Origin of the sequence: Streptomyces humi, from assembly GCF_001005085.2 — a bacterium.
In the GTDB taxonomy this organism is placed as follows: domain Bacteria; phylum Actinomycetota; class Actinomycetes; order Streptomycetales; family Streptomycetaceae; genus Streptomyces; species Streptomyces humi.
Genome location: NZ_LBMU02000106.1, coordinates 1 through 56,551, shown reverse-complemented (window position 1 = coordinate 56,551; position 56,551 = coordinate 1). Strand labels below are relative to the sequence as shown.

At 70.6% G+C, this 56,551-nt stretch carries 49 protein-coding genes and 3 pseudogenes (1 of these 52 cut by a window edge); 29 read left to right on the top strand and 23 right to left on the bottom strand.

Going from position 1 to position 56,551, the window contains the following annotated elements; all coding sequences use genetic code 11:
* Both AAW13_RS39290 and AAW13_RS39280 read left to right on the top strand, forming a co-directional pair.
* Positions 1-525: the end of a COG1361 family protein gene (locus tag AAW13_RS39290; protein ID WP_046732456.1), read on the top strand. 1,050 nt of this gene lie to the left of the window's left edge; 525 of the gene's 1,575 nt are visible here — the last part of the coding sequence; its start codon lies beyond the left edge, outside the window; its stop codon occupies positions 523-525.
* A gap of 788 nt (positions 526-1,313) precedes the next feature.
* Positions 1,314-4,121 (top strand): FG-GAP repeat domain-containing protein, encoded by a 2,808-nt coding sequence (locus AAW13_RS39280; protein WP_046732457.1) that lies wholly within the window; start codon positions 1,314-1,316, stop codon positions 4,119-4,121.
* 195 nt (positions 4,122-4,316) lie between these two features.
* On the opposite strand, the gene AAW13_RS39275 is transcribed toward AAW13_RS39280, so the two are convergent.
* The 6 genes from AAW13_RS39275 to AAW13_RS39250 form a co-directional block, all read right to left on the bottom strand.
* Positions 4,317-5,747: an MFS transporter gene (locus AAW13_RS39275; protein WP_046732458.1), complete on the bottom strand. Its 1,431-nt coding sequence runs from the start codon at positions 5,745-5,747 to the stop codon at positions 4,317-4,319.
* Positions 5,748-5,972: 225 nt separating this feature from the next.
* Positions 5,973-6,848, bottom strand: a complete 876-nt coding sequence (locus AAW13_RS39270; RefSeq protein ID WP_046732459.1) for a helix-turn-helix transcriptional regulator — start codon at positions 6,846-6,848, stop codon at positions 5,973-5,975.
* Positions 6,849-6,947: 99 nt separating this feature from the next.
* Positions 6,948-7,286: a MoaF-related domain-containing protein gene (locus tag AAW13_RS39265; RefSeq protein WP_052768692.1), complete on the bottom strand. Its 339-nt coding sequence runs from the start codon at positions 7,284-7,286 to the stop codon at positions 6,948-6,950.
* 39 nt (positions 7,287-7,325) lie between these two features.
* Positions 7,326-8,027, bottom strand: a complete 702-nt coding sequence (locus AAW13_RS39260) for a type 1 glutamine amidotransferase domain-containing protein (RefSeq protein ID WP_046732460.1) — start codon at positions 8,025-8,027, stop codon at positions 7,326-7,328.
* 27 nt (positions 8,028-8,054) lie between these two features.
* Positions 8,055-8,444 carry a nuclear transport factor 2 family protein gene (locus AAW13_RS39255; protein WP_052768693.1) on the bottom strand — a complete coding sequence of 130 codons (390 nt, stop codon included), beginning with the start codon at positions 8,442-8,444 and terminating at the stop codon, positions 8,055-8,057.
* A gap of 194 nt (positions 8,445-8,638) precedes the next feature.
* On the bottom strand, positions 8,639-9,496 hold the full coding sequence (locus tag AAW13_RS39250) for a helix-turn-helix transcriptional regulator (RefSeq protein WP_046732461.1): 858 nt from the start codon (positions 9,494-9,496) through the stop codon (positions 8,639-8,641).
* A 160-nt stretch (positions 9,497-9,656) separates the two neighbouring features.
* On the opposite strand from AAW13_RS39250, the gene AAW13_RS39245 reads away from it, so the two are divergent.
* From AAW13_RS39245 to AAW13_RS39230, 4 genes are read left to right on the top strand one after another with little or no spacing between them, the layout of a single operon-like run.
* Positions 9,657-10,673 (top strand): zinc-dependent alcohol dehydrogenase family protein, encoded by a 1,017-nt coding sequence (locus AAW13_RS39245; protein WP_046732477.1) that lies wholly within the window; start codon positions 9,657-9,659, stop codon positions 10,671-10,673.
* Positions 10,674-10,704: 31 nt separating this feature from the next.
* The gene (locus AAW13_RS39240; protein WP_046732462.1) at positions 10,705-11,079 is read left to right on the top strand and encodes a DUF2255 family protein; all 375 of its coding nucleotides are present in this window, start codon (positions 10,705-10,707) and stop codon (positions 11,077-11,079) included.
* 43 nt (positions 11,080-11,122) lie between these two features.
* Positions 11,123-11,434, top strand: a complete 312-nt coding sequence (locus AAW13_RS46495; protein ID WP_046732463.1) for a cation:proton antiporter domain-containing protein — start codon at positions 11,123-11,125, stop codon at positions 11,432-11,434.
* Positions 11,431-12,366: an NADP-dependent oxidoreductase gene (locus AAW13_RS39230; RefSeq protein WP_046732464.1), complete on the top strand. Its 936-nt coding sequence runs from the start codon at positions 11,431-11,433 to the stop codon at positions 12,364-12,366. The genes AAW13_RS46495 and AAW13_RS39230 overlap by 4 nt, the downstream gene beginning before the upstream one ends.
* A 537-nt stretch (positions 12,367-12,903) precedes the next feature.
* Here the strand turns inward: AAW13_RS39230 and AAW13_RS39225 are convergent.
* Complete coding sequence (locus AAW13_RS39225; RefSeq protein ID WP_046732465.1) at positions 12,904-13,509, bottom strand: TetR/AcrR family transcriptional regulator; 606 nt, start codon at positions 13,507-13,509, stop codon at positions 12,904-12,906.
* A gap of 161 nt (positions 13,510-13,670) precedes the next feature.
* On the opposite strand from AAW13_RS39225, the gene AAW13_RS39220 reads away from it, so the two are divergent.
* The 3 genes from AAW13_RS39220 to AAW13_RS39210 all read left to right on the top strand — a co-directional run bounded on the left by AAW13_RS39220 (position 13,671) and on the right by AAW13_RS39210 (position 16,605).
* Positions 13,671-14,852 carry an ABC transporter permease gene (locus tag AAW13_RS39220; protein ID WP_143145075.1) on the top strand — a complete coding sequence of 394 codons (1,182 nt, stop codon included), beginning with the start codon at positions 13,671-13,673 and terminating at the stop codon, positions 14,850-14,852.
* A gap of 316 nt (positions 14,853-15,168) precedes the next feature.
* On the top strand, positions 15,169-15,570 hold the full coding sequence (locus AAW13_RS39215; RefSeq protein WP_052768695.1) for a winged helix-turn-helix transcriptional regulator: 402 nt from the start codon (positions 15,169-15,171) through the stop codon (positions 15,568-15,570).
* 369 nt (positions 15,571-15,939) lie between these two features.
* Positions 15,940-16,605 carry a nitroreductase gene (locus AAW13_RS39210; RefSeq protein ID WP_046732466.1) on the top strand — a complete coding sequence of 222 codons (666 nt, stop codon included), beginning with the start codon at positions 15,940-15,942 and terminating at the stop codon, positions 16,603-16,605.
* A 99-nt stretch (positions 16,606-16,704) separates the two neighbouring features.
* Here AAW13_RS39210 and AAW13_RS39205 read toward each other — a convergent pair.
* Positions 16,705-17,035 (bottom strand): annotated as a pseudogene (locus AAW13_RS39205) (pyruvate dehydrogenase (acetyl-transferring), homodimeric type); the annotation flags it as partial.
* A 47-nt stretch (positions 17,036-17,082) separates the two neighbouring features.
* Here AAW13_RS39205 and AAW13_RS39200 point away from each other — a divergent pair.
* A complete protein-coding gene (locus tag AAW13_RS39200; protein ID WP_046732480.1) occupies positions 17,083-17,493 on the top strand; it encodes a cupin domain-containing protein in 411 nt (136 codons plus the stop codon).
* 282 nt (positions 17,494-17,775) lie between these two features.
* Here AAW13_RS39200 and AAW13_RS39195 read toward each other — a convergent pair whose 3' ends face one another.
* Positions 17,776-18,504 carry an SDR family oxidoreductase gene (locus AAW13_RS39195; protein ID WP_046732467.1) on the bottom strand — a complete coding sequence of 243 codons (729 nt, stop codon included), beginning with the start codon at positions 18,502-18,504 and terminating at the stop codon, positions 17,776-17,778.
* Between the two features lie 361 nt (positions 18,505-18,865).
* Here AAW13_RS39195 and AAW13_RS39190 point away from each other — a divergent pair, with 361 nt between their 5' ends.
* The 3 genes from AAW13_RS39190 (at position 18,866) to AAW13_RS39175 (ending at position 20,971) form a co-directional block, all read left to right on the top strand.
* On the top strand, positions 18,866-19,687 hold the full coding sequence (locus AAW13_RS39190) for a class I SAM-dependent methyltransferase (RefSeq protein ID WP_046732481.1): 822 nt from the start codon (positions 18,866-18,868) through the stop codon (positions 19,685-19,687).
* Between the two features lie 333 nt (positions 19,688-20,020).
* Positions 20,021-20,263, top strand: a complete 243-nt coding sequence (locus AAW13_RS39180; RefSeq protein ID WP_046732468.1) for a hypothetical protein — start codon at positions 20,021-20,023, stop codon at positions 20,261-20,263.
* Between the two features lie 165 nt (positions 20,264-20,428).
* The gene (locus AAW13_RS39175) at positions 20,429-20,971 is read left to right on the top strand and encodes a hypothetical protein (protein ID WP_046732469.1); all 543 of its coding nucleotides are present in this window, start codon (positions 20,429-20,431) and stop codon (positions 20,969-20,971) included.
* Here AAW13_RS39175 and AAW13_RS39170 read toward each other — a convergent pair.
* Together AAW13_RS39170 and AAW13_RS39160 are read right to left on the bottom strand one after the other, a co-directional pair.
* Entirely contained in the window at positions 20,961-22,319 is a 1,359-nt protein-coding gene (locus AAW13_RS39170; RefSeq protein ID WP_046732470.1) for an NAD(P)/FAD-dependent oxidoreductase, read from the bottom strand. The genes AAW13_RS39175 and AAW13_RS39170 overlap by 11 nt on opposite strands.
* A 362-nt stretch (positions 22,320-22,681) precedes the next feature.
* Complete coding sequence (locus AAW13_RS39160) at positions 22,682-25,462, bottom strand: helix-turn-helix transcriptional regulator (protein WP_046732472.1); 2,781 nt, start codon at positions 25,460-25,462, stop codon at positions 22,682-22,684.
* Positions 25,463-26,065: 603 nt separating this feature from the next.
* Here AAW13_RS39160 and AAW13_RS39155 point away from each other — a divergent pair.
* The 3 genes from AAW13_RS39155 to AAW13_RS39145 all read left to right on the top strand — a co-directional run bounded on the left by AAW13_RS39155 (position 26,066) and on the right by AAW13_RS39145 (position 29,202).
* A complete protein-coding gene (locus AAW13_RS39155; RefSeq protein WP_046732473.1) occupies positions 26,066-26,809 on the top strand; it encodes an SDR family oxidoreductase in 744 nt (247 codons plus the stop codon).
* 84 nt (positions 26,810-26,893) lie between these two features.
* Positions 26,894-27,364, top strand: coding sequence for a carboxymuconolactone decarboxylase family protein (locus tag AAW13_RS39150; protein WP_046732474.1), 471 nt, complete (start codon positions 26,894-26,896; stop codon positions 27,362-27,364).
* 305 nt (positions 27,365-27,669) lie between these two features.
* On the top strand, positions 27,670-29,202 hold the full coding sequence (locus AAW13_RS39145; RefSeq protein WP_046733177.1) for an MFS transporter: 1,533 nt from the start codon (positions 27,670-27,672) through the stop codon (positions 29,200-29,202).
* 198 nt (positions 29,203-29,400) lie between these two features.
* On the opposite strand, the pseudogene AAW13_RS39140 reads toward AAW13_RS39145, so the two are convergent.
* Positions 29,401-29,730: pseudogene (locus AAW13_RS39140) on the bottom strand (PP2C family protein-serine/threonine phosphatase); the annotation flags it as partial.
* Between the two features lie 208 nt (positions 29,731-29,938).
* On the opposite strand from AAW13_RS39140, the gene AAW13_RS39135 reads away from it, so the two are divergent.
* A complete protein-coding gene (locus AAW13_RS39135) occupies positions 29,939-30,196 on the top strand; it encodes a hypothetical protein (protein ID WP_046733175.1) in 258 nt (85 codons plus the stop codon).
* An 83-nt stretch (positions 30,197-30,279) separates the two neighbouring features.
* Here AAW13_RS39135 and AAW13_RS39130 read toward each other — a convergent pair whose 3' ends face one another.
* From AAW13_RS39130 to AAW13_RS39120, 3 genes are all read right to left on the bottom strand, one after another.
* Positions 30,280-30,714, bottom strand: a complete 435-nt coding sequence (locus tag AAW13_RS39130; RefSeq protein ID WP_046733182.1) for a VOC family protein — start codon at positions 30,712-30,714, stop codon at positions 30,280-30,282.
* 421 nt (positions 30,715-31,135) lie between these two features.
* On the bottom strand, positions 31,136-32,140 hold the full coding sequence (gene ilvC, locus AAW13_RS39125) for a ketol-acid reductoisomerase (RefSeq protein ID WP_046733174.1): 1,005 nt from the start codon (positions 32,138-32,140) through the stop codon (positions 31,136-31,138).
* Between the two features lie 115 nt (positions 32,141-32,255).
* Positions 32,256-32,879: a GNAT family N-acetyltransferase gene (locus AAW13_RS39120; RefSeq protein ID WP_063777102.1), complete on the bottom strand. Its 624-nt coding sequence runs from the start codon at positions 32,877-32,879 to the stop codon at positions 32,256-32,258.
* A 266-nt stretch (positions 32,880-33,145) separates the two neighbouring features.
* Here AAW13_RS39120 and AAW13_RS39115 point away from each other — a divergent pair, with 266 nt between their 5' ends.
* Both AAW13_RS39115 and AAW13_RS39110 read left to right on the top strand, forming a co-directional pair.
* A complete protein-coding gene (locus AAW13_RS39115; protein WP_046733173.1) occupies positions 33,146-34,246 on the top strand; it encodes a phenylacetate--CoA ligase family protein in 1,101 nt (366 codons plus the stop codon).
* Positions 34,246-35,640: an aldehyde dehydrogenase family protein gene (locus AAW13_RS39110; protein WP_046733172.1), complete on the top strand. Its 1,395-nt coding sequence runs from the start codon at positions 34,246-34,248 to the stop codon at positions 35,638-35,640. Before AAW13_RS39115 ends, AAW13_RS39110 begins: the two co-directional genes overlap by 1 nt.
* Before the next feature lie 169 nt (positions 35,641-35,809).
* Here the strand turns inward: AAW13_RS39110 and AAW13_RS39105 are convergent, their stop codons facing one another.
* Positions 35,810-36,430: a DUF5134 domain-containing protein gene (locus AAW13_RS39105; protein ID WP_046733171.1), complete on the bottom strand. Its 621-nt coding sequence runs from the start codon at positions 36,428-36,430 to the stop codon at positions 35,810-35,812.
* 17 nt (positions 36,431-36,447) lie between these two features.
* Positions 36,448-36,834 carry a cupin domain-containing protein gene (locus AAW13_RS39100; protein WP_229878697.1) on the bottom strand — a complete coding sequence of 129 codons (387 nt, stop codon included), beginning with the start codon at positions 36,832-36,834 and terminating at the stop codon, positions 36,448-36,450.
* A gap of 379 nt (positions 36,835-37,213) precedes the next feature.
* Here AAW13_RS39100 and AAW13_RS39095 point away from each other — a divergent pair, with 379 nt between their 5' ends.
* Complete coding sequence (locus AAW13_RS39095; RefSeq protein WP_046733170.1) at positions 37,214-38,110, top strand: RNA polymerase sigma-70 factor; 897 nt, start codon at positions 37,214-37,216, stop codon at positions 38,108-38,110.
* Between the two features lie 206 nt (positions 38,111-38,316).
* On the opposite strand, the pseudogene fdxA reads toward AAW13_RS39095, so the two are convergent.
* Positions 38,317-38,619 (bottom strand): annotated as a pseudogene (gene fdxA, locus AAW13_RS39090) (ferredoxin); the annotation flags it as partial.
* Between the two features lie 186 nt (positions 38,620-38,805).
* Here fdxA and AAW13_RS39085 point away from each other — a divergent pair.
* From AAW13_RS39085 to AAW13_RS39075, 3 genes are all read left to right on the top strand, one after another.
* Positions 38,806-40,536, top strand: a complete 1,731-nt coding sequence (locus tag AAW13_RS39085; RefSeq protein WP_107483512.1) for an L-aspartate oxidase — start codon at positions 38,806-38,808, stop codon at positions 40,534-40,536.
* A gap of 117 nt (positions 40,537-40,653) precedes the next feature.
* Positions 40,654-41,400 carry an SDR family oxidoreductase gene (locus tag AAW13_RS39080; protein WP_046733168.1) on the top strand — a complete coding sequence of 249 codons (747 nt, stop codon included), beginning with the start codon at positions 40,654-40,656 and terminating at the stop codon, positions 41,398-41,400.
* Between the two features lie 245 nt (positions 41,401-41,645).
* Positions 41,646-42,650, top strand: a complete 1,005-nt coding sequence (locus AAW13_RS39075) for a sigma-70 family RNA polymerase sigma factor (RefSeq protein ID WP_079179143.1) — start codon at positions 41,646-41,648, stop codon at positions 42,648-42,650.
* Here AAW13_RS39075 and AAW13_RS39070 read toward each other — a convergent pair.
* Together AAW13_RS39070 and AAW13_RS39065 are read right to left on the bottom strand one after the other, a co-directional pair.
* Positions 42,604-43,326: a sigma-70 family RNA polymerase sigma factor family protein gene (locus AAW13_RS39070; RefSeq protein ID WP_046733167.1), complete on the bottom strand. Its 723-nt coding sequence runs from the start codon at positions 43,324-43,326 to the stop codon at positions 42,604-42,606. The genes AAW13_RS39075 and AAW13_RS39070 overlap by 47 nt on opposite strands.
* Before the next feature lie 160 nt (positions 43,327-43,486).
* Positions 43,487-44,143, bottom strand: a complete 657-nt coding sequence (locus AAW13_RS39065; protein ID WP_046733166.1) for a TetR/AcrR family transcriptional regulator — start codon at positions 44,141-44,143, stop codon at positions 43,487-43,489.
* A gap of 171 nt (positions 44,144-44,314) precedes the next feature.
* Between AAW13_RS39065 and AAW13_RS39060 the strand changes: the two genes are divergently transcribed.
* Both AAW13_RS39060 and AAW13_RS39055 read left to right on the top strand, forming a co-directional pair.
* On the top strand, positions 44,315-45,052 hold the full coding sequence (locus tag AAW13_RS39060) for an SDR family NAD(P)-dependent oxidoreductase (protein ID WP_046733165.1): 738 nt from the start codon (positions 44,315-44,317) through the stop codon (positions 45,050-45,052).
* 178 nt (positions 45,053-45,230) lie between these two features.
* Positions 45,231-45,635 (top strand): OsmC family protein, encoded by a 405-nt coding sequence (locus AAW13_RS39055; protein WP_046733164.1) that lies wholly within the window; start codon positions 45,231-45,233, stop codon positions 45,633-45,635.
* A gap of 92 nt (positions 45,636-45,727) precedes the next feature.
* Here AAW13_RS39055 and AAW13_RS39050 read toward each other — a convergent pair whose 3' ends face one another.
* The 3 genes from AAW13_RS39050 to AAW13_RS39040 form a co-directional block, all read right to left on the bottom strand.
* A complete protein-coding gene (locus tag AAW13_RS39050) occupies positions 45,728-46,447 on the bottom strand; it encodes an alpha/beta fold hydrolase (RefSeq protein WP_046733163.1) in 720 nt (239 codons plus the stop codon).
* A gap of 47 nt (positions 46,448-46,494) precedes the next feature.
* Positions 46,495-47,445, bottom strand: a complete 951-nt coding sequence (locus AAW13_RS39045; RefSeq protein WP_046733162.1) for an alpha/beta hydrolase — start codon at positions 47,443-47,445, stop codon at positions 46,495-46,497.
* A gap of 127 nt (positions 47,446-47,572) precedes the next feature.
* Positions 47,573-48,349 (bottom strand): DUF427 domain-containing protein, encoded by a 777-nt coding sequence (locus tag AAW13_RS39040; RefSeq protein WP_046733161.1) that lies wholly within the window; start codon positions 48,347-48,349, stop codon positions 47,573-47,575.
* Between the two features lie 435 nt (positions 48,350-48,784).
* On the opposite strand from AAW13_RS39040, the gene AAW13_RS39035 reads away from it, so the two are divergent.
* The 4 genes from AAW13_RS39035 (at position 48,785) to AAW13_RS39020 (ending at position 56,224) form a co-directional block, all read left to right on the top strand.
* Entirely contained in the window at positions 48,785-49,732 is a 948-nt protein-coding gene (locus AAW13_RS39035) for an alpha/beta fold hydrolase (protein WP_046733160.1), read from the top strand.
* A gap of 122 nt (positions 49,733-49,854) precedes the next feature.
* Complete coding sequence (locus tag AAW13_RS39030; protein WP_046733159.1) at positions 49,855-50,349, top strand: cupin domain-containing protein; 495 nt, start codon at positions 49,855-49,857, stop codon at positions 50,347-50,349.
* 155 nt (positions 50,350-50,504) lie between these two features.
* A complete protein-coding gene (gene aceE / locus AAW13_RS39025) occupies positions 50,505-53,192 on the top strand; it encodes a pyruvate dehydrogenase (acetyl-transferring), homodimeric type (protein ID WP_046733158.1) in 2,688 nt (895 codons plus the stop codon).
* A 266-nt stretch (positions 53,193-53,458) separates the two neighbouring features.
* On the top strand, positions 53,459-56,224 hold the full coding sequence (locus tag AAW13_RS39020) for an ATP-binding protein (protein WP_046733157.1): 2,766 nt from the start codon (positions 53,459-53,461) through the stop codon (positions 56,222-56,224).
* Positions 56,225-56,551: the final 327 nt, after the last annotated feature.

Below are 56,551 nucleotides of genomic sequence, written 5' to 3'. Positions count from 1 at the left end.
GGGCCCGTCGGCAGTCGGGCGGACGTGCGGGTCGGCGTACGCAACGACGGCCCAGGCGCGCTTCCGGCCAAGGTCAAGGTCGAGTTCGCCGTTCCGGCGGGCACCACCGTCGTATCGTCGCCGTACGACCCCGAGCGGGACGAGGAGGTGATCGACCAGGTCTGCCGGGCCCTCGCCACCGACGGCTCGCCCCTTGCCGAAGCGTCCGTGAGGCAGCCCAGCGCCCGCCGATACGTGTGTACAGCACAGGCGGGGAAGGCGGGAGCCACCACGACCTTCCCCTTCACCCTCCGTATCGACAAGGAGATGGCGCATCGTGGCGGACGGGTCACCGTCGCCGACGGCGACAGCCACCATCCGAGCAACGACCCGAAGACCGCCAACGACAGCGCCGACGTCGCGGTGTCCGTGTGGCCGGGCCCGGCTTGGGCCACTCCAGGCCTCTGGGCGACTGCCGGGATCGCCCTCGGGGTGTTCGTGCTCGTCGCGGCTCTGGCGACCCGGAGGCGCCGACGCTCACGCTGAGCACGACGGCTTCCCCGTCGCCCCCTGCACCCTGCACCCTGCCCAGCGAGGCCTATCACGCCGTGCCGAGCATGACCGCATCGCCTTGCCCGACGACCCGTTCTTGAGCGCGGAGCAGGTCGTCGGCGACCCGTTCGGCCGGTACGACAGCGCGCTCGCCCAGTGCTGTGACCGCATCGGTTCGCAGGTTGAGACCGGGGCCTCGCCTTCACCTCGCAGGCTGGAGGGCTGGAGCTTTCGCGCAGGGGAAACGGCGCGACAACCAGGTGCCACCGGGGGTCGGACGAGCCCTGACGTCGGGAGAGAACCAGCCTGCGCCGTGGACGGTCGATGCCGGTGACGACGACCGTGGTCTCGTCACCGGCATGAAGGACGTCTTCTGGGGTCTCCACGGGTGTCCAGGTGAGTTCTCGAAGATGCACCAGTCCCGTGATGTCAGGAACGCCCGGAGTTCCGGGTTCTCGGTGGCGGTCATCGCGAGCCGCACCCGGCCCTCGTCCAGATCAACGGCCGTCACTTCAGCGGTGATCCGCTGTCCGGCCTCCACGGCCGCCGCTAGCGCATGAGGCGGGTGTGCACCAGCGGCTTCGGCCTCCACGCCCGCGACGGAACCACCCTCGGTACGACGTGCGTGCTTCACCTCCGATTTCCGCTGTCCCCGTAAGCGCGGCGACCCCATTGGCGTGCACTGATAAGCTCCCGTCGCCCGCTCAGGGCATGCACATTTCATTCACAGCAGTCGGTGCTGTCGGGGGCACAGCTGTCAGGGTGAGGGGACCGGGGGTTCCGTGGGGGTCAGCAAGATCGTGCGACGCTGTCTGTTCGGCAGAGGGGGTGCGGCCCTGGCCGTGACCATCGCCCTCGCCGCGGGTGCTCCGGGCGCGGTACCGATGGGGATGGCGGCGGCCATCGGGGCTGACCAGGTCGTCGGGGCGGGCGAAGTCGTGCTTCCCGCCGCGGACCGGAGCGCCACGCGCAACCCGGTGTTCATGGGTTTCGGAGACACGGGTGTGCTGTCGAATCCCGAGGGATCCAGTGGCTTGCTCTGGACCGACTACGCGAGGCACCGGACCCGGGAGGTGACCGAGTTCGCCGACGCTCAGCAGCCCAGTGGGCTCGCCCAGTCGGACTCCGCCTACACCCTGACGACCGACGCCGAGGGCCGACGCGTCGTGCGATTTCGCGCGATGGGCTCCGGCGAGGACAGAGGCTCGGTGACCGTCCCGACGGGTCTGACCTATGCCGGGACGGCCGGCGAGGGTGTGGTGGTCGCATACCTGGGCAGCTCGGCCAACGTACGCGAACTGCACCTGCTGAAGCGGACCGCCGGGGGCAGCACCGAGGACACGAAGGTGACCGGCTGGCCCGCCGACGCCAAGCTCCTCGCGTCGGGCGGGCGGGATGACCGCTCGCTGCTGCTGCGCTACCGCGTGCCGACCGAGGACCCCCAGGTCTTCCTCGACCAGCTCGTGCTCGTCGACGTCCGAGACGGGACCTGGACGAAGGTGTTCGCTCCCTACAACGCGAACTCGGCCCGGTTGCCCGTCCTGAGTGAGGACTACGTCGGCTGGTGGTACCCGGGCGCCGGTGCACGGCTGCTGCGCCGCGACGCGCTGGACGGACCGGTGATCACTGTTCCGGCCCAGGGCACCGCGGGGAAGACCGACTTCACGGTCGTCGGTGACGACGTCGTGGTGGCCACCTACGGAGACGAGACTCGTGCTGTGCTCACCCGCCCCCTGACCGACGCCGGGGAATGGCGCACGCTGCTTCCGCAGATGGACGGCTGGATCCACGCGTCGGCGGACGGATCAGCTGTCGTGGTGGGCGGTCCCGACAGGGCGCACTGGGGCATGTTCCGGCTGTCCGAGGCGCCTGACGGGCAGATCGTCGCCGATGAGCTGATGGACCTGCCACCGGTGCCCGCGCCTGTCGACGGGCTGTCGCTGGTGGGCGGCACGCTTGCCTGGACCGACCAGACCTCGTCCCCGTCCTACGACGTCATGTTCAACACGCGCACCGTGTCGGCTGACGCGGTCCCCCAGGTGGGGCCGGTCCGTCAGGCCGGCGGATGGGTCAAGCCGTGCACTGTCACGTACAGCTGTGTGCGGCTGTTCGGCGCGGGCGACGGATCCGTCGTCTACAACGACTTGGACAACTCCGGGCTGGTACACCGCCGTACACCCACCGGTGAGGTCCAGACGGTGACGGTTGACGGCTTCTACGGAGACGTGAGCGCCGCGGAAGGACGGTACGCGCTGCTCTCGGGCGGCCCGAACCGCAAGCAGTTCCTCGTCGACTGGACGCAGTCCGAGGTCGTGTCGACACGCACGGCCGTGGCCGCCACCCTGTGGGACGGACAGCTGTGGACCACGACGTCCACCGCCGGGCACCTGTCGATGAGTCGCCTCGGCTCGACGGCCGCGGCGGTCGACGTCAACGTCGGCTCGGCGTGCGTGCCCAGCGAGCTACAGGTCAGCGGCCGTTTCGTCTACTGGGCGTGTGCCGCGCAGAGAAAGGCCGGCGTTTTCGACCGCTCCCGCGGACGGTCGGTGGACGTGCCCGTGGGGGACGTGCTGCTGGCCGACGGGTTCCTGGTGCGCCATGACAACGAGCGCGGCAAGCTGGTGCGCACCGACGTCCGCTCCGGGCAGGCGGTCACCTCCGATCTGGCGGATCTTCCCATGACCCAGAACCTCATGCCCGAAGGCAGCGCCTCGGACCGACGGATCCGTTGGACCCTGGACGCTGAGAGCGGCCGCGTGGCCTTCGTGGACGCCGGCGAACGCGTCCATCTGCTGCCGGCCGGGACTCTCGCCGCACCTGTGCGGCGCGATCACGCGGGGCGGGACGGCATCGGCGACCTGCTCACCCTCGATACCTCGGGCACGTTGACTTTCCAGCAGGGCACTGGCACGGGCACGTTCTCGGGGAAGGTGAGCGGCAGCGGGTGGCCGACGAGCGCCAGGTTCGTCTCGTTCGGCGATCTGAGCGGGGACCGGTGCAACGACGTACTGGTCAAGCTGAGCACCGGCGCTCTGCGCCTGTACAAGCCGGGCTGCGGGGCGGCGGTCAAGCCGTCGACGCCGTACACCTCGCTGGGCACGTCCGGTTGGAACCAGTACGACGTGCTGACCGCGCCCGGTGACGTGAACAAGGACGGTCGCCCGGACCTGATCGCGCGCAACTCCTCGACCGGGGCCGTGTACCTCTACAAGGGCACCAGCACGGGTACGTTGTCGGCCCGGGCGCAGCTCTACGCCAACTGGAAGACGTACAAGAAGGTCGTGGGAGCCGGAGACCTGAACGGCGACGGTATCGGCGACCTGCTCGCCCAGGACACGTCGAACAACGTGTACCGGTACTACGGCAAGGGCAACGGCACATTCACGGCGCGGGTGAAGCTGTTCACCAACTGGGGTGGCTCGTACAACGCGGTGGTCGGCGTCGGGGACATGACCGGAGACGGCAGAGCCGACCTGGTCTCCCGGGACAGCGCGGGCAACGTCTGGCGCAACAGCGGTGACGGCAAGGGGTCGTTCGGACCTCGCACAAAGATCGCGGGCGGCTGGCAGGGCTACAAGAGCCTCTTCTAGGAGGGAATTTCCCGGCCGAGTCGTGACAGGCTTCGTGCCCAGGCGTGGGGAGGATCATCGACATCCCGCTGCCGGCAGGGGCCCGCATCGCGGGCCGCCCGGCGCCGGTCGACAAACCCGGGCTGGGAAGCCGCAGCCGTCCGCAACAGAACAGCCACCTTCACGCGGCCTCGAACCCGGCTTTCCCCAGAACACCTAGAACCTGGCAGCGGGTCGAGGGCGCAGCAAGGGGACCAGATTCAGGAGGAGTCCGATCGTCGCAACGCCGGTGACCAGGTTCAGTCCGGGACTGTAGGCGGTGAAGTCGGCACCGCTGTCGCCCGTTCCGGTGAGTACGGCGGTGAGTACGGCGAGGACGAGGGCGCCGCCGACCTGGCCGGAGGTCTGTACCAGGCCGGAGGCGAGGCCCTGCTCGGAGTCGTCGATGCCTTCGGTGGCCTGGGCCATGATCGCGCCGTAGCCGAAGGCGAAGCCGCCGCCGAGGAGTACCAGGGACGGGAACATGCTCAGCAGGTAGTCGGGTGAGGAGCCGGCCGAGACCAGGAACCAGACATAGCCGAGCGTCATCGAGATCATCGCGGTGACGATCAGGGGTGCGGTGCCGAAGCGGTTGACGAGCCGTCCGGCGAGCGGTGAGCCGATGGCGACGATCAGTCCGACGGGCAGCAGCGCGAGGGCCATCCGCAGCGGCGACCAGCCGCGCCCGTCCTGGAGGAACAGCGTCATCATGAACTGGAAGCTGAGGTAGGAGCCCATCAGCGCGACCATGCTGAGGTTGGCCCGCACCGTGGTCGCTTGACGCAGGATGCCGAAGCGGACGAGGGGGTGGCGGACCCGCCGCTCGATCAGGACGAAGGCGAGCAGCAGGACGACGGCCGCACCGAAGGTGGCGAGCGTCGGCAGGGAGGTCCATCCCTTATCGGGGGCGGTGACCACGGCGTACACGGCGAGCAGCATGCCGACGGTGAGGGTGACCGCGCCGGCCGGGTCCTGACCACCGGACTCGGTCCGTCGGTCGCGCGGGATCAGGATCAGGCCGGCGACCAGAGCGAGCAGCGCTAGGGGCACGGGCATGAAGAACGTCCAGCGCCAGCCGATCCCGGTGAGCAGGCCGCCCAGGATCAGGCCCGAGGAGTAGCCCAGGGCGCCGAAGAGGCTGAAGACGGACAGCGCCCGGTTGCGCTGCGGGCCCTCTCGGAAGGTCGTGGTGAGGATGGACAACCCTGCGGGCGCGGTGAACGCCGCGGCCACACCCTTGACGAAGCGCGTGGCGATCAGCAGCGTGCCGTCGTCGACGAGCCCGCCCAGCAGCGAGGCCGCGGCGAAGACGCCCAGAGCCGCGAGGAAGACCCGGCGGCGGCCCAGGAGGTCCGCGGTGCGGCCGCCGAGCAGCATCAGGCCGCCGTAACCGAGGACATAGCCGTTGACGATCCACTGAAGCGAGCCGGTGGCCAGGCCGAGGTCGTGGCCGATGGAGGGCAGTGCGATGCCGACCATGGAGACGTCGAGGCCGTCAAGGAAGAGCACCAGGCACAGCACGGCGAGGACGGCCCACAGGCGGGCGGTCCAGCGCGGCTCGGCGGCAGGCGGAAGCGGCGTCCCGGGTCGGGACTCGGTGAGGGACATGCGGATGGATCTCTTTCCTGGCGACTGAGCGGGCCGGTGGACGCCTCGGCGCTGAGGAACCGGTCGCAGGTCGGCCCGACCGGGGAGCGGGAGCTCACGTCGCGGTCGGCCTCGTGATGAGCGTGCCAGGAGTGCCGTACATGAAGAAGGGAGAGCCTCTTCCTACGCGTGCGCTGCGTAGGACAAGAGACTCCCCCTCTGACAGGGAACAGCCCCGGAGGACGGTCAGGCGGAACTGCCGCTGCGCAGATGACTCGGGTCAGCCGCCCAGGAGGCCAGCATGCGCAGGCTGTCGTACGTGGGCGTGCCCGCTTCGGCGGTCCAGACGATGATCTGGAGGTCGGGGTCGGCGGCCCAGGTGACGGCGTTCCAGTCGAGGTGCAGGTCACCGACGACCGGATGGCGCAGGTGCTTGGTCCCGGTGTCCCGTACGGCCACGTCGTGCGCGGCCCACCACTGGCGGAACTGGTCGTCCCGGACCGAGAGTTCGCCCACCAGTGCGGCCAGTTGCACGTCACCGGGGTTGTTCGCGTTGTGCATGCGCATCTGGGCGATGGCCAGGCGGGTGACGCCGTCCCAGTCCGCGTACAGCTCCTTCATCGCCGGGTCGGTGATGAGCAGCCTGATGTAGTAGCGCTGCTTCTCGGGGATCAGCCCGAAGTCCGTGATCAGGGCCGCGCCCATCGCGTTCCAGGCGACGACCTCGGTACGCGGACCGATCACGAACGCCGGGGTGTGCGCCATGTCGTCGATCATGCGCTGAAGCTGCACCTGGGTCTTCGGACGCGGCCTGCGGCGGGCCGCCGCCGGCCGGTACTCGCTCCGGTCCGCCAGCTCGCACAGATAGGCGCGCTGGTCGTCGTCCAGGCGCAGCACCCGGGCCAGGGAATCCAAGACCGACGGGGACGGCTGGATACGGCCCTGCTCCAGGCGGGCGTAGTAGTCGGTGCTGATGGCGGCCAGCACCGCGACCTCCTCACGGCGCAGGCCCGACACGCGCCGCTTGCCGCCGTCGGGCAGGCCGACGGCGACCGGGTCGAGCTCGGCACGACGGGCCTTGAGGAATTCTCCCAGGTCATGGCGGTGAGGATCGCTGTTCATGCCCTCAGCCTGGCACCCGGTAGCGGCGTTGTCAGGGGGAGAGTTCTGTCCCTGGAAGTCCCCACCGCCAGGTTGACGCGGCTGTCCGCCCGCCCCCGGTCAGCGGACGCGGGTCCACGTCCCGTGGAGCTGGACGAACTGGCCGCCGACGACGGAACTGGCCATGCAGGTCCCCTCCGTGTAGTCCTCGATGTGGGTGACGTGGTCACCGGCGTCGGGCTCGGTCCAGCGCACGACGAACAGGCCGTCGCGGAGCTGGGTGGTGGTGTACTCCATCGTCTGCTTCCGGCCCTCGATGGCACCGCTCGTCACCTCGAAGCTGACCTGGGTCGCCGAGTCGAAGGTGATCTCCACCGTGAAGTGGCCGAGCGGCGTGTCCGGACCGAGGTCCGCCAGCCAGGTCTGTCCCACGCTGGGAAGCGTCGCGTTGCTGTCCATCGGTACTACCTCTTTCTGTGAGTGCTACGGCGGGGAGTGTCAGCCGAGGGCCTTGACGACCTCGTGGGCCAGCGGAACGGCCGAGGCGGGGTTCTGGCCGGTGATGAGGGTGCGATCCACCTCGATGTGGGGGGCGAAGTTCTCCCCGCCCTCGCGGTAGTCCGCGCCCACGTCCGCGACGAGACGGTCCTGGAGCAGCCACTTCGCGCGGTCGGCGAGGCCGTTCTGGATCTCCTCGGAGTTGGACAGACCGGTGAGGCGGTAGCCGGCGAACGAGGAGTCGCCGTCGGAATCCACCGTCGACAGCAGCGCGGCCGGGCCGTGGCACACCAGCGACACGATCTTGCCGGACGCGAGCCAGTCGCTGAGCAGCTTGCCGGCCGCCGGGTCGTCGGAGAGGTCCTCCATCGGTCCCCAGCCGCCGGGAACGAAGACGGCGTCGTAGTCGTCGATCTCGACGTCCTCGATACGGACCGGGTTCGCCAGTTCGGTGGCCTCGCGCAGGGCGGTCTTCATGCGCTCCGCGCCTTCAGGACCGCCGTTGAAGTCCGGGGTCAGGCTGAGGGCGTCGGCGGTCGGCGGTACGCCGCCGGGGGTGGCCGCGCCGATCTCGTAGCCGGCTTCCTTGAAGACGCCGTACGGACCGATGGCCTCCTCGGCCCAGAAGCCGGCGGGCTGCTTGAACCCGTCGGCCAGGGTCCAGTGGTCAGCGGCGGTGATGAGGAAGAGGATCTTCACCATGGGGTTGTTCTCCTGGAGTGAGTGCGATCAGCCGTTCGCGGCCTGCTGGACGACGTGGCTGTCGGCTGCCTGGATCAGGTGGGTGAGCTTGCCGCCGGCGACCGTCCACAGGTGGATGAACCGCGCGTCCGACTCCTGCCCGGACTTGGACACGGCGTGGTAGTGGCCTCGGACGAAGACGTGCTCACCGGCTTCGTAGAACTCCTCGGCGACCGCGCCGAAGGAGGAGAAGTTGGGCGCGAGCCGGCCGAAGAAGTCGGCGCCGGCGCTCGCCCAGGTCGTGTAGACACCCCCATAGGGGAAGCCGGGAGTGATGTCCCAGACGATGTCGGGGTCGATGACCTCGGCGATCACGTCCGGGGCCATGCCGGAGTCGTAGAGCCGGCGGACGAGAGCGAGGTCGGGGGAATCGGACATGAGGGCGCTCCTCGGAGATATGACCGTTACACGGAATGGGAACCCGTCAGAAGTGAGGCCTGCGAAGGAAAGGAATTCGTTGCTCCGCAACAAAGGCCCGTCGGAACCCACGCCGGAATCGTCGCACGGAATTCAAGTACGAAGGTAGGAAGGATTCATCCCTGGCAGATTCCTGCTGATTTCAGACGTCCACGCTAATCCGCACTCGGCTCTTTTCCTACCCATGAGGAGAGGAAGCGCAGGCCGTCACGGGAGCGTGAGTGCGGTTCGGCGATCCAGACGACCAGCCGTTGGTCGGGGTCGGCCTCACATCCGAGGACGTCCCAGTCGAGGGCGAGTTCGCCGGCAACCGGGTGGTGGAACACTTTCCTGCCACTGGTGCGGGGAGCGATCTGGCGCCCGCCCCACCACCGGCAGAACTGCTCGTCCTGCACCGACAGCTCACCCACGAGGGTTGTCAGCCCCAGGTCGTCAGGACGGGCCGCGGCACACCGCCGCAGGAGAGCGATGGCGTTGCGGGCAGAGCTTTCCCAGTCCGCGTACAGCGTCCTCATCTTCGGATCCGTGAACAGCTGACGGATGTAGTTGCGCTGCCGCTCGGGGACCCGCGTGAAGTCGACGCCGAACAGGGCAGTGGCCATGGGGTTCCACGCCAGGACGTCCAGGTTTCTGCCCAGGATCATGGCGGGGGTGACGGTGAGGTCGTCCAGGACGGTGCGCAACTGGGGCTGCGCCTTCTGTGCGGCCCGCCGTCGCGGCAGGTTGGCCTCTCGTCCGACCAGCCCGAACAAATGGTCTCGCTGGTCGTCGTCCAGCCGCAGGGCGCGGACCAGGGCGCTCAGCAGGGAGATGGAGGGGGCGATGCGGCCCTGCTCCAAGCGGGTGTAATGGCGGATGCTGACGGAAGCGAGCACGGCCACCTCCTCGCGGCGCAGCCCGACCACGCGCCGCCGCCCGTCGGGGTCGGGCAGTCCGACCGTGCGCGGGCTGAGCTCGGCCCGACGGGCCCTGAGGAATTCACCCAGCTCCTTGAGATGTGCGCCGTTGGTCATGCTCCCGAGTCTCGCACCGGCGGCAAGCCAACAGGGTAGGAGAGTTCTGTCCCTGGATAGCGCCCGTCCGAGCTGGAACTCTGCTTCGTGAGGAGATCTGCCCGAATTCCCAGGCCTGAAATTCGGCCGTCGGCAGAATTCCTGAAGCGGGAGAATGAACATGCGTGGAACTGTGTTGTACGGCCCTGGTGATGTTCGTTTCGAGGAGCGGGCGGATCCGCGGATTCTCCGGCCGACGGATGCGGTCATCCGGACGGTGGTCACGTGCGTGTGCGGCTCGGACCTGTGGGCCTACCGGGGCACCGATCCGGTCACCGGGCCGACGCCGATGGGGCATGAGTACGTCGGGATCGTGGAGGAGGTCGGATCCGAGGTCACGAACGTCAAGCCGGGCCAGTTCGTCATCGGCTCCTTCGCCACCTCCGACAACACCTGCCCCCACTGCCGGGCCGGGTATCAGTCCTCGTGTGTGCACCGTGAGTTCATGTCGACCTGCCAGGCCGAGTACGTGCGCATCCCCAACGCCCACGGCACCCTGGTCGCCACCGACGACCTGCCCGCCGAGGAGTTCCTGCCCAGCCTGCTGGCCCTCTCCGACGTGATGGGCACCGGCTGGTGGGCCGCGAAGGCCGCCGAAGTCGAGCCCGGCTCGACCGCTGTCGTGGTGGGCGACGGCGCGGTCGGCCTGTGCGGGGTGATCGCCGCGAAGGAACTGGGCGCCGAGCGGATCATCGCCATGTCCCGCCACGAGAGCCGGCAGAAGCTCGCGGTCGCGTTCGGTGCCACCGACGTCGTCGCCGAACGCGGCGCGGACGGCATCGCCCGGATCAAGGACCTCACCGACGGGGTGGGCGCGGACAGTGTGCTGGAGTGCGTGGGCACCAAGGAGTCCATGCAGCAGGCCATCGCCTCCACCCGTCCCGGCGGCAACGTCGGCTTCGTCGGTGTTCCCCACGACGTCGCCGTCGACGGCCAGGAACTGTTCTTCTCCCACGTCGGCCTGCGCGGCGGCCCCGCCCCGGTCCGTGCCTACCTGCCCGACCTCATCGACCGCGTCCTGACCGGCCGCATCAACCCCGGCAAGGTCTTCGACCTCACCCTCCCCCTCGACCAGGTCGCCGAAGGCTACAAGGCCATGGACGAACGCCGCGCCGTCAAAACCCTCCTCACCCCCTGACCCAGCACCACGCCTTCGAAGGAGGTACCCGATGGCCACGTGGGCCAACCACGAACTGACCCGGATCGAACGCGCCGAGGAACTGCGGATCTCCCCGCTGCTCAGCGACGGAACGCCGCGCGATCCCCTGCCCATCTGGGTTGTCCGCGAGGGTGACGACCTCTACGTCCGCTCCTTCCGGGGCAGCGCCGGTGCCTGGTACCGGGCGGCCCGGTCAACCCGTGAGGGCCGCATCCGCTCCGGTGGCGTGGTCAAGGACGTCACCTTCGTCGGGGTCACGGATGCCGAGGTCAATGACCGTATCGACGCCGCTTATCGCGCCAAGTACAGCCGGTACGGCGCGCGTTACGTCGATCCGCTGCTTGCGGCACGGGACACCACGCTCAAGCTCGTCCCCGTCGGCTGACCTCACCTCACTCGCCCCGTCACTCCCCTCCAGGAGAAACACCTTGCTCGGTCTCGAACTCGTCGTGCTCTTGGGCGTGGCCGTGCTGGTGGGCAACGCCGTCGGCCGCCGGCTCGGCATCGCCCCACCCGTCGTACTGCTCACCGTCGGTGTGCTCCTGGGCTTCATCCCGCAGGTACGGCAGGCCCAACTGCCGCCAGAGGTGGTGTTGTTGCTGTTCCTGCCGGTACTCCTGTACTGGGAGAGCCTGACCACCTCACTACGGGAGATCCGCACCACAGCCAATCCCGTTCACCGCCTACGTACCCGTAGTACCTCGTACGCCCAAGATCAGCAGGAGTGCTGTCTTCCATGAAAGCCATAGGACTGACCGAATTCGGCGGACCCGAAGTGCTGCGCGTCCTGGAGCTCCCCGTTCCTGAGCCCGGGCCGGGCGAGATACGTGTCCGGGTGCACGCGGCAGCAGTCAATCCGGTCGACGTGCTGGTGCGCAGGGGCATCGCCTTCGTGTCCGACGCCGAGCCGCCCTACGTCCCAGGCATGGACGCGGCCGGCGTGATCGAGCAGATGGGCAAGGCGGTGCAGACCGACCTCCGGGTCGGCGACCGGGTCATGGCCGTCGCGGTCGTGTCCGGGACGCACGGCGCGTATGCGGAGCACCTCGTCGTGCCCGCCGAGTCGGTGGTTCGCGCACCGGCGGGCGCGACTCATCTGGAGGCCGCGACACTGCCTATGAACGGTCTGACGGCCCGCATGGCACTGGACCTGCTCGAACTCCCGGTCGGCGCCACCATCGCCGTCACCGGAGCGGCCGGTGCCGTCGGTGGGTACGTCGTACAGCTGGCCAAGGCGGACGGGTTCCGGGTGATCGCCGACGCTGCGCCCAAGGACGAGCAGCTGGTACGGGACTTCGGCGCCGACGTCGTACTGCCGCGTGGCACCGACTTCCCCGAACTGGTGCGCAAGGAGGTGCCCGACGGCGTCGACGGGCTCGTCGACACGGCTGGGGTTGCCGGCTTCGCCATCCACACGGTGCACGACGGCGGCCGGGTGGTGTCATCGGCCGGCGGAGTCGAAGTTGCCGAGGAGCGCGGAATCACCGTCCAGCACACGTTCGTGCCGCAGTACGCACGCGAACACGCCAAGCTGGAGCGACTCCGCCACTTGGCGGAGGAAGGCCGACTGACCCTGCGTGTCGCACGGACCTTGCCGGCCGAACAGGCCGCTGAAGCACACCGGTTGGTGGAGACAGGCGGCATGCGAGGGCGAGTGGTCCTCGCTTTCTGAGCGCATGTGAGCAACCCGCCACAGCCGCCCGTCAAGGGCGGGGGCTCCCCCGTCATAGCCGGGGATTACCAGGCTGATGAGGAACTCGTCGGTGTGGGTGACAACTGGCAGTGGCACGTCAGCGAGCCACCCACACACAGGGCAACCGGTGATTCCCTGGCAGGAGTGGTCAGCAAGACCCTCTCGCCAGTGACGGCCTCCGGGCTCCGCTGCCGGTCGGCGGCGACGTCGCGGGGCACGGCATCGGTGCCTCTGTCACCATGGGCCCGCCACGGACGGCGGTACCACCCTCGCGGACATCGGCCTGAGGCCCGACAAGCCCCACACCCACCTCGACGACATGGTGACCCACCCTTCGGGAGAGAGCGGTGACGAGTCCGGGGCCGGTGTCGTCGGACACGACGCGATGCCCGGTGACGCCGTCGGCGCCGGTTGTCTGTACGCCGTCTACGACCCCGTGCCCGCGGTCATGCCCGCCGGGCCGCCGCTCGGGCCGGGCGGCCTGCCGTTCGAGGCGGCGGAGTCGACCATCGCCGCTCAGCGCTCACCGGCCGGCGCCGGCCACAACGCCCGCACCGCCTCGGGCACCTCGGCCACGACAGCCGGATCGAACAGGGCCACCTGGAGGATGTAGCCGGGAAGGACGGAGAGCATCGTCGAGGCGATCGCCTCGGCTGTCACGTTCGTGGGCAGGCCGCCGTCTTCCTGGTGTTCGCGGACCAAGGTGACGAGATTGGCGCGTATGCCGCCCATGAGCTGGTCGAGCTCGTGCGCCAGTGAGCGATTGCGCATGGCCTCGCCCCAGACCAGAACCGCGAGGCCGGCCACGTCTTCCTCGACGGCCTTGACCCGGATCACGTCGAGCAGTTCCGCCATGACCTCCCCCATGGACCGGCCCTGCCTGTTCGTGGCGACGGCGACCGTGATGTCGAGAACATCGCGCATGTTCTCCTCGGCGATCGCGAGGATCATCTCGTCCTTGCTGGTGAAGTACCGGTACACCGCACCTGCGGACAACTGCGCCTCGGCGAACAGGTCCTGCATGGACGTGGAGTGGAAACCGTCGCGGAGGAAACAACGGCGCGCCGCGTCCAGGATCTGCTTGCGGCGGGCGTCCATGTGCTGCTGGGTGACCTTGGGCATGAGGCCAGCCTAACAAAGAAAACGAACGTTCTTGTTGACGGCGGTCGACTCGGCGATCCAGACTGAGGCCAATAAAACGATCGTTCCCTTTTACGAGAGGTCGGGCTGTGAGGAACCCCTTGTCTGGACGCCGGGCATGGCGGGAAGTGGCCATTGCCGCCGTGGCGCTGCCCATAGTGATCACTCTGGCGGTGATGGCGTTCGCCTGGCCGGCGGGGCGGATCTCGCCGCGCGACGTCCCGGTCGGGATCGTGGGCGCCGGGCCGGCCAGCCAGCACGCGGTGGAGGGACTGACCCGCGCGAAGCCCGGCGCGTTCGACTTCCACCTCTATCCCGACCAGCAGGCCGCGCGATCCGCGATCAAGAACCGGGACGTCTACGGCGCCTTCGCCGTCTCCGGCCACGGCGTCACCGTCCTGAAGGCCACCGCCGCCAGCCCCACCGTGGCCCAGCTTCTGACCGATGTCGGACAACAACTGGCCGACAAGGCCACCCGGCAGATCACCCTGCAAAGGGCTGCCCAGCAGAAGGCCGCCGGTGCGCACTCCCCGGCCAAGGCCCGCAAGCGGGCGGCCGCCCAGCTGGGAGTCGCCGGGGCCGAGTCCTCGGTGAAGATCCTCATGAAGGCGGTCGACGTGGTGCCCGTCGCCACCGAGGACCCCCGGGGCGCGGTGTTCAGCTCGTCGGTCTTCCCGCTCACGATCTGCGGCATCCTGATCGGGGCCTTCGTCACGATGGCTCGCGGTCTGGCCCGCCCACGGCACCGCGTGCTGACACTGCTCGTCGCCTGCGCCGTCGCCGCCCTCGGCATCTATCTCGTGGCCCAGGGTTTCCTCGGGGCTTTGCCCCACGATCACGTGGCCACCTGGGCGATCCTGTCGCTCGTCCTGCTCTCCGTCAGCGCCACCGCCGCCGGCGTGATCCGGCTCCTCGGGCCGGTGGGTCTCGGGCTCAGCGCCGCGCTCATGGTCTTCGTCGGGAACGCCTTCTCCGGCGCCACCTCCGCACCGGAGATGCTTCCCGACGGCGTGAACCACGTCGGCCAGTGGCTGCCTCCCGGTGCCGGAGCCAGCCTGCTTCGCGACACCACGTACTTCCACGGCAGCGCCGGCGCCGGCCACCTCGCCGTCCTGGTCCTGTGGAGCGTCTGCGGCATCACAGCGGTCATGTTCGGCCACTGGGTCACCGGGGAAGCCCGCGGCAAGAAGACCAGTGCGACGGCTTCCGGAGAACTGCTCCCGGCCTTGCCGGGCTCCGGCGCCACCTTGCCGGGGCCCGGCGCCACCTTGCCGGTTCGGCGTCACGCACACGCCCACGCCCGCCGCGATGAGAGTGACGGCTGATGCCGGGCGTTTGGTGCGGGCGATCAGGCTCTGGGCCACCCTGGACTTCCTGCCCTGTATCGACGGCGAACGACGCGCTGACGCGCAGCTGCTCCTCGCGGTCCTGGTTGCCGACGCGCACAAGCAGCACATCGAGGGCACGGCCCGCTGTACGAGCCGACATCGCGAAGGGTGCGCCCCTCCACGGGGCCGCACCGCCACTCAGGCGTGCGGCCCGGCGGACACACGTGCCGGTACCTGACACGCACACGATCACGAGTACTGCACGAGGTGTCGAACCGCGATCCCTCACGCCGTACCGGAGCGGACACACACCATGACCACCCCACAACACCCCCAGCCGGCACGCCGGTCCGAACATCCGCAGTCGACCGACACCTCTCCGGCCATCACTCGGGCCTTCGCCCTGCTCAGCAGACGTTGGAACGGCCTGATCCTCATGGCCCTGGCCAAAGGACCGGCCGACTTCGCACAGATTCGCGAGCGCGTCCCCGGCGTCAGCGAGCCCATGCTCGCCCGACGCCTCCGGGAACTGACCGAGATCGACCTGGTCACCCAAGACGTGCGGCCCAGGCTGGAGTCGCGCACCAGTTACACACTGTCTCCGCACGGCAAAGCCTTTCTCATCCCCCTGGCCATCTTGTTCCTGTGGGCGGAGGACCATCTCCCGGCGAGCGGCTCGTCACCATCGGACCAAACGGCCGGGCCAGGCCGCTGACCTCCCTTTCCGCGCCGTGGAAAGTGGCTGGAGCTGAACACATGCCCCGGCCGGCGAACGGCCGGCACCGGGACGGAACGGAGCACCGTTCTCGACTGCCGCAGAGTGAGGATCGCCGGTGGCTCTGCTCTCGTCCGCGGGTTCCGACCGAGCACGCGGAAGCGGCGGGCCGGGATCACGGGCGTAGGCATCGACAGGCCGCGTGATGCCGATGTCGAGGCAGTCGAGCAATGCACTCGGCCTGGTCGGCCCACTCGGCAGGCTCCGCCACCATTCCCATTCGGGCTAATCAGCACATATCATCCAATTTTGTAGTCCACTGATTGTCAACGGACAAGCCTGTAGGGCAGACGAGGGAGACTGGTCATCTTGGACGTCTACGAGGCAGTCACAAGCCGACGGGCCGTGCGTGGATTCCTCGACCGGCCTGTCCCGAGGGAGGTACTGGAGCGGGTGCTGTCCGCTGCGGCTTGGGCACCGTCCGGGTCGAATCTCCAGCCCTGGCACGTCTACGTGCTGACCGGCCGACCGCTGGCCGAACTCAAGGAGTTCGCCGGCGGGCGCGTGACCGCATGCGATCCCTGGGACGAGCGGGAGTACGAGATGTACCCGGCCACGCTGAAGTCCCCGTACCGCGAGCGCCGGTCCGCCTTCGGTGCGGAGCGCTACAGCGCACTCGGCATCGCACGCGAGGACTGGCAGGCGCGCCAGCGGGCCGCGGTCGGGAACTGGAGTTGCTTCGGCGCGCCCGCCGCCCTGTTCTGCTACATCGACCGCGATCTGGGCCGGCCCCAGTGGTCCGACGTGGGCATGTTCCTACAGACCGTGATGCTGCTGCTCCGCGCCGAAGGCCTGCACAGTTGCCCGCAGATGGCGTGGTCCGTGTATCGCAAGACCGTGGCGGAGGTCCTGTCGCCCCCGGACGACCTCATCCTCTTCTGCGGCATGTCGATCGGATTCGAAGACGCCGCCGTGCCCTCCACCCGTACAGGCCGAGCGCCACTCGACGAGACGGTCACGTTCGTCGATGGCTAGCCCGGGTCCGCCCAAGGGCAGAAGGGCCGTCAGGAGGGCGGGACATGGTGGAACAGCGGTGCACGGTGCCACGTATGTCCGACAGTCCGAAGCCGCCCGTTCCTCGACCGCCGGACCGGTGGGCATCACTGGCTGGTGCTTGGTTCGTTGTAGGCCGTCAGGTAACAGAAGACGGTGTCGGGCTGGTCCCCTTACATCCGCCGCGGCCCTTCCCTGACGATCACGGCGATCTCGTACGCGAAGGCGGGACCGTAGCTCACAGCGGCTGGATTGTCGGATGCCAGCAGGTGGGAGTGCCCGTCCGCGTGCTGCAACCCCTCGCCGTCATCGTCGTACGGCCGGCTGTCGCCCCGATGACGAACCCGCGCCCCATCTGGTCCCCCAGAGCCCAGAACTGGCCACCGGTTCGCTGGAAACCGAACATGGAATAGACGCGAGATGGAACGTTCCGGGCAGGTCTACGGAGGTGTAGCACTCATGCGCGAAACGCACTCGGAAGACGGCTTCGGGCCCAAGATGCTGGCAGACATCAAGCCGCCTTTCATTCCCGAGGGAGCTTCGGGAATGACTGTGCTTGTCGAGTGGCCTCCCGGTGACCCCGGCACTCCCCCGCACCGCCACTCGGGGCCGTGTTTCGGCTACGTACTCGAGGGAGCCGTCCGGTGGGAGCTCGAGGGTGAGCCGGAGCACGTGATCAAGGCCGGTGAGACGTTCTGGGAGCCGGGCGGGGAAGTGATCCACTATCAGAACGGCAACGCCTCGTCGGACGCCCCGGCCAAGTACATCGTGTTCATGATGTGCGCGCCGGGCCAGCCGATGCTCACGCTCGTCGACGACGAGGAACTGGAGAAGCGGGCCCACCTGCGCGCCCCGCGGCCCACCGGCTGACCTGCCACCCGCGCGCAGGCCGGTCCCGAAAGGAGCCCGTGCCTCCGCGGGAGGACGCGGTAAGGCGTGAGCGCCACTGCTGTCGCGTACTGCGCTCTGACAGCGCTGTTCGTGGGCGCGGCCGCCCGTTCACTGCGGCATGCCCTCTGGTCACGGAGCCTCGGACGGTCATCATGCTGCTCATGCGCTCCTGACCGCCGCCAGCACCCGGACCACGCAGGTCGCGGCTGACGTCGGGGGCGGCAGCGTCCGAGGCCCGGCCGCAGCCCGGGCGCGAACCTGTCAGGGGAGCCAGTCGGCGTAGTGGGTGGGGGCGAGGTGCGCGTCCTTGTCGGTGAGGACGTCGCCCTTGACGACGGCGAACATGCCGGCGGTGGGGTCGGTGACGACGGTGCGGTTGTCGCCCTGGTGGGTCAGGGTGATCCGGCCCAGTTCGTCCAGGGTGAAGACGTCGGGGCCGGCGATGTTGCGGATGCCGTTGAGCGGGGCGCCCGCGGCGACCTCCGCCACCGCGGCGGCCACGTCCTTGGCGGCGATCGGCTGGATGGGGGTCGCGGGCAGCCGGACGGTCTCGGCGTCGGAGGTCCACGACATGGTGGCGTCCATGAACTCCATGAACTGTGTCGCCCGCACGATCGAGTAGGGGATCGACGCCTCCGCGAGGATGTGCTCCTGGAGCGTCTTGGCCTGGTAGTAGTCCAGCTCCGGCACCTGGTCCACGCCGACGATGGAGAGGATGACGAAGTGGCCGACGCCGCCCCTGCGGGCCGCGGCCACGAGGTTGTCCATCGAGGTCCGGAAGAAGGCCGGGGAGGCCTCGTCGAAGGTCGGGGAGTTCGTCAGGTTGACGACGACGTCGGCACCCGCCACCGCCTCGTCCACCCCCTGGCCGCTGATGACGTCGACACCGGTGGACTTCGAGTGCGGTACCGCCTCGTGCCCGACGGCGTTCAGGTTCTCGACGACCTGCGATCCGATCAGCCCGGTGCCGCCGATGACTGCGAACTTCATGGCCTGCCCCTTCCACCGACAGTGCATCCGAAGTGATGCATTAGCCACGATATCGGGGCATTGTCGGTTTGACCTGGTCACGTCCTGTCGATGCCCGGGGCCGGGTACGTGCGCTCCAGGGCACGGGCGGGCGGGCACACGAACCCTTCGGGCGATGACGCAGATGTCCTTGGCCAGCGGGGGCACGTAGAACTCGACCTCCGCCGGGTCCGTGGGAAACGCCGAACGGCCGTCCTAGCGGGCGTAGTCGAGGCCAGGGGGCCGATCCGTTGACTGCGCAACGTGTGCTTCTGTGACAGCGCTCCGCGCGGTCGCCTGTTCTCGCTGTCACACACTCTGCCCAGACGTTGTCATGTCGGGCATGCACACTATCCTCAGCGGACCGTCGGGCCTCCGACAGGACTCCGACTCCTATGCGGTCACCGCGGAGTTCTACGACATCTTGCAGGCCGACGCGGACGAAGCCCGGGTCCGCCGGCTCTACGCGCGCCAGATCGCCGACGCCCGCACCGGCGTGCTGGACGTCGGGGCCGGTACCGGGCGGGTGACGATACTGGCCCTCGCCGGCTCCTGGGCCGACGTGCACGCCGTCGAACCGGCCCGGGCCATGCGCACGTCGCTGCTGACCCGGCTCGCCGCCCTGCCCTCCGAGCAGCGGGGCCGGGTCACCGTGCACCCGCATCCCCTGGACGAGACCGCGCTGTACGCGGTCGCGGACGTGGCCGTCTGTCACAACATGGTGGGCTGCCTGCCACCGGGCGTACGCGAGAAGTTGTGGCCCGCACTCGGCAGGGCCCTCACCCCCGGCGGCTCGCTGTTCGTGCAGCTGCCGCCGGCCCGGCTGCCGGCCCGCCCCGTCGTACGCCTGCTCGCGGACAAACGGGTCGGCGAGCACGTCTACGGCGGACGCATGACGATGTCGGCCGCCGGCTACCGCATCCGGACCCGCGCCGACTACTGGGTCAGGAACGCCGAGGACGTGCTGCGGGAACACACCGAGACGTTCTGGATGTGGCCCGCGACGCGCGCGCGGCTGACCGGTGAGCTGGCAGCGCACGGGTTCGCCCCGCTCCCGGGATACGAGGAGTCGGAGCTGCTGGCCGTGACGCTGCGCGGCCGCCGGCAGGGCCGCGACGGAACTGTGCGCGCACGGTCACGAGGGACCGGAGCCGTCGGGCGCTGACCACGTGCACATCGGCGAGGGCCGGGGAGCCACGGACGTCGTCCTGGAAGTCCCGTACGTCCTGTACGTCCCGCCGCACGGCACCCCCTGGTCCAGGACGCGCCGTCCCCGGGTCGTGAACTGCCGTGACGCGGCGGCCGCACGGCGGCTGTCACAGCTTCCTCCACTACCCGGTCAATGCGGGTACCGACGGCTCGTGGCGGTCCGGTCCCGGGCCCCGCGGCGACGAAGGAGGAGCATGGCAGGGACATTCATCAGTCGCGCCCGGGCGACCCCCGGTCCCCCGGAGCCCGTCCACCGGACTTCCGACGCGGGCCGAGGAGGGACACGAGGATGACGCGAGACGCCGGCCGCCGGGCCGACCCAGCCACCGTCACCGTCCTGCTCGCCGCGGAGGCCGCCGTCATCGAGGGACGGCTGGGGGTGCTCCGGGAGGCGATCGACGAGGTGGACGCCCGGATCCGCGCGGTGTCCGAGAAGATCAGACGGCTGCCCGCCGCCGGCGACCACGAGGCGCCGGCGGCTGACGAAGGGAGCGCCACGGGGCTCGCTGCGTCCCCGGCTCGCCGTCCCTGACGGCCCGGTCAACGGTGTGTTCTGCGGGGGGGCCGCCCACGCTGTTCTCGGCCGACGGGGCCGCTGCATATGATGTTCGCCAGCATCCCCCGGTGCCGAGCCGGGTGGCGGCCCGGGACATCGAGCGGTCCCGCCAGGACACAGGGTTGAGGACGAGAGGAACCCATGGGCTCCGTGACCCAGACGGCTCGCGCCATCGAGAGCACCGCCGAGAGTCTCCAGGAGGACCTGGCCCGGCTGGAGATCCAGAAGCAGGCGCTGGAGAGGGAACTGGCCGCGGTCACCGCTCATCTCGGTTCCGTGCGGCGGGCGCTCGACGCCCTTCAGGCACTCATGCCCGGCACCGGCCCGGCGGCCGCCCCATCCCCGCGGGACCCCGCCCCCGTGAGCGTCCCGTCGCCGGCGAAGCCGGAGGCCGCGCGCGCCGCGGCGACCGCCGAAGCCGCCGCAGTGCCCTCGGCCACGGCAGGCCGGAGCGACGAGGCGGGCGACGGCGGCACGACGTACGGCAAGCTCACGGAGCAGATCCTGGCGTACTTCGCGCAGGCCGGGGACACCGAGGTCCGCGCCCGCGATGTCGCGTCGGCGCTGGGACGCGACACCGACAGCGGGAGCATCAACGCCGTCCGCAGCACGCTCGACCGTCTCGTCGGCGCCTCACGCGTCCAGCGCGCCGGCCGCGGACTGTACCGCGCCGTCACGCGGTGAGCCGGCCTCCGGGCTGTGCGGGCTCCTTTCCCCGGCGCAGTTCGCCACGGGAGACGAATGCCTCCCTCGGGTGCTGCACCGACGCCAGCGACACGATGTCACGGCCGTAGAGAAGGGCCGTCACCCACACGGCGAACACACGCGTCTTGCGTTCCCAGCTCGGTATGGCCAGAACGTGGTAGCCACGGTGCATCAGCCAGGCCGGGAACCCCTTGATGACCAGGCCCCGGTACTGGAAGATGCCGCGGCCGAGCCCGAGTGTGGCCACCACACCGAGACTGCGGTGCACGTAGTCCTTGGTCCGACGGCCGCGCATCGACGCCAGGATGTTCTTCGCCAGCAGCTTCCCCTGGCGGACGGCGTGCTGGGCGTTGGGCACGGTGTGCGCGCCCGGCCTCCCGGCCGCGAGATCGGGCACCGCCGCGTCGTCCCCCGCCGCCCAGACGTCCGGTACCACCTCGGTGTCCGTGGTGACCCGCAGATCCGCCCGTACGGTGAGCAGGCCCCGCTCGTCGACGGGCAGGTCGCTGTGGTTGTGCACGATCGGGTTGGCGGCGTTGCCGGCCGTCCACACCAGCAGGTCCGAGTCGTACTCGGTGCCGTCCGACAGCCGCACCCGGCCGTCCTCGGCGGAGACCAGCTGGGTGTTCAGGTGCACCCGCGCCCCCCGTCTCTCCAGTGAACGCACCACCCAGGCGCCCGGCCGGTCCGTGACCTCGGGCAGGATGCGGTCCCGTGCCTCGACCAGGTGGAAGGCCGGTTCGTCCGCGCCGATCTCCGGGTACTGCTTGAGCAACGCGGTCGCCAGGGCCAGCAGTTCACCGAATCCCTCCACGCCGGAGAATCCGCCACCGACGACGGTGACGGTGAGCAGTCCGCTGCGTTCGGGCCCACGCGGCAGACCGGCCGCGCGGTCGAACGAGGTGAGGAGACGGTCGCGGATCGCCACCGCCTCCTCGACGTGTTTGAGTCCGTACGCCTGATCGCTCAGCCCCGGGATCGGGAAGGTCCGGGTGACCGCCCCGGCCGTCACCACCAGCACGTCGTAGTGCAGGTCGAGGGACGGCCCGGACTCCGGGCGGACCGTGACCGTGCGCGCGCTGTGGCGGATCTCCGTCACCGAGCCCGCCACCAGACGCGTGTGGTGCAGGTGACGGCGGAGCGAGACCGCCGCGTGCCGGGCCTCCACAGAACCGGCCACGACCTCGGGCAGGAAGGGCTGGTACGTCATGTACGGGCGGGGGTCGACGACGGTGACGCGCGCCTCGTCCGGCCGCAGCCTCTTCTCCAGGCCCCACGCGGTGTAGAAGCCCGCGTATCCGCCGCCCACGATCAAGATCTCACGCACGGTGTCCTCTGTTCCTCTCGGTCCTGACCCTTTAGACCGGTCGTCGGCACTCGGTGTGACACAGTGTCCGGATCATGTGCCAGGGCTACCCGCGGCCCGTGCGCGCACCGGAGTTTGCGCAGCGGCCACCACGTCCTGAGTGTGTCGACGGCGGGTTCGACCAGGGTTCGGATCTTGGCCCGCGAGCGGTCCACGGCCCGCTGCCGTGCCATGAGGTGGGGCGAGGCCGACCTCGTTCCTCGCCTGCGCGAGGCACTGACCGACCTGGTGCGGCTGGACCGGGTGCACCAGGTCTGGGCACCGTATGCGATCACCCACAGGTGCCCGGTCCCCGCGGGTTCGTGATGGCTGTCGGTTCCGACTCACCCTGCCCGTGCGCTGTCGAGGACCTCCGGCAGGGCTCGGCGGGAGTTGATGCCGAGCTTCACGTAGACCTTCCGCAGGTGCCATTCCACGGTATGGGGGCTGATGAACAGCTCCGCGCCGATCCGCGCGTTCGTCATGCCGTCGGCGGCGAGGGCTGCGACCTGCGACTCCTGCGGGGTGAGAGCGTTCGCCGGTGTGGTCTCCCGCGCGGTCACCTGCTCGCCGGTGGCGATCAGCTCACGGCGGGCCCGTTCGGCGAACGCGTGAGCCGGCATCGCGTCGAACATGTCGTGGGCCGTTCGGAGATGCTCGCGGGCCTGCGCGCGGCGCTGTGCGCGCCGCAGCCACTCGCCGTACAGCAGATGGGTGCGTGCCACCTCCACGACAACCCCGCCGCGGCCGAATTCCTCGATCGCCGTGCGGTACAGGCGGTCGGCCGCCTCACCCTCGGCAAGCAGCGCCTCACTGCGTGCGCTCGCACCGCGCGCCCATCCGGAGTCGGCGGCGCGGGTGAGTTCGGCAAGGCGGGCCAACGAGGCGCGGGCCTGGTCGAGTTCACCGCAACGCGTCGCGGCCTCCACATGCTCGACCAGCGACAGACCGGTGAAGTTGAACCCGTCGTGCTCGATACCGGTGCGGGCGGCCTCGATCGCCTCTTCGTAGCGGGCCAGTCCGTTGAAGAGCACGCCCTGGATGTACCCCATGGCACCGAGCAGGGATACTTCGCCCCGCTGCACGGCACGCTCTCTGGCTTCTTCGATGATCCCGGCGGCGACATCCGCCTCACCCCGCCACGCGGCCAGGACGAGTGCGGCGTATTTGTGCGGGGCGTGGCCGGTCGCGGTGGCGATCGCGTCGGCCTCGTCGATCATCCGGTCGGCCTCGGCGAAGTCGCCGTAGTGGATGTGCACCCCGCCCGCGTAGATCAGAGCCGGCGGCAGGCTGCCGAGTGCTCCGATGTCGCGGGCCAGACGCACCGCGCGAGTCGCGAGAGTGTCCCAGGCATGGAGGTCCCAGGCCCAGTGGATGAACGACTCAAGCGCTACCGGGGCCAGCAGCAGCCACCGTACGGTCGCCTCCCGCGTGCGGAGCTCTTCGTGTTCGAGCAGGTCGAGTGCCTCGTGCAGGGCCGGGACGGCCGTCTCGGAGCCGTCCGCGAGCAGGGCCGCCACACCGTCCAGGAGAGCGTCCGCGGCCTTGGAGCCCGAGGAGGGCGCCCCGGACGCGCGGGCCGCGATCGCCGCGGCGCGGGCGCCGGCCGGACCGTGGACCCGGCCGGCGAAGATGGTCGCGCTGATCGCCTCCAGGTACGTCTCCCGCGCCAGGGGAGATCCGGCCGCGGTGAACTGTGCGGCCGCGTCCAGGAGCAGTGGTGCCGCCTCGTCGCTGCGCCTGCGGGCGAACAGGATTCTGGCCCGCAGACGTGCCAGGCGGGCCCGGTCCAGGACGCTGAGGGGATACAGGTCGGCCACCGCGGCCAGTTCCGTGGCCCGTTCGGGCGCGGCGGCCGAGAAGTGCGCCTCGGCCGCCGCAAGGGCCCGGCGCCCTCGCGGCCAGGGGTCGGGCGTCACCTCCACCGCGCGTTCCAGCAGAACCGCCTCGGCCGCGATGCCACCGCGCTGCCGGGCGCGGTCGGCGGCCTGCTCCAGTCCCGCGGCGACCTCCTCGTCCGGCCCGTCGGCCGCCTGCGCGGCGTGCCAGGCGCGCCGGTCGGGGTCCCGGAGGGGGTCCGTGGCCTCGGCCAGGGCGCGGTGCACCGCACGTCGGTCCTCCGGCTCGGCTCCGTGGTAGACCGCCGAACGGACCAGCGGGTGCCGGAACCGTACGGGCTCGCCGAACTCGATCAGGCCGGCTGCCCTGGCCGGTGCGGTGTCCGGAGTGATGCCGAGGGAAGCGGCCGCGCGGATCAAGAGGCGTACGTCGCCGACCGGTTCCGCGGCAGCGATCAGCAGCAGGGTGCGGGTCGCGGCCGGCAGCGCACCGAGCCGCCCGGCGAAATCACGCTCGACGCGGCTGGCCACCGGCCCTTGGACGACCGGGGCACTCGACGCGTCGACGCCGTAGGCCAGTTCGGCGGCGCTGCGGCCACGCGAGAACTCCAGCAGCGCCAGCGGGTTGCCGTGCGTCTCGGCCACGAACCGGTCCCGGACCCGCTCCTCCAAGCGACCCCCCACAGCCTCCTCCAGGAGCTCCCCGGCCGAAGCGGCGTCAAGTCCCCTGAGTTGCAGCGCCGGCAGGCCCGCGAGCGCGGACTGCCCCTCGGGGTCGCGGACCGCGAACACCATGGCGACCGGCTCGGCGAGCAGTCGACGGGCCACGAACTCAAGTGTCTGCAAGGACACTTGATCCAGCCACTGGGCGTCGTCGACCAGCACCAGCACCGGCCGCGCCTCCGAGGCGCGGGTGAGCAGGGTCAGTACGGCGAGGCCGACCAGGAAACGGTCGGGCGGATCGCCGACCGCCGTCCCGAACGCCACGCGCAAAGCGTCGCGTTGGGGTTGCGGCAGTTCTTCGACGCCGTCCAGGAACGGCGCGCAGACCTGGTGCAGGCTCGCATAGGGGAGCTCCATGTCGGCCTCGACACCGCGGGCCCAGGTCACCTTCACCCGGGACGCCTGCGCAGCCACGTACTCCAGCAGCACCGACTTGCCGATGCCCGCCTCGCCCCGGACGACCACGACACGGGAACCGCCGTTCCGGAGGCCGGCCAGCAGGTTGTCGAGCGCCGTGCACTCACGCTGCCGGCCGACCAGAGCGGGAAGCGGGCTGGCGATCATGCGACTCGGCTCCTCGGCGGGATCCGGGGGAACAGAGCTCCCACAGCGGGGTTCGGAAGAATCCTTGTCACGATACCCACGGCCCCTTCCCCGCCGCGCGGACAGACGATGTGACTACTTCCACGCCCGGAAACACGCTGAGGTTGTCACAAATCGGGGGCCTGTCCGGTCGCTCCCAACCGATGATCTGTCCGTTCGCCGTCGCAGGAGGACCCAGGTCTTCGCTCGGACACCAGCCGGCCGCCTCCGTCCTCGTGGTGGCAAGCGGTGCGACAGGCCTTCGAGCGGCCATCGAAGCCCCCGAGGCCGGTGTCGCGGTCGATCCGCCGCGCTCGCCGCCCGGGCGATCCCCAGTGTGCTCGCGAGCGGCTCGGGCCCCAGGACTGCCACCACCGGTTCGACCGCCCTGGCGCCGCGCCCTCCGGCGGTGTCGGACCCGCCGTGTGAAAGCCGATCGAGAGCCGACGCGAAATCTTTGTGCGCCGTCCTGTCACACATGCCGGGGCCGCCTGGTCAGGAGGGTACGAACCATCGCGGCCGGTGCCTTGGACGGGTCGTCGCAGACCCACCGGGCACCGTGCCAGATCAGTGAAGGGAAAGTCCATGAAGGTCGTAGTGATCGGCGGAACCGGACTCATCGGTTCCAAGGTCGTCTCCAAGCTCAACGAACACGGTCATGAGGCGGTGGCAGCCTCCCCGAACACCGGAGTCAATACGGTCACCGGCGAAGGCCTGGCCGACGTCCTGAAGGGCGCCTCCGTCGTCGTCGACGTCTCCAACTCCCCCTCGTTCGACGACGACGCGGTGATGGAGTTCTTCCGCGCCTCCACCACCAACCTGCTCGCCGCGGAGGCTGCCGCCGGCGTCACGCACCACGTGGCTCTGTCCGTCGTGGGCACCGACCGCCTCCAGCAGTCCGGCTACTTCCAGGCCAAGCAGGTCCAGGAGGACATGATCCGGGACTCCGGAGTGCCGTACTCGATCGTCCACGCCACGCAGTTCTTCGAGTTCGCCAAGACCCTCGCGGACTCGGCGACCAGCGGTGACACGGTGGCCGTCGCCCCCATCAAGATCCAGCCCATCTTCTCGGGCGACGTGGCAGCGGCCGTCGGCCGCACGGCGGTCGGCGCTCCGGTGAACGGAATCGTCGAGGTCGCCGGCCCCGACGCCTTCACCCTGGAGGACTTCATCCGCGAGGGCCTCGCGGCCCACAACGACCCCCGCACGGTCGTGACGGACCCGAAGGGGCTCTACTGGGGCGCCGCCCTCAAGGAGTCCGACCTGCTGCCCGGCCCCGACGCACAGCTCGGCGAGACGCACTTCGCCGACTGGAGCAGCGAGCAGTAACGGCGAGCACGGAGCCCACGGCCCCGAAATCGCAGCAACGTCACGTCAGTTCATCTCCCATCACTCGACTCTGAGGATCCCTGCATGGACGCGCGCATCAACTACTTCGGCAACGCTCTCGCGGGCAAGGTCATGAAGCACCTCAACTCGGCCGGGGCCGCTGTGCACTCGGCGCTTCCCGTCGCCACCCAGGAACTGGTGAAGATCCGGGCCAGCCAGATCAACGGCTGCGGGTTCTGCACCGACATGCACACCAAGGACGCCGTAGCCGCGGGTGAGGACCAGCAGCGGCTGCACCTGGTCGCCGCCTGGCGCGAGGCCACCGTCTTCACCGACGCCGAGCGCGCGGCACTGGAGGTCACCGAGCAGGGCACCCGCATCGCCGACGCGGCGGGCGGGGTGTCGGACGAGGCCTGGGCCGACGCCGCGAAGCACTACGACGAGGACCAGCTCGCCGCGCTGATCTCGTTGATCGCGATCATCAACGCCTACAACCGCATCAACGTCATCAACCAGCAACCCGCCGGCGGCTACCAGCCGGGCATGTTCGGCTGACCCGCCCGCTCCGGCCCGCCGGACGCCCACCGTCCGTCTCCCGCTCGCCCCGGGCCCACCGAGCGGGAGACGGGCCCTCGGACACCCTGCGTCCACACGACGCCACGCCGCGACCGCGAACCGCAGCACCCCGGGTCCCACGCGAAGGCCCACCCGCGGACCACCGCACCCCGGGCATACGCGACGCGCCACCCACCACCCCCACCCAGCGCACCCGTGCGTAGACGAGAAGACCGACCCGCCGCACCCGCTGCCCGGCACGAACGCACCGGCCGCCTCCTGGCCCACTGTCCCAAGGAGACGACATGCACCCCTCCCCCGCCCCGAGCGACCCGGCCCTCCTGCGCATCGCCGGCGCCCGTGGCCGATGGACCCTTCTGGCCACCGTCCTCGGCTCCAGCGTGGTGCTGCTCGGCTCGACCGTCACCAACGTCGCGCTGCCGCACATCGGCGACGACTTCGACGCCGACCTCGCCGCACTCCAGTGGACCGTGAACGCCTACATGCTGACCCTCGCGGGCCTCATCCTGCTGGGCGGCTCCCTGGGCGACCGCTTCGGCCGACGCCGGATCTTCGTCCTGGGCATCATCTGGTTCGCTGCGGCATCCCTGCTGTGCGGACTGGCTCCCGACATGACCACGCTGATCGCCGCCCGCGCGCTCCAGGGCGTCGGCGGAGCGCTGCTCACCCCCGGCTCACTGGCGATCATCGAAGCCTCCTTCCACCCGGACGACCGGCCGCGCGCCATCGGGCTGTGGTCCGGGTTCGGCGGGATCGGGGCGGCGCTCGGGCCGTTTCTCGGCGGATGGCTCGTCGACGGCCCCGGCTGGCGCTGGACCTTCCTGCTGACGATCCCCCCGGCGCTGCTGTGCGTGCCCCTGGCACTGCGCCATGTCCCGGAGTCCGTCGGCAGGCCTCAGCAGCCCACCGTCCCGGCCGGTACCCACACCCGGTCCCGGCGGGGCTTCGACCTCGCCGGTGCGGCGCTGGGCGCACTGACGCTCGCTCTGGCCACCTACGCGCTGACCGAGGCCCGTTCCGGCGGGCCCGTCGCCCTTGCCGCGGCCGCGGGCAGTATCGCGGCCGGGGGTGCGTTCCTGCTGGTGGAGCGGCGCAGCGGCGACCCGATGATGCCCCTGTCGATCTTCTCGTCGCGGCCGTTCACGGCCATCAACCTGATCACCCTGTGCGTCTACGCCGGGCTGGGCGGGTTCTTCTTCCTGACCGCCCTGCAACTGCAAATCGTCGCCGGCTACTCGGCACTGGCGGCGGGCGCCGCCATGTTGCCGAGCACGGTGCTGATGCTGCTGTTCTCCGCCCGCTCCGGGACGCTCGCCCAACGCCTGGGACCGCGCATCCCGCTCACCGTCGGCCCCGTGGTGTGCGGGGCGGGGATGCTGATGACGGCGCGGGTGGGCGCGCACGCCTCCTACTTCGCCGACGTTCTGCCCGCCCTGCTGGTGATGGGGACGGGCATGGTCATCATGGTCGCTCCGCTGAGCGTCACTCTGCTGGGCTCGGTCGAGGCCGCCGACGCGGGCCTGGCCAGCGGGATCAACAACGCGGCAGCGCGCGCGGCCGGGCTGGTCTCCGTGGCCGCGCTGCCGCTGCTGGTCGGCATGAGCCCGGACGCCTACCGCTCCCCCGACTCCTTCGACACGGCGTTCGACCGGGCCATGCCCCTGTGCGCGGGCCTGCTGGCCATCGGCGCGGCGATGGCCTTCGCCCTGCTGCGCGAAACCACCGACGCCTCTGGCGCACGGCACGGCCGGGCGCACGGCTGGCTGATGGAGCCGCCGCTGGTGTCGCGCTTCGCCCATCACCGGGCTCTGGACTAGGTCAAACGCCGAGATCTCCCCGGCCGGGGTGCCTTCACCAGCCGGTTCCCGCCCCTTCCCCGGCGGGAACCGGCATCGTCCGTAGGCCGGGCCGGCCCTGCGGGTCGGCAGAACGTCATGCCCGCCCCCGCCGTCGCAGGACAGATGAAGCACCGCCACATCGTCCCGCAGCCCACGCCCACCGAACGGGGCGGCCAGCAGCGATACGCCGCCTACCAGGGCGTCGACGAACGTCTGCGCCTCCAGATGCGCGTGTCGACCGGCCAGCCTCAGCAAGCCCTCCTCCCCGAGCCGTCCGCCGGCCGTGCGACCTTCGTAGAGTCCGTCGGTGAACAGCACGATGCCGTCCCCGTCCGGCATCGCCATCTCGCTCTCACGCCAGTCTCCCTGCCCGGGGAAGAGTCCCAGCGGGAGACCTGACGGCGGCTCCACCCAACGGACCTCTCCCCTGTGCCGGTGCAGAAAGCCCGGATGGCCGGCGGTGACCGTCCGCAGGGTGCGGCGGTGGGGCGCCAGGAGCAGGGACACCACGGTCGCGTATCTGTGACACCAAGATCCCCGTCCACGGGCCGCGCCACGGCAGTTGAGGGGGGACAGGTGTAGCAAGGCGATTCGCTGTCACGAACCAGGGCGCCGTCCTGTCAATGAAGAAAGGGCGGAACTCGGCGTAACTCCTCGCGGAGCCACACCCGCTTCTGCCGCCGTCGCCGCCGGCAGAGAAAGGAGACGAGACCTCATGTTCAGCACACCCAGCGACTCCCGCACCTGGTTGGTCGGGCTGCCGTGCCGGTCGCACGGCTCCCGGATCGTCTGGCTGTACTACGTCGTCGGCGAGGCGCCGGACAGCGCCGAAGCCCTGTGCGCCGCGGTGCACAGGGCCAACAGCCCCTCCGAGCAGGACGCCCGCGACCTGGTGCCCGTGGAACCCGATCGCGCCGAGGTGCAGCGCATACGACAGCACATCCTGGGTGACTTCGCCCTGGAAGCCTGCTGAACCCAGGACGTCTCAGCCGCGCCCTCTGTCCGGTCAGTTCGGGGACCGGTGTCCGACAGGATCCGAGGAGGACCTCCAGCCTCTCAGCCCCGCGCCGGCACCTCCTGAAGCACCCATACGTTGCCGTCCGGGTCGCTGAACTCGGCGTAGGAGTGGTAGTCACGACGCTGCGGGTCGGGTCCCCCGACCCGCTTCTCATCGGTGCTGCGGTGGAACACACCGCTCGTGTCGTGGAAGATTCCGCCGGTCACCACGCCTCTCGCGGCGAGTTCCCGGCAGGCCCGCTCGATGTCGGAGACGACGAGGTGCAGGCCCCGCACGGAGCCCGGGACGGCCGTGGTGACTCCGGTCCCGAACAGGATCGAGCACGCCGATCCCGGGGGCGTCATGTGCACCACGCGATAGGAGGCGTCGACGGCATGGTCGGCATCCAGTCGGAACCCGACGGCCTCGTAGAACGACTTCGCCCGGTCGACGTCCGAGACGGGCAGTACCAGGACGGCCAGCTTGAGCTGCATGACGTCGGGGCTCTCGCCGGTGGGCAGCTCGCCCGCCTCGGCCGACGCGCCCTCGCCCACAGCGCGGGTGTCGGCCCGCGTGGCGTCCGCCACCTCCTCGATCTCCACCCGGTACCGGTAGATCCCGGCCCGCGGACCGTGGGCCACGACGGTCCGGCCTTCCACCACGCGCCACATCGCGTCGGTGCCTTGCAGATACGTCCCGTCCGGCGCGGCGGCGGCCCGCAGTTCGGCATCCAGTGCCGGCTGCCGTTCATGCGGCACATGGAGTTCCAGGGCGAAGCGGCGCAGCGACCGCGTGCCGTGCGCCGCTTCCGCCGCGCGCAGTGGTACGGCGGCTGTCTCGCGGAGCCCGCCGAGCAGGGTGACATGCAGTGTCGTCATGAGACCGTCACCGGTTCCCGTCCGTGCCCGCTCGCGATCACGAGCGCTCCTCGTCGCTGACCCAACTCATCAGCTTGCGCAGCTCCTTGCCGGTGGTCTCCAGCAGCAGTTCGGAGTCCTGCCGCTGGTACTCGGCGTACTTCTTCAGACCGCCGTGGTACTCGGCCATCCAGTTCTCGGCGAATGAGCCGTCCTGGATCTCCGCGAGAATCTTCTTCATCTCGGCCTTGGTGGCGTCGGTGATGATGCGCGGGCCGGTGACGTAGTCGCCCCACTCGGCGGTCTCGGAGATCGACCAGCGCATCTTCTCCAGGCCGCCCTCGTACATAAGGTCGACGATCAGCTTCAGCTCGTGCAGGCACTCGAAGTAGGCGATCTCCGGCTGGTAGCCCGCCTCGGTCAGCGTCTCGAAGCCCGCCTTGACCAGGGCTGACACACCGCCGGCGAGCACGGCCTGCTCACCGAACAGGTCGGTCTCGGTCTCCTCGGTGAACGTCGTCCTGATGACACCCGCACGGGTGCCACCGATGCCCTTGGCGTACGACAGTGCCAGGGGGAAGGCGCTCCCCGTGGCGTCCTGCTCGACCGCCACCAGACACGGAACGCCGCGGCCCTCCTCGTACTGGCGACGCACCAGGTGGCCCGGGCCCTTGGGGGCGACCATGCACACGTCCACGTTCGCCGGCGGCTCGATGAAACCGAAGCGGATGTTGAAACCGTGCCCGAAGAACAGCGCGTCGCCGTCCTTCAGGTTCGGGGCGATGTGCTGCTCGTAGATCTCGCCCTGGAGCGGGTCCGGAACGAGGATCATGATCACGTCGGCCTCGGCGGCGGCTTCCGTCACCGTCACCACACGCAGGCCCTGCTCCTCGGCCCTCGCCCGGGACTTGGAACCCTCGTGCAGCCCCACACGCACGTCCACACCCGAGTCACGCAGCGACAGCGCGTGGGCGTGACCCTGGCTGCCGTAACCGATGACCGCGACCTTGCGGCCCTGGATGACGGTCAGGTCGGCGTCGGTGTCATAGAACAGCTCGGCCATGGCAATCCCCTCACTCGTGGCCGACGCATCGAACCGCGGGAGGAACACCCGCCGTCGAGCGACAGCAGAAACACTATCTCGTTCAATGTTGTCATACATATTGCACTGTGCGGGTTCAGCGAGTAGGCGACGCGTCCTTGAAGGAGCGCCGGAGAAGCCGCTGAACTCCAGCTTCAGGGGCCCGGGGGCATGCCGACGACCCCGACACACGGTGTTTTCGAGCACCGCGTTGCCACCACCCCCGCCGCGTGGGCGGGCAGGCGAGGGCGAGGCCGATGTCCTGCGTCCGGGCCCGGACCGTCGTCGCACCGCCCGTCTCCAGGACCGTGCGCAACGGAACGCCGGTGCGGTGCAGCACGGCCGACATGCGGGCGTCGTCGGGGTGGATGACGCCGTAGACCTCAGGTACGCCCAAGGCGACGGCGAACCGGCCGAGTTCTTCCAGGAGCCGGGTGCCCAACCCGCTGTTCTGCCAGGTGTCCTCCACCAGCAGCGCTGCCTCGGCGTCACCGTCGTCCGGCAGCAGATGCCCTATCGCGACGAGCCGCTCTCGCGGGTCCTGCACCGCCAGGTGCACCGAGTGGGGCCGGGACAGCAGCGGCCCCAGGTAGGTGTCGGGGTCGCCCATGGCCCGGTGGTAGCGGTGCCACCGGGCTGCGGCGGAGCACCGGCGGTGCAGAGCGGCCACACGCGGCTCGTCGTCCTGGTCGACGCGTACGATCCGCAGTCCCTGTCGCATGTCCCTCTCCCTCTTCTTCTCCCTCGCCCTCGGCCTCGGCACACCGCCGGTGGGCTTCGGCCCAGTCATCAGACCGGGAGACACGGGCCGTTGTGACGGTGTGCCGGTATCGGTACCGGCACTGGGCGCTGCCGCGTTTCCGAGGGGCTGTCACATACGCCTGAGCCGCTCGGTCCTCTCTGCGAGTGCGGGTCGGACCCGCGGGACCGCCCGGGACGCGCGGCTCTCACGCGTCCGCCCTCAGCGACTTCGAGAAAGGCGGTTCCATGCCGATGGACGCATTCACCGTTCTGGACGCCGGCCCCTTCGACGGGGTGGACCCCGACGAATACGTCAGGGCGGCCATGCGGTGGCACTTCACTCCCGAGACGGGGTCCTGGTACTGGCTGGAACGGGTCGACCGGCTCGGTTTCGACCCCCGCCACGACGTCAGGGGCGTGGCGGACCTGGCGCTCTTTCCCGATCTGACGGACGAGCTGCGCGATGTGCGGGTGTCCGATCTCGTCCCCCGCGGCTACGGTCGGCAGGCCCGTCCGCTGCACGTGTTCGAGAGCGGCGGCACGACCGGGGCACCCAGGCGGGTCGTGCAGATGGACGACTGGGCGCGGCACGGCAGCGAGCAGGTGACCCGCCGGCTCCGGGAGCACGCACTGCCCGTCGGCGCACTGTGGCTGACCGTGGCGCCGACCGGCCCGCACCTCGTGGGCGATGTGCTGCAACGGGCCGCGGCAGGTCTCGGCAGCCCCGGGCTGGGGGTGGACATGGACCCCCGCTGGGTCAAGAAGCTCGTCGCCGCGGGCCGTCGCGACGAGGCCGACGCCTACACCGGCCACCTCGTGGACCAGTGCCGGCGCGTCCTGCACGGCCAGGACATCGGTGTCATAGCCGCCACCACCCCGATGCTGGAGCGCTTCGCCCAGGACAGCGACCTCGTGGAGGTCATCAACGGCAAAGCCCGGGCGATCATCTGGGGCGGCACCCACATGGATCCCGACACCCGGGACCTGTTGCGGACCGAGGTGTTTCCCGACGTGCCGGTGATCGGCATGTACGGCAACACCATGATGCTCACCTCGCTTGTGGAGCGGGGCGGTCTCACGGCGTCGGAGCCGTGTGTGTTCGACCCGGTCTCGCCGTACGTCTTCCTGAGCGTCGTGGATCCCGACACCGGGCGACCGGTGGCGGAGGGCGAGCGGGGCCAGGTGGTGGTGAGCCACGTCAGCAAGTCCATGCTGATCCCCAACAACAGGGAGCGGGACACCGCGTTGCGGGTCCGCCCGGCCGAGGGCCACGCCGGGGACGCCGTCGCCGACGTCTCGCCGGCTCCCGCGGTCGAGGGTGCGACGGTCATCGCGGGTGTCTACTGATGGCCCGCGTACCGGCCACCGAGCCGCTGTACCTCGACGCCCTGGGCCCGCGGGGCACCTACCGCACACGTGTGCCGAGCACGGTGACCGACGTGGCCGGTACCCCGATCGCGCGGCTGAGTCTGGTTCCGCCGCTGTACGTGGCCCGGGCGATCGGCGTCCTGCGCCAGGCGCCGCCGATCGCCGCGGCCGGCCTGGAGACCGTGTTCGCCACCGCCGGGGAGGTTTTCGCCGCGGGCACCGTGGGGGGATTGAGCGTCCGGGAGTACGAACGCCTCGTCAGCCGGACCTCGGGCACGCCCCTCGCCGTGGTGCGCGCCGCGACCCGGGGCACGGCGCACTTCGTACGGCATGCCGCCTCGTCCGCCGACCGTGGCAGGCCGCGCGGCGCCGCCCGCGACCTCAGCGACCACGTCCTGCACGAGACGCACACGGTGTGGGCGCGTCAGGGCGACGTGTTCGCCGTCAACGCGTCCGGCAACCACCCCGGCGTACACCGTGCCTGGCTGGAGGCACTCGCGCTGGGTTACCGCGTCGCCGTGCGTCCGTCCCGGCGCGAGCCCTTCACCCCCTACCGGCTCGTCGCGGCACTGCGTCAGGCGGGAATCCGGGACGACCAGCTCATGCTGCTGCCCACCGACCACGCGACCGCCGACACGCTCGTCCACGGGGCGGACCGGGCCGTGGTCTACGGCGGCGACGACGTGGTGACCAAGTACGCGCACGACGCCAGGATCCTGCCGCAGGGACCGGGACGGTCGAAGATCCTCATCACCGCGGACACCGACTGGCGTGACCATCTGGACGCCCTCGTCGCGTCCGTGGCCGGCGAGAGCGGCACCGCGTGCGTCAACGCCACCGCCGTCCTCGTCGAGGGCGACCCGACCCCGCTCGCCGAAGCCCTCGCGGCACGTCTGGCCGTCCTGCCCAGCCTTCCCCCGCAGGACGAGAGGGCCCGGCTGCCGGTGTGCCCGCAGGAGCGGGCGCGAGCCCTCAGCGCGTATCTGAGAACGGTGGCGGCCGGGACGCACGCCTGGCTCGGCGGCGGCGGAATCGCCGACGACCTCGGAGACGGCAGCGCCGTACTGCGCCCCGCCGTGCACCAGACCGCGAACGCCCGAGCCCCGCAACTGCGCACCGAACTGCCCTTCCCCTGCGTGTGGATCGCCCCCTGGACCCGCGCGGACGGCATGGCGCCGCTGCGCGGCACGCTCGTGCTGTCGGCGCTCACCCGGGACCGGGACCTGTGGGAGGCCCTGGTCGCGGAACCCGGCATCGCCAACGTGTATTTCGGGGATCAGCCGACCCACTGGATGTCGCCGGGCGTCCCCCACGACAGCTATCTCTCCGACTTCCTGATGCGGAGCAAGGCGGTGTACGAGGGCCCGTCCTGAACGACGCTCGCCTCGGCGCGGGCCTGCCGTGAGCGGCGCCCGCCCCGTCGGCGGGGCGACGACCCTCGCTCCGGCCGTCCGGCGCGGTGGTCCGCGGTCAGTCAGCGCATGACCGCGGGCCACCGCGCCTTCGCCGTGCCGGGCGGGCGGCCGGTTCTTCGTGCCGCGCTCAGTGGGGCAGGACCAGCATCACGGCCGTCCCGAGCGCCATCGCTCCTTCACCCACGTGCCGTGCCGGCGTCGCCGCCGCGGCACGGCGCGCCGCGCTCACGGCCGAGCGCAGTGAGGGCATGGGGCGGGTCAGCGACCACAGCGCATACGCCAGCAGGCAGGACGCCAGCGACAGCGTGATCACGGAGCCGCCGAGAGGGGCACCAGCGACCGGAGCGCCGGGCCCGGTGGAGAGCGCGGCCGACCCGAGATGTGCGTGCGCCGGTCCGGTCCCGGTGTGCGGCACGCGCAGCATCCAGGCCATCGCGGCCATACCGGCCGCGTGCGGCAGCCGGTGGATCATCGCCGCCGTCCTCCCGGCCACCCGGCGGCCGACCGGCAGGAGAAACCACACCGCCCCGGCGGCGCAGACACCGCCGGCGACGGCAGCGGGCCCCGCGCGGACGTCGGTCCAGGGCATCGCCGCCATGGACGCGGCCATGGCGGCGGCCAGCAACCGGTCCAGCCGGACACCGAACCCGGCCCTGGGTGACCCGACGCCCCGCGCCAGCACATGCAGGAGCACCGCCACGAACAGCAGCGTCAGCAGGCAGTGCACCAGGACGACAGGCGTGCCCATGGCGGGTCCGTGCCCGGTCAGGCGGTGGGGCGCGGTGCCCGCAGGTGGGCGCGCTCCGCCAGTTCCTTCTCGTCGACCAGCTCCAGCATGGGCTTGCCCGGAGCACACATCATGGTCACCACGAACCGGGTCCGCGCGTCGGAAAGCGCGTTGCCGTCCTGGTAGTGGATGGCGTCTCCGCCGGGCTCCCAGAAGGTGCCGCCCGCCTCCACCACGCGCTCGGGCTCGCCCTCCAGCTCGAAACGGACCGCGCCCTCGACGACGTAGCCGAAGGCGGGGCCGGAGTGCCGGTGCGGGGGCGTGCCCGGGTCGCCCGGCTCCCACTCGACGAGAATGGTCATCGCCGACGCCCCCTCCGGGACGGTGATCGGTGCGGCGTCCTGGAGCACCTTGGCCGCCGTCATCCAGCCGGCGGTCCCCTCCTGGTCGCCGTGCCCGTGGTGCCCGTGGTGGCCGTGAGCGGAGTGGTCGTGTGCTGTCATGTTGTCCGACACTGTGTTGCACCTTCCGTAGGCGTGAACATCGTTCGTCACTCATGACCGGGGACCGGGCGCATGTGTGACAACCGGCCTCCTCACAGCCCTTCCAGCCGCCGACCGCGGTCTTCGGGAGCATGGGGCGGCGAGCGGAACCGGAGGGGGCGAATCGGGTGGATCGGACGCGACGATTGCCACCGTGTGACCGGAGATCGCGAAAGAGATAGCGTGAGCAGATGCGGCCCGCAGCGCGTACCCCTAATTCTCGCGCGTAGCATGTAGGGCGCAAAGCCAGAAGGGACGACCCATGCGCGCTGGCGCCCACCCCGACACGTCCGACCGCGGTCTCGACGACTTCCTCTCGGCCAGACCCCGGATGTTCGGCATCGCGTACCGCATCCTCGGCAGTGCCGTCGAGGCGGAGGACATCGTCCAGGACGCCTGGCTGCGCTGGCAGAACACCGACCGCGCGCAGATCCATGAGCCGGCCGCCTTCCTGACCACGGTCACCACCCGGCTCGCGATCAACCTGGCCCAGTCCGCTCGGGTACGCCGGGAGTCCTACGTCGGGCCCTGGCTCCCCGAGCCGGTCGACACCACCCAGGACCCGCACCTGGGGGCGGAACGCGCCGAGGCGGTCGAGCTGGCGGTGCTGTTGCTGATGGAGAAGCTCAACCCGGTCGAACGTGCCGCCTACGTGCTGCGGGAGGCCTTCGACTACCCCTACCAGCGGGTCGCCGACATCCTGGAGACCAGCGACGCGAACGCCCGGCAGCTGGTCAGCCGGGCGCGCAAGCACCTGGGCGCCGAGCGCAAGGAGCGCGTCAGCCCCGCGGCCCACCGGCGTCTGCTCGAAGGCTTCCTCTCCGCCGCGCGCACGGGAGATCTCTCCACCCTGGAGGACCTGCTGACCTCGGACGTCGTCAGCTACTCGGACGGCGGCGGCATCCGTGGCGCGTCCAGGATTCCCGTCGTCGGCCGCGATCACGTCTCCCGGTACCTGGCCGCCTTCGCCCCGCGGTTCTGGCCTGATGCCGAGACCCGGTTCGTCGAGGCCAACGGCTGGCCCGCCGTGCTCATCGCACGGGACAACGCCCCGGTGGCCCTGTTGTGCGTGGACGCGTCCGAGGACGGCATCGAGCGCATCATGTGGGTGATGAACCCGGTCAAGCTGAACCCCTACGTCCTGTCCCTGGGCGCCTGACCCGCACCCCCGCAGGCCGTCTCCGGGGGCCTGAACCGCCGGTCCGCCGCACGCCGTCCCCAGGGGCCTGACCCGCCGGTCCGCCGCACGCCCAGGGCCCGGCCCGCCGCACCGGGCCGGGCGGTTCACCACGGGAACCACAGGTCGGCGTCGGCGGCCTCCTCCTTACGGGCGGCGAACCCGGACAGGTCGTTCCTGACCGCGTGCTGCGGGGGCAGAGCGGCGACCACGGGGTGGTCGGCCCGCGCGGCCCGCCCGGTGTCCTCCCCCGGCGCGTCACGGAAGTACTCGGCGTTCACGGACCGGTACTGCGCCCACCGTGCCGGCAGGTCGTCCTCGTGAAAGACGGCCTCGACCGGGCAGACCGGTTCGCAGGCGTGGCAGTCGACGCATTCCAAGGGATTGATGTACAGCGTCCGCTCGCCCTCGTAGATGCAGTCGACCGGGCACTCGATCACACACGCCCGGTCCTTGACGTCGACGCACGGCTCCGCGATGACATAGGTCATCGTCCCCACCACCCTTCGCCGGCCAGCGGTTGCGCATCGCACGGCCTTCGTGCGCCCGGCCGGTGTGCGGTAGGACCGGCCCGGCCGCCGGGGTGTGACACCGACAGGCGGGCCCGGGCGGCGGTGTCACAAACCGTCACCGCACCCGGTCGTAGCAGGTGACCACCCCGAGCGATGGGAGCAATCGTGGTTGCCACCGAACAACGTCTTTCCACCACGGTGCTGGTGATCGGCACCGGCGGCGCGGGCCTGCGCGCGGCCATCGAACTGGCCGAGAGCGGCGTCGATGTCCTCGCCGTCGGCAAGCGCCCCAAGGAGGACACCCACACCTCTCTCGCCGCCGGCGGGATCAATGCGGCCCTGGCCACGATGGACCCCGAAGACACCTGGCAGCAGCACGCCGCCGACACCCTCAAGGAGAGCTACCTCCTCGGCGACCCCCGCACCGCCGAGATCGTCACCCGGGGAGCCGCCCTCGGCATCGACGACCTGGAGCGCTACGGCATGGCCTTCGCCCGGGAGGGGGACGGCCGGATCTCCCAGCGCTTCTTCGGCGCCCACAAGTTCCGCCGCACCGCCTTCGCGGGCGACTACACGGGCCTGGAGATCCAGCGCACGCTCATCCGGCGCGCGAACCAGCTGGACATACCGGTGCTCGACAACGTCTACATCACCCGTCTCCTGGTCCACGACGGCGCCGTCTTCGGCGCCTACGGCTTCGGCCTTGCCGACGGCAGGCGCTACCTAGTGCACGCGGACGCCGTCATCCTCGCGGCCGGCGGCCACACCCGGATCTGGCGGCGCACCTCCTCGCGGCGCGACGAGAACACCGGCGACTCCTTCCGGCTGGCCGCGGAGGCCGGAGCCCGGCTGCGCGACCCGGAACTCGTCCAGTTCCACCCCTCCGGCATCATCGAGCCGGAGAACGCGGCCGGGACCCTGGTGAGCGAGGCGGCCCGCGGCGAGGGCGGCATCCTGCGCAACGCGCTCGGCGAGCGGTACATGAACCGCTACGACCCCGTACGCATGGAGCTGTCCACCCGCGACCGGGTCGCCCTCGCCTCCTACACCGAGATCAAGGAAGGCCGCGGCACGCCCAACGGCGGGGTGTGGCTCGACGTCTCGCACCTGCCCCGCCAGACGATCATGGCGCGGCTCCCGCGGGTCTACCAGACACTGCTGGAACTGCAAATGCTCGACATCACCCGCGATCCCATCGAGGTCGCGCCCACCGCGCACTACTCGATGGGCGGTGTCTGGGTCCGCCCCGAGGACCACAGCACGGACGTGCGGGGCCTGTACGCCATCGGTGAGGCCTCCAGCGGACTGCACGGCGCCAACCGGCTCGGCGGCAACAGCCTCATCGAGCTGCTGGTGTACGGCCGCATCACCGGGCAGGCTGCCGCCGCCTACTCGGAGTCCCTGACCGCGCAGCCGCGCTCGGCCGCCGCGGTGGCCCAGGCGCGTGCGGAGGTCGACGACCTGCTCGCCGCGGACGGACCCGAGAACGTGCGCGCCCTACAGCGCGCGATCCGCAACACCATGACCGAACACGCGGGCGTGGTGCGTGACGAGGAGGGGCTGCGCACCGGGTTGGCGGAGCTCGACGCCATCGAGAAACGCATGGAGAACGTCGGCGTCCATCCGGACATCGCCGGCTTCCAGGACCTCGCCCACGCCTTCGACCTCAAGTCGTCGGCGCTGGCGGCGAAGGCCACGCTGGAAGCGGCGCTGGAGCGACGCGAGACGCGCGGATGCCACAACCGCAGCGACTACCCCGACATGGATCCCGCGCTCCAGGTGAACCTCGTCTGGTCCCCGACCGACGGCATCACCCGCGAACCCATCGGTCCTGTCCCCGGCGAGATCGCCGCCCTGATGGAAGACGTCTCGGCGGACGGAAAGCTCGTCGAATAGGAATTCCCCTGCCCGGGAGGAGATTTCCGGAATTCGAGAAGAGTGTCACAGCGCAGGTCAATTCCCGGTCATACCTCGTGCAGACAGCAGATGAGAACGAGTGAAAGGAACGTCCCCATGAAGGTCGTAGTGATCGGCGGCACCGGACTGATCGGCTCGAAGGTCGTCAGCAAGCTCGACGAACACGGCCACGAGGCGGTGGCGGCCGCCCCGAACACCGGCGTCAACACGCTGACGGGCGAGGGCCTGGCCGAGGTGCTGGAGGGCGCGGCCGTCGTGATCGACGTCTCCAACTCGCCCTCCTTCGCGGACGACGCCGTCATGGAGTTCTTCCGTACCTCCACCACCAACCTCCTCAAGGCCGAGGCGAACGCCGGTGTCACCCACCACGTCGCCCTGTCGGTGGTGGGTACGGAACGGCTCCAGGAGAGCGGCTACTTCCGTGCCAAGCAGGCACAGGAGGAACTGATCAAGGCCTCCGGGATCCCGTGGTCGATCGTGCATGCCACGCAGTTCTTCGAGTTCATGAAGGGCATCGCCGAGTCGGCGACCGAGGGTGACACCGTCAAGCTGGCCCCGGTGAAGATCCAGCCCGTCCATTCGGACGACGTCGCCGCCACCGTGGGACGCACCGCCGTCGGCACGCCTGTCAACGGTGTGGTCGAGGTGGCCGGTCCCGACACCTTCCAGCTGGACGAGCTGATCCGCAAGGGGCTGGCCGCCAAGAACGACCCGCGTACGGTCGTCGCCGACGTGCACGCCCCGTACTTCGGTGCCGAGTTGCGGGAGACCACGCTGCTTCCCGGCCCGGACGCCCGCATCGGCGAGACCCGTTTCGTCGACTGGCTCGGCCGGCAGCAGTAGACGCTTCTTCATGGGCCTGTCGTGCCACGCACCGTGGCACGACAGGCCCATTTTTTACGGCGCCGTAGACCAACCGGCGCGCAAGGCCGATTCCGCATCCACGCCGATGAAAAGTCCTCCGAAAAAGCACTGTCACAGCGTCCTTGGTCTTTCGGTCGTTGAGGGGGAGACGATCGCCGGGTCTGTGAGCGCCTCGTGGCCGCATTCCGACAACCCGGGCCCCGGAGGAACGGAGTCAGAGGGACATGTATCCAGAGGCATCCCCCACAGAGGCACCCCCCGCGGACCGGAACCTCGCCGAGGCCGTCACCACCTTCCTGGAACTGCGGCCCCGGCTCTTCGGTATCGCCTACCGCGTCCTGGGCAGCGCGACGGAAGCCGAGGACGTCGTGCAGGAGGCATGGCTGCGCTGGCAGCGGACCGACCGTTCGGCGGTGGTCAGCCCCGCGGCGTTCCTGTCGAGCACGACGACGAGGCTGGCCATCAACGTGGCACAGTCCGCCCGCGTGCGCCGCGAGACCTACATCGGGCCCTGGCTGCCCGAACCCATCGACACCAGCATCGACCCGGTGGCCGGCGCCGAACGCGCCGAGGCCCTGGAACTCGCCCTGCTCCTCGTCCTCCAGAAGCTCACACCCATCGAACGGGCCGCCTACGTGCTGAGGGAGGCCTTCGTGTACGGCTACTCGGAGATCGCGGAGATCCTGCGCCTCACCCCGGTCAACGCCAGGAAGATCGTGAGCAGGGCGCGCAAGCACCTCACGGACGACCAGCGGGACAGTGTCGACGCCCAGGAGCACCGCAGGCTGCTCGATGTCTTCGTCGCGGCCGCCCAGGAAGGGGACGTGGCCGCGCTGGAAGCGCTCCTGACGCCTGACGCGGTCAGTCTGTCCGACAGCAACGGGCTGCGCGGCGCGGCCCGCGTACCCGTCGTCGGTCGTGCCCGGGTGGCGAACCTGTCGACCGCCTCGTCACGCTTCTGGCCGACGGTCGAGATCGCACCCGTGCAGGCCAACGGACGCGCCGGGGTCCTGCTGTACCGGGACGGCCGACCCGCCACCTTCATGACCATCGCCGCCACAAGGCGGGGGATCCACCGGGTTCTGTGGGTGTTCACCCCCGACAAGATCGCCGCCTTCCTCGGATCCCGCGCCCACCGCGCGCCCCTGCCCGAGCGTCCCGTGGACGCCCTGGCCCGTGAACTCACCTGGGAAGGGAGCGGTTCCAGCTACGCAGCTTGTCGGGGTTGAGAACCACCCAGACCTGAAGGACCAGCGAGTCCGCGATGTCCAGGGTCAGCACCGCGGCGACCTGGCCGTCGAACCGGGCGACGAGGCCGGTGCGCCCGTTGACCGATCCCGTGCGCAGGGTCACACGCCGCTGTCCGGCCAGCAGGACCAACAGGCTGCGGGCGACCTGCTCGTCGCCGCGGACGGGCCGGGCCAGGGCCCGGATCTTGCCGCCGCTGTCGAAGAAGGCCGTCGCGTCGGGGGCCAGGAGCGACCGCAGTCGGGGGCCGTCCTGATCGCTGCACGCCTGCCGCACGGCAACAGTGATCTCATGCTCGCGACGCGCCGACACGGGCCGCGCACGCCGCGCACCCACACTCAACAGGGCCCGCTCGACCGGTTCCACGTCCTCGCCGCGCAACGCCCGCCGGGCCTGGATCTCCCGCTCGTCCCCGCCGGGCCGGGCCGGCGCGGGTCGCGTCAGACATGCCTCGTCCACGACCTGGGTGAGCCAGACGCGCGGGGACGGCATCCGGACCCGCTCCGGATCGGTGAGGCGGTACCACCGCCGGTAGGCCTCGTCGACGACGCGTTCGGCCGCGACGCGGCTGCCGAGCGCGCGGCAGGCGACGTCCAGCAGGTGCCGCCGTTCGTCGAGCGACTCGGCGAGCGGTACCGCGCCAACGACATGATCCATGGAGCGACCCCCACGCCGACGAGAGTCCGGAGCCGCAGCCGCCGCGACGGCATGACTCAGACGTTACCCGCCCCTGTCCGTACCCGGCTGGTCGGCCGGCCTGAGAGAGACAGAAGCTGCGGCATGATTTCACAACACACCAATGATGTGCCACTTAGTGTCACGTCTTCGTCGCCGCGGAGACATCCGACGGGTCCGCCATCCGGAGCCGGGCGGGTGGCGGATGCGGCAGGGCCTCGCGGTCACGGGCCCGCAGTCCGTCGAACGTGATCTCCAGGAAGCGTTCCCATGCCCGCGGTTCACGGTCCAGCAGCGGCTGGGCGGTCTGGTGGATGCCGCCGAGGAGCAGCACGATGTCGGTCCCGGTGATGTCACCGCGGACGGCTCCTTGTTCTCTGGCCCGGGCGGTGAGGTCCTCGACCGTGTCGCAGAGCCGGTCGATCGCCTCGCGTACGTCCGCGTGCTGTAGCGAGGGCCGGCCGATGACGTCGCAGAACGCGCGGTCTGCGGCGAGCAGGCCGATGCCGTGCCCCATGAAGTCCTTCAGCGCACGGCCGGCGTCATCGGCGCGCAGGAGCCGGTCCGCCGTCTCGGACAGCCGGTCGAGCAGTTGCGTCATGATCGCCGCGAGAAGGTCGTCCTTCGTCGGGAAGTGCCTGAACACCGTGCCCTTGGCGACGCCGGCCCGCTGGGCGATCGTGTGCATCGACACATCCACCCCGCATTCGGCGAAGGCCTCGGTGGCCGCTCGCAGGAGCAGCCGCCGATTGCGCACGCTGTCGGCCCTGGTCTGCACTGCCGCTGTTCTCCCGGCCATGACGCCTCCCTCTACGTGTCACAACATTGACACTGAACATGACTCGCGGGTCATTTTCAGTGTTACTCTGGCACAACGTGACCCCTCGGTCATCTTCTCGGGCCGCCCCGTCCTGTCCTCGCACACGACAGAGCCTGCCCGTCTCACCCCACTACCCCTTTCGGAGTTGGCATGAGTTCCGTTCTCGATCCCAAGATCGTCCTGGTCACCGGCGCCTCGTCCGGCATAGGCAGGGCGACCGCTCTGGCGCTGTCGAAGGCGGGGGCCACCGTGGCCGTCGGTGGCCGCAGGACCGACCGGCTCGAGGCACTGGCGCAGGAAGCGCCGGGGGAGATCCTCGTCCTGGACATGGACGTCAGCGACCCCGAGTCGGTGCGCGAGGCCGTCGACCGGACCGTCGAGCGCTTCGGCACCCTCGACATAGTCGTGAACAACGCCGGCATCATGCTCACCGGCCCCGTCCTGGACGCCGATCCCGCGGAGTGGACCCGCATGGTGGAGACCAACCTGCTGGGCTCCATGTACACGGTGCACGCCGCGCTGCCCCACCTGCTGCGCTCACGCGGCGCGGTGGTGCAGATCTCCTCCACCTCGGGCCGTGTCTCCTCGGCCGGTGCCGCGGTCTACTCCGCCACCAAGTTCGGCGTCAACGCCTTCGCCGAGGCGCTGCGCCAAGAGGTGACCGAGCAGGGGGTCCGCGTCGTCGTCGTGGAGCCGGGCTTCGTCTCGACCGAGTTGGCCGACCACATCACGGACCCCACCAGGCGTGCCGCGGTCAGGACCATGGCCGAGTCGATGCGGACCCTTCAGCCGGAGGACATCGCGGCCGCGGTGGTCTACGCCGTCACACAGCCCGACCACGTCGCGGTCAACGAGATCCTCGTACGCCCCACCGACCAGTCCCGCTGATCACCCCTGATCACCGCTGATCACCGCTGATCATCCGCGGGCCGGCACCCGCCGCCCCGCACCACCTGCTTGCAGCCGGGTACGGGCACGCCGGCCGTCACAGTCGGGCGCCCCGCGCGGTCTGAGTTTCGGGAGGCGCAGGTCGTGCCTCTGCCCGTACCGCGGCTGAGAGGCAAGCATGAACACGCGCATCGTTACCGTGGCCGAAGGAAAGCAGCTCGCGCGCTCCGTGGCGATCGGTACACACCGCCTGACGGCCGACGAGCCGGAACCCGTCGGCACCGACACCGGCCCCACCCCGGGCGAACTCCTCCTGGCCGCGCTCGGAACGTGCACGTCCATGGCGGTGCGGGCCTACGCGCAGCGCCACGCATGGCCGCTGGACCGGGTGGACGTCGCGGTCCGCTTCGACGCACAGGGGCAGGTGGTCAAGAACGTCGGACTCGTCGGGGAGTTGACCCCCGCGCAGCGGGACCAGCTCCTGGCGGTCGCGGGACGCTGTCCTGTCCATCGGCTGCTGACCAAGGACGTCACGATCATCACGGTGCCCACGCTGCTCGCGGAGCCCGCACCGCTGCCGTGACACGTCAGGCCCACACGAGAACGCGGGGTGTGGGGTCCGGTTGCGAAGCCGGACCCCACCCCCCGCGTCCGTCAGGCGCGGGCCTCCGGCGCTCAGGCGGTCGCCTGCGCCGCCTCGTTGATCAGACGGGCCACGTCACCGGGGCGCGAGACGCTGACCGCGTGGGAGGCGGAGACCTTCATGACGGAGGCTCCGGCCCGCTCGGCCATGTAGGTCTGCGCCTGCGGGGGGATGTTCCGGTCCCCGTCCGCCACCAGCACCCACGAGCGAATGTCCCGCCACGCGGGCGCGGACGCGCCTTCCGCCAGCGCGGCATCGGCCACCGGCCGCTGTGTCGCGGCCATGACGGCCGTGGTCTCCTCGGGGACGTCGGCGGCGAACTGCTCGTGGAACTTGGCCTGTTCGATGTACAGGTCCATGACCTGCCTGCCGTCGGGCAGCGTCACCGGCACGGGCCGGAGCGTGTCGCCGAGGGTGCTGCCGGGGAACTTGCCCGACAGGGTGACGGCGCTCTCGCCCTCCTCCGGCAGGAACGCCGCGACGAAGACGAGCGCCTTGACCTCGGGCAGCCCTTTGGCCGCGTTGCTGATGACGGACCCGCCGTAGGAATGGCCGACGAGGACGACGGGGCCCTCGACGGACGTCACGATCTGCCGGACGTAGTCGGCGTCGGTGGTCAGTCCGCGCAGCGGATTGGCGACGGCGATCACCGGATAGTCGTGCGCGAGCAGCTTGTCGACGACGCCGTTCCAACTGGAGGCGTCCGCGAACGCGCCGTGTACGAGGACGATGGTGGGCTTGTGTGCACTCATGGAAAACGGCCTTTCGACGTGTCAGGGAGGTGGTCGGGTGTGCGGTGTCAGTCGGTTCCGAGAGCCTTGCGCAGCACGTGGACGGCCTGCTCGATCGCGGCGGTCGACGCCTGGGTGCCACGGACCGTGTTCAGCATCATGAAGTCGTGCAGGGAGGCGTTGTAGCGGACGCCGGTCGTCGGCACACCGGCCTGGACGAGCTTTCGGGCGTAGGCCTCGCCCTCGTCGCGCAGCACGTCGTTCTCGTCGACGACGACGAGCGCCGGCGGCAGGTCCCGGAGGTCTTCCAGTGTGGCCCGCAACGGCGAGGCGGTGATCTGGGCGCGCTCGGCGGGGTCGGTGGTGTAGGCGTCCCAGAACCATTCCATGGCCTTGGCCGTCAGATGCGGGCCGTGCGCAAAGGTCCGGTAGCTCTCGGTGTCCTGGGCCGCGTCGGTGACGGGGTAGTACAGCGACTGGTGCACGAAGGACACGTCGCCCCGCCGCTTGGCCATGTGGGTCAGCGCGGCGGTCATGTTTCCGCCGACCGAGTCACCGGCGACGGCCAGGCGGGAGGCGTCGAGCCCTTCGCCGGCGCCCTCGGTGGTGATCCACCGGGCGGTCGCGTAGGCCTGCTCGACGGCGACCGGGTACTTGGCCTCCGGGGAGCGGTCGTACTCGACGAAGACCAGGGCGGCGTTCACCCCGACGGTCAGCTCGCGCACGAGCCGGTCGTGCGTGCCGGCGTTGCCGAGGATCCAGCCGCCGCCGTGCACGTAGAGGATGACAGGCAGGGGGCCGGTGCTGCCGACGGGCTTGAGGATGCGCACCCGCACGTCGCCGACCTCCGCCGGAACGGTGATCCACTTCTCGTCCACGTCGGGCTTCTCGATCGGCTGCGCCTGCACGTCGTCGAGCAGCTTGCGCGCGCCCTCGACGCCGAGCTCGTACAGCAGCGGCGGCTTGGCGGTCGCGTCGGCGAATTCCTGCGCGGCGGGCTCGAGAACGATGTCGCTCATGGTGTGATCCTTCTCCGGGCGATCAAGGAGGACTTTTCACACTATGGGACCAGGCCCGCAGCAGATGTGTGACACCAGAGGTCCCGGGCCGTCGAGCGCGGCCCGGGACCGGACGCCGGGGCAGGGGCTAGGAACGGAGTGCGCCGGGCTTCGGCAGCGGCTCGCCGTCCACGAAGAGGTCGACGTGCTCGTTGTAGAAGGCCGTCAGGCCCGCGATGCGGTTGGCGTGGATGGTCGGGAAGTCGTACGCCCAGGCGATGTCCTCGTGGGCGGCGGTGGCGCCGTCGTACGACCAGTAGCCGCTCGTCGTTCCCTTGTACGGGCAGCGGGTCACCGTGTCGGTCCGCCGCAGTCGGGTCCAGTCGACGTGCGCGCGGTCAAGGTAGTAGCGCGTCGGCAGGCCGGTCTCGAAGAGTTTGACGCACGTCGGCGCCTCCGCCAGGACCACGCCCTCCAGCTCGACGCGGACGCTGCTGGAGGAACGCACGGCGTCCACCCGCGAGTACGGGCTCCTGGGGTGGACGAAGACGGGTTCGTCCTCCTCGAACCAGTAGTCGATGGCCGGCCACTCGAAGCGCACCGTGCCCTGGAGCGGCGCCGGGGCGTCCTTCCCCCACACCCAGGCGGCACCGGGGCGCGAGACCCCGCCCACGGACAGGGTGTGCCGGTGTGCCGTGCCCGCACCGTGCTCCTCGGCCACCCCTTCGTCGTCGAGGACGCCGTCGACGAGGTCCCGCACCGGGATGCTGAACTGCGGATAGGCCTGCCACTCCCAGACGTACAGGGCGCGCCGCGTGTCGAAGACGGTGCGACCGCCGATCACGCCCCTGACCCGGCGAGGCACCGGCTCCACGTGCCCGACAGGCACGAGGAAGCTCGGATGCAGAACACTTTCGGTTTCCATGGTCATCACCTGAGTCGGTCGAAGGTTGCGCGCCCGTTCGGACCGGACGCGGCGAGGGTGTGCGCCCGGGACGCCCGCATCCTCGGGCCGTCACGGACCGTCGGGTTCGTCCGGCGCCGACGCGCCCAGCGCTGAGCAGGGCTTGTTTCGCTGTCACAGCAGGTGGCGAGGGCCGGTCTGTGCGGGGAGACAGTCCGCCGGGGAGAGGAGATCACGCCGTGCGAACGCACACCCATTATGACGCCACCACTCATGACACTAACAAGACAACCTTCTCATGCACACTGTGCACACTGTCGCCGAGGGCGGGACCCGGCGGCGGCCAGGCCCGGTGACGCGCCGGAACCCACCACCCGGTACCTCCAGCCGCGCCCGACCGGAACCGCGGCTCCCCTCTCCTGCGGCCCCCAACCGCTCCTTCGTCGGAGGATTCGCATGTCAGCCCTGCCCCTGCTCGCCCCCCTGCGACGCGTCACGACCGACGTGCTCGAAGTCGCCTATCACGAGACGGGCTCCCCCGACGGTGACACCGTCGTCCTTCTGCACGGTTTCCCCTACGACATCCACAGTTACGTGGACGTGGCTCCCCTGCTGGCCGAAGGCGGATTCCGCGTCATCGTCCCCCACCTGCGAGGGCACGGCCCCACCAGATTCCTCTCCGACTCCCTTCCCCGTTCCGGCCAGCAGGCGGCCCTGGGAGCCGACGTCATCGCGCTCCTGGACGCCCTCGGCATCGAGCGCGCCTACCTCGCCGGCTACGACTGGGGCGGCCGAGCGGCCACGGTCGCCGCGGCGCTGTGGCCCGAACGGGTCCTCGGCCTGGTCTGCGTCAACGGCTACCTGATCCAGGACATCGGCGCCGCCATGAACCCCGTCACCCCCGAACGGGAGGCGGGCTTCTGGTACTTCTACTACTTCCTCACCGAGCGCGGCCGCACCGGACTCGGAGCCGATCCACGGGGCGTCGCGCGGGTCATCTGGAAACGCAACTCCCCCGTGTGGGCCTTCGGCGAAGCCGAACTGGAGCGGGCCGCTGAGGCCTTCACCAATCCGGACTACGTCGACGTCGTCGTCCACTCCTACCGGCACCGGCTCGGCCTGGCACCGGGCGCGGACGCGTACGCCGAGCTGGAAGCCCGCCTCGCCGGCCTTCCTCCGATCACCGTCCCCACGGTCACCCTGGACGGCACCGCCGACGGCAACTTCCCGGCGACCGACGGGTCATCGACCGCTCACCACTTCACCGGCCCCCGCCTGCACCTTCAGGTCGCGGACGCCGGCCACAACCTGCCGCAGGAACGCCCCGAGGCGTTCGCCGCGGCGGTACGGGACGTACGGGCCCTGCGACGGGGACACCCCCGCCACGACTGCCTCACCCACTGACACCCGACCGCGCGGCACCGCTGCCCATCGCCGCGCCGACGTCACATCGGACCGTGCCCACCGGTCATATCGAGTGCGGGCGGGCACGCGGCCGCCCGACCGCTCCAGGAAAGGAAACCACCATGTCGTACCCCTACCCGGAACAGAAGTACTTCGGAGACGACGGCGAGGTCAGCGCCGTGTTCCGGCCTGCCGACACCCCACCCGACCTCGGCGAGAGCGGGCCGGGCAAGGACGCCACCCACTATCTGGCCACCACCACGACCACCCGCGGCGAGTTCGGGCTGTACCGCGTCGAGATGAGGCCGCGGGCCGGCGGCCCGAAGACGCACTTCCACAAGCGGATCTCGGAGTCGTTCTACATCCTGGACGGCACCGTGCGCATCTTCGACGGTGTGCGCTGGGTGGACGCCCGCAAGGGCGACTTCGTGCACGTGCCGCAAGGCGGGCTGCACGCCTTCCGCAACGACTCCGACGCACCGGCGGACATGCTTCTGCTGTTCACACCGGGCGCGCCGCGTGAGGAGTACTTCGAGCAGGTGTCGCAGCTGGCGCACGCCTCGGAGGAGGAGCGCTCCGCGTTCTTCGACCGGCACGACTCCTACTTCGTGGAGTAGACCCACCCTGGTGTCCCGCGGCGCCCGCGCCCGCCCCGCGGTCGTGGTCGCGGGACACCGGCCGTCCGGTCCACCCGCGCCGCACCGTCCGACGGCCGGCGGCATCCGCCACCCCCTCCCGTCTCGCCCGCCCCATGCCTTGAGGAAGGCCGCCCATGAGTGTTTCGTCCCGGCCCGCCGCGCCCCCGTCGACCAGTGAGCTCGACCAGCTTCCCGACCCGGACCGCGAGGAGACCGCCGAGTGGCAGGCCTCCCTCGACGCCGTCATACGCCACGCCGGACCCGATCGGGCGGTGTACCTGATCCGGCGCGTGCACGAGTACGCGGCCCGCGCCGGCCTGTCCGTGCCGGGGCTGCTCACCACGGACTACGTCAACACCGTCCCGGCGGCCGCGCAGCCGGCGTTCGACGGCGACATCGCCATGGAAACCAGGATCACCGCCCTGAACCGGTGGAACGCCGCGGCCATGGTCACCCGCGGCTCCCGGCTCGGCCTGGGCGGACACATCTCCACCTACGCCTCGGCGGCCTGGCTGTACGAGATCGGCTTCAACCACTTCTTCCGCGGCAAGGAACAGGACGGCTCGGGCGACCAGTTGTTCCTCCAGGGGCACGCCTCGCCGGGCATCTACGCCCGGGTGTTCCTCGAAGGCCGCCTGAGCGAGCAGCAGTTGGACGGCTTCCGGCGCGAGGCCGGCGGTCACGGCCTCCCGTCCTACCCGCACCCCAGACGCCTGCCGTGGCTGTGGGAGTTCCCGACCGTGTCCATGGGCCTCGGCCCTCTTGGTGCCGTCTACCAGGCACGCTTCAACCGCTATCTGAAGGCCCGCGGCATCAAGGACACCTCCGCCTCCCGCGTGTGGGCCTTCCTCGGCGACGGGGAGACGGACGAGCCGGAGGCGACGGCCGCCCTGACGCTGGCCTCCCGTGAGGGCCTGGACAACCTCACCTTCGTGATCAACTGCAACCTCCAGCGTCTCGACGGACCCGTGCGGTCCAACTCCAAGATCGTGCAGGAGCTGGAGGCCCGGTTCCGCGGGGCGGGCTGGAACGTGGTCAAGGCCCTGTGGGGCGAGGCCTGGGACCCGCTGCTGGCCCAGGACACGACCGGCGACCTGGTGCGCCGCCTGGGCGAGGAGCCCGACGCCCAGATGCAGACCTTGGCCGCGCGGGACGCCGCCTACATCCGCAGGAACTTCTTCGCCGGAGACGCCCTGTCCGCACTCTCCGCCACCCTGAGCGACGCCCAGGTGGTGGAGCTCTTCGCGGATTCCCGCGGTGGGCACGAGCCGTTGAAGGTGTACGCCGCCTACCGGGCCGCCGTCGAACACCGGGGGGCACCGACGGTGATCCTCGCCCAGACGGTCAAGGGGCACACCCTCGGGTCGGCGTTCGAGTCCCGCAACGCCAACCACCAGATGAAGAAGCTGACCATGACGCAGTTCCGCGAGCTGCGCGACGCGCTGGACCTGCCCATCCCCGACAGCGCCCTCGCCGGTGACGTCGTCCCCTTCTGGCATCCGGGGGAGAACTCGCCCGAGGTGCGGTACCTGCGCGAGCGGCGCGCCGCGCTGGGCGGTCCCGCCCCCGCGCGCCGTGTGATCGCCAAGCCGCTGCCGGAGCCCGCCCCGCAGCCGTTCGAGGCGCTGCTCAAGGGCTTCGGCCACCAGGAGGTCGCCACCACCATGGCGTTGGTCCGCCTGGTGAAGGACCTGATGCGGGACGGCCGCACCGGCGCCCGCTGGGTGCCGATCATCCCCGACGAGGCCCGTACCTTCGGCATGGAGTCGATGTTCCCCACGGCAGGCATCTACTCGCCGCGGGGCCAGACCTACGACCCCGTCGACGCCGACCAGCTGCTGCACTACAGGGAGAGCGAGACCGGGCAGCTCCTCGTCGAGGGCATCACCGAAGCCGGTTCCATGGCCGAGTTCACCGCCGCCGCGACCTCGTACGCCACCCACGGCGAGCCGATGATCCCGTTCTACATCTTCTACGCCATGTTCGGCTTCCAGCGCACCGGCGACCAGTTCTGGGCTCTCGCCGACCAAATGGGACGCGGGTTCGTCGTCGGCGGCACCGCCGGACGCACCACCATGACCGGCGAAGGTCTCCAGCACGGCGACGGCCACTCGCACCTCCTGGCCGCCACCAACCCGGCGGCCGTCAGCTACGACCCGGCCTTCGCGTTCGAGATCGCGGTCATCGTCCGCGACGGCCTGCGCCGGATGTTCGGGGAGCGGCCCGAGAACGTCTTCTACTACCTCACGGTCTACAACGAGCCGAAGCCCCAGCCGCCCATGCCGACGCTGCCCGGCATCGAGGAGGGCATCGTCCGCGGCCTGTACCCGTTCCGGCCCGGCGACCCCGCCGTGTCCGGCCCCCGGCTACAGCTCCTGGCCTCCGGCACCGCCGTCCACTGGGCACTGCGCGCGCAGGAACTGCTCGCCGCCGACTGGAACGTGCGCGCCGACGTCTGGTCGGTGACGTCCTGGACGGAGCTCCGCCGGGACGCGATGGACGCCGACACCGCCCGCACGCGCGGCGAGACACGTGTGCCCTTCGTGACCGAGGCGCTCGCCGGTGCGCCGGGTCCGGTGCTGGCCGTCAGCGACTGGATGCGCCAGGTCCCCGACCAGATCGGCCAGTGGATCGAGCAGGACTACTACTCACTGGGCACGGACGGATTCGGCCTGTCCGACACCCGCGAGGACGTACGGCGCTACTTCCGCGTGGACGCCGAATCGATCACCGTGACGGCCCTGGACCGTCTGGCACGGGCCGGACAAGTGAACCCCGACACCGTCGACCGCGCCCGCAAGCACTACGGCCTGGACACCTGACGGCAGTCTTGTCGAGCATCGTCGTCGGCGAGAAGATCGACGAGAGCACGGCGTTCGAGGACACACGCTGACGCGACGGCGGTGGTCACGGACACGCCGGACACGACCGCCCACGGTCCGGCAACACACGTCGGCCGGCCCCACCGCAGCTCCACCACGGCCCGACACGACGCCACTGCCCGGAGTCCCACCCACGAGGTGACCAGCGGCGCAGATGAGTTGTGTGGCCGAAGACCAGATATATACGCTCGCAGCCGGGGGTGTTCATGAAAGGCAAGAACCCGGGCCTCCTGCACGGGCGGCAGAGCGAGCGAGCGGTGCTGGACCGGCATCTGGCCAAGGTGCGTGACGGCCACAGCGCGGTCCTCGTGCTGCGCGGCGAGGCCGGTATCGGCAAGTCCGCCCTGCTGGAGTACGTGGCCGAGACCGCCGAGGGCTGCACCGTGGTGCGCGCGGCGGGGGTCGAGGCCGAGATGGAGCTGGCCTTCGGGGGTCTGCACCAGCTGTGCGCGCCCTTCCTCGACCGCCTCGGGCACCTCCCCGATCCGCAGCGGACGGCCCTGGAGACCGCCTTCGGGCTCAGCGCGGGCACTCCCCCGGACCGGTTCCTCGTGGGGTTGGCGGTCCTCAGCCTGCTCGCCGACGTCGCTGAGGAGACGTCGCTGATCTGTCTCGTCGACGACGTGCAGTGGCTCGACCGCGTCTCGGCCCAGATCGTCGGGTTCGTCGCCCGGCGTCTGATGGCTGAGCGCGTGGGGCTGATCTTCGCCGTCCGCGAGGCGGACGGCGAACGCGCCCTGCAAGGGCTGCCCGAGCTCACCCTCGGGGGGCTGAGCGAGCCCGACGCCCGCGCCCTGCTGACCTCGGTGCTTCCCGGCCGGTTCGACGAGCCGGTCCGCAGCAGGATTCTCGCCGAGGCACGCGGCAATCCGCTGGCGCTGCTGGAACTGCCCCGCAGCACCTCCGCGGCCGACCTCGCGGGCGGCTACGCCTCACCGTCGATGGGGCCGCTCGTCGGCAGGCTCGAGCACAACTTCAGCCTGCGCGTCGAGGAACTGCCCCCGCAGACGCGGCGGCTGCTGCTGCTCGCGGCGGCCGAGCCCGTCGGCGACGTCTCACTGCTCCGCCGCGCCGCGGACATCCTGGGCGTGCCCATGAGCGAGGCCTCCCCCGCGGTGGCCGCGAACCTGCTGGAAGTGCGCACACGGGTCCAGTTCCGGCACCCGTTGGTGCGCTCGGCCGTCTACCGCGCGGCGGGACCGGCCGAGCGCCGGGAGGCGCACCGGGCACTGGCCGAAGCCACGGACACGCGGTCCGACCCCGACCGCCGCGCCTGGCACCTGGCGCGCGCCGCGGCGGAGCCAGACGAGGCCGTGGCGGACGAACTGGCCCGCTCGGCCGACCGCGCGCAGGCGCGTGGCGGCATCGCCGCGTCGGCCGCCTTCCTGGAACGAGCGGCCGAGCTGACGCCTGATCCCGCCCGCCGCCACGGCAGAGCGCTGGCAGCGGCCCGGGCCAAGTACCTCGCCGGGGCGTTCGACGCCGCGCTCGAACTGCTGAACGTGGCCGAGATGGGCGCGCTCGACGATCTGCAACGCGCCCAGGCCAGCCTGCTGCGCGGGCAGATCACCTTCGGATCCCGCAGTGCCGGCGCCACCGTGCCGCTGCTGCTCACGGCGGCCCGCGAGTTCGAGCCGCTCGACGCCGGCATCGCGCGCGAGACCTACCGGGACGCGTTCTACGCGGCCCTCACCGCGGGCCGTGTGTCCAGCGGCCCCGGCCTCGAGGAGGTCGCCCGGGCGGCACGCACCGCGCCCCCGACGGCACACCCCGGACCTACCGACCTCTTCCTCGACGGCCTGGCCATGGCCACCACGGACGGCTACGCGGCGGGCGCCCCGATGCTGCGCCGTGCACTGAACACGCTGCGGTGCGGCGGCTTCACGGTGGAACAGTCGCTGGGCTGGCTCCCGTTCGCCTGCCGCATGGCCCACAGCGTGTGGGACTTCGACAGCTGGAGCACCCTGTCGGCCAAGCTCGTCGGTCTGGCACGGGAGACCGGAACGCTGTCCGTGCTGCCCTCGGCGCTCCTGCTGCGGCTGTCGAACCGGGTCTTCGCCGGTGATCTGGCCGACGCGGACTCGCTCGCCGCGGAGGCGGTGACGATCGGCGAGGCCACCGGCAGCCACTTCCTCGCGCACTACGGGGCGTTGGTGATCGAACCCTGGCGCGGCCGCGAGACCGAGACGCTGCGGGCGATCGGGACGATCACCGGCGACCGGACCCTCAGCGGCGAGGGAAAGGCGCTCACGGCTCCCCAGTGGGCGCTGGCCGTGCTGTACAACGGCCTCGGCCGGTACGAGGAGGCCTGCGCCTCCGCCGCCAAGGGCTGCGAACATCCGCAGGAGCTGGGGCTCGCCCTCTCCTCCCTGGTCGAGCTGGTGGAGGCGGCGGCCCGCAGCGGGCAGCGGGACCTCGCCGTCGAGGCCGCCGGTCGCCTCGCGACCATCTGCCAGGCCAGTGGCACGGCCTGGGCGACGGGCACCTCCGCGACGGCGCGTGCCCTGATCAGTGAGGGGGACACGGCCGACGCCCTGTACCGGGAGGCGATCGCCCGCCTGGAGAGCACCCCGGTGCGAATGGCGCTCGCACGGACCCGGCTGCTGTACGGCGAGTGGCTGAGCCGCGAGAACCGCCGCGCCGAGGCCCGGGACCAGCTGGCCCGCGCCCACGAGATCCTCGACCGGGCCGGCGCGGAGGCGTTCGCCGAGCGCGCCCGCCGGGAGCTGGAGGCCGCCGGGGAGACGGTGCGCAGGCGCGACACCGGCACCGACGAGGCGCTCACGCCTCAGGAGGCCCAGATCGCCCGGCTGGCCGGCGAAGGGCTGACCAACCTCGAGATCGGCGCGCAGCTGTTCCTCAGCCCGCACACCATCGAGTGGCATTTGCGGAAGGTGTTCACGAAGCTCGGGATCCGGTCCCGCAAACAGCTGGGCGCCGTGCTGCCGGGCGGGGCGGCGACCCCGGCCTGACCCCCGGGGGCCGCGCCGACGGCGGGGGTGCGATCCACGTCCCGCGCCGTGCCGCGCCGTGCCCCGTCGGGAGTCCGCGCAGTCCGCACGAGCGGCCTCCCCGCACGCGAAGCGCCCACGGACCGCTCTGACCATGGTCCGTGGCCACGGGCCGTCCGGGGGCCGGGACCGGACGGCGACAGGACCACAGGGGCCCGAGGCGGCGTGGGGGACCAGGGGCGGCCCCATGGGCGTCCGGGCCAGGGGTGGCTATGGCAGGCCCCAAGGGCGTCCGAGCCAGGGGGTGGCTATGGCAGGCCCCAGGGGCGTGGGGGCCGGGGGCAGGCC

Bases quoted from the DNA above. Each gene is read 5' to 3' on its own strand.
- AAW13_RS39275 (WP_046732458.1), bottom strand. From the start codon at position 5,747: ATGTCCCTCACCGAGTCCCGACCCGGGACGCCGCTTCCGCCTGCCGCC.
- AAW13_RS39270 (WP_046732459.1), bottom strand. From the start codon at position 6,848: ATGAACAGCGATCCTCACCGCCATGACCTGGGAGAATTCCTCAAGGCC.
- AAW13_RS39265 (WP_052768692.1), bottom strand. From the start codon at position 7,286: ATGGACAGCAACGCGACGCTTCCCAGCGTGGGACAGACCTGGCTGGCG.
- AAW13_RS39260 (WP_046732460.1), bottom strand. From the start codon at position 8,027: ATGGTGAAGATCCTCTTCCTCATCACCGCCGCTGACCACTGGACCCTG.
- AAW13_RS39255 (WP_052768693.1), bottom strand. From the start codon at position 8,444: ATGTCCGATTCCCCCGACCTCGCTCTCGTCCGCCGGCTCTACGACTCC.
- AAW13_RS39250 (WP_046732461.1), bottom strand. From the start codon at position 9,496: ATGACCAACGGCGCACATCTCAAGGAGCTGGGTGAATTCCTCAGGGCC.
- AAW13_RS39245 (WP_046732477.1), top strand. From the start codon at position 9,657: ATGCGTGGAACTGTGTTGTACGGCCCTGGTGATGTTCGTTTCGAGGAG.
- AAW13_RS39240 (WP_046732462.1), top strand. From the start codon at position 10,705: ATGGCCACGTGGGCCAACCACGAACTGACCCGGATCGAACGCGCCGAG.
- AAW13_RS39230 (WP_046732464.1), top strand. From the start codon at position 11,431: ATGAAAGCCATAGGACTGACCGAATTCGGCGGACCCGAAGTGCTGCGC.
- AAW13_RS39225 (WP_046732465.1), bottom strand. From the start codon at position 13,509: ATGCCCAAGGTCACCCAGCAGCACATGGACGCCCGCCGCAAGCAGATC.
- AAW13_RS39215 (WP_052768695.1), top strand. From the start codon at position 15,169: ATGACCACCCCACAACACCCCCAGCCGGCACGCCGGTCCGAACATCCG.
- AAW13_RS39200 (WP_046732480.1), top strand. From the start codon at position 17,083: ATGCGCGAAACGCACTCGGAAGACGGCTTCGGGCCCAAGATGCTGGCA.
- AAW13_RS39195 (WP_046732467.1), bottom strand. From the start codon at position 18,504: ATGAAGTTCGCAGTCATCGGCGGCACCGGGCTGATCGGATCGCAGGTC.
- AAW13_RS39190 (WP_046732481.1), top strand. From the start codon at position 18,866: ATGCACACTATCCTCAGCGGACCGTCGGGCCTCCGACAGGACTCCGAC.
- AAW13_RS39180 (WP_046732468.1), top strand. From the start codon at position 20,021: ATGACGCGAGACGCCGGCCGCCGGGCCGACCCAGCCACCGTCACCGTC.
- AAW13_RS39175 (WP_046732469.1), top strand. From the start codon at position 20,429: ATGGGCTCCGTGACCCAGACGGCTCGCGCCATCGAGAGCACCGCCGAG.
- AAW13_RS39160 (WP_046732472.1), bottom strand. From the start codon at position 25,462: ATGATCGCCAGCCCGCTTCCCGCTCTGGTCGGCCGGCAGCGTGAGTGC.
- AAW13_RS39155 (WP_046732473.1), top strand. From the start codon at position 26,066: ATGAAGGTCGTAGTGATCGGCGGAACCGGACTCATCGGTTCCAAGGTC.
- AAW13_RS39150 (WP_046732474.1), top strand. From the start codon at position 26,894: ATGGACGCGCGCATCAACTACTTCGGCAACGCTCTCGCGGGCAAGGTC.
- AAW13_RS39145 (WP_046733177.1), top strand. From the start codon at position 27,670: ATGCACCCCTCCCCCGCCCCGAGCGACCCGGCCCTCCTGCGCATCGCC.
- AAW13_RS39135 (WP_046733175.1), top strand. From the start codon at position 29,939: ATGTTCAGCACACCCAGCGACTCCCGCACCTGGTTGGTCGGGCTGCCG.
- AAW13_RS39130 (WP_046733182.1), bottom strand. From the start codon at position 30,714: ATGCAGCTCAAGCTGGCCGTCCTGGTACTGCCCGTCTCGGACGTCGAC.
- ilvC (WP_046733174.1), bottom strand. From the start codon at position 32,140: ATGGCCGAGCTGTTCTATGACACCGACGCCGACCTGACCGTCATCCAG.
- AAW13_RS39120 (WP_063777102.1), bottom strand. From the start codon at position 32,879: ATGCGACAGGGACTGCGGATCGTACGCGTCGACCAGGACGACGAGCCG.
- AAW13_RS39115 (WP_046733173.1), top strand. From the start codon at position 33,146: ATGCCGATGGACGCATTCACCGTTCTGGACGCCGGCCCCTTCGACGGG.
- AAW13_RS39110 (WP_046733172.1), top strand. From the start codon at position 34,246: ATGGCCCGCGTACCGGCCACCGAGCCGCTGTACCTCGACGCCCTGGGC.
- AAW13_RS39105 (WP_046733171.1), bottom strand. From the start codon at position 36,430: ATGGGCACGCCTGTCGTCCTGGTGCACTGCCTGCTGACGCTGCTGTTC.
- AAW13_RS39100 (WP_229878697.1), bottom strand. From the start codon at position 36,834: ATGACGGCGGCCAAGGTGCTCCAGGACGCCGCACCGATCACCGTCCCG.
- AAW13_RS39095 (WP_046733170.1), top strand. From the start codon at position 37,214: ATGCGCGCTGGCGCCCACCCCGACACGTCCGACCGCGGTCTCGACGAC.
- AAW13_RS39080 (WP_046733168.1), top strand. From the start codon at position 40,654: ATGAAGGTCGTAGTGATCGGCGGCACCGGACTGATCGGCTCGAAGGTC.
- AAW13_RS39075 (WP_079179143.1), top strand. From the start codon at position 41,646: ATGTATCCAGAGGCATCCCCCACAGAGGCACCCCCCGCGGACCGGAAC.
- AAW13_RS39070 (WP_046733167.1), bottom strand. From the start codon at position 43,326: ATGGATCATGTCGTTGGCGCGGTACCGCTCGCCGAGTCGCTCGACGAA.
- AAW13_RS39065 (WP_046733166.1), bottom strand. From the start codon at position 44,143: ATGGCCGGGAGAACAGCGGCAGTGCAGACCAGGGCCGACAGCGTGCGC.
- AAW13_RS39060 (WP_046733165.1), top strand. From the start codon at position 44,315: ATGAGTTCCGTTCTCGATCCCAAGATCGTCCTGGTCACCGGCGCCTCG.
- AAW13_RS39055 (WP_046733164.1), top strand. From the start codon at position 45,231: ATGAACACGCGCATCGTTACCGTGGCCGAAGGAAAGCAGCTCGCGCGC.
- AAW13_RS39050 (WP_046733163.1), bottom strand. From the start codon at position 46,447: ATGAGTGCACACAAGCCCACCATCGTCCTCGTACACGGCGCGTTCGCG.
- AAW13_RS39045 (WP_046733162.1), bottom strand. From the start codon at position 47,445: ATGAGCGACATCGTTCTCGAGCCCGCCGCGCAGGAATTCGCCGACGCG.
- AAW13_RS39040 (WP_046733161.1), bottom strand. From the start codon at position 48,349: ATGGAAACCGAAAGTGTTCTGCATCCGAGCTTCCTCGTGCCTGTCGGG.
- AAW13_RS39035 (WP_046733160.1), top strand. From the start codon at position 48,785: ATGTCAGCCCTGCCCCTGCTCGCCCCCCTGCGACGCGTCACGACCGAC.
- AAW13_RS39030 (WP_046733159.1), top strand. From the start codon at position 49,855: ATGTCGTACCCCTACCCGGAACAGAAGTACTTCGGAGACGACGGCGAG.
- aceE (WP_046733158.1), top strand. From the start codon at position 50,505: ATGAGTGTTTCGTCCCGGCCCGCCGCGCCCCCGTCGACCAGTGAGCTC.
- AAW13_RS39020 (WP_046733157.1), top strand. From the start codon at position 53,459: ATGAAAGGCAAGAACCCGGGCCTCCTGCACGGGCGGCAGAGCGAGCGA.